This window comes from Duganella sp. Root198D2 (assembly GCF_001428585.1).
GTDB lineage: Bacteria > Pseudomonadota > Gammaproteobacteria > Burkholderiales > Burkholderiaceae_D > Rugamonas.
Map to the genome: position 1 here is coordinate 1 of NZ_LMIC01000014.1, position 57,671 is coordinate 57,671.

General features: G+C 62.3%; 44 protein-coding genes, 1 tRNA gene and 1 pseudogene (1 of these 46 running past the window's edge). 33 read left to right on the forward strand and 13 right to left on the reverse strand.

Features of this window, described 5'->3' with window-relative positions:
* The 11 genes and pseudogenes from ASE26_RS29995 to ASE26_RS15135 all read left to right on the forward strand — a co-directional run.
* Positions 1-99: pseudogene (locus ASE26_RS29995) on the forward strand (elongation factor Tu); the annotation flags it as partial.
* Positions 100-178: 79 nt separating this feature from the next.
* Positions 179-254, forward strand: a tRNA-Trp gene (locus tag ASE26_RS15090).
* 36 nt (positions 255-290) lie between these two features.
* On the forward strand, positions 291-674 hold the full coding sequence (gene secE / locus ASE26_RS15095) for a preprotein translocase subunit SecE (protein ID WP_055928278.1): 384 nt from the start codon (positions 291-293) through the stop codon (positions 672-674).
* Positions 674-1,273, forward strand: a complete 600-nt coding sequence (nusG, locus tag ASE26_RS15100) for a transcription termination/antitermination protein NusG (RefSeq protein WP_055928282.1) — start codon at positions 674-676, stop codon at positions 1,271-1,273. The genes secE and nusG overlap by 1 nt, the downstream gene beginning before the upstream one ends.
* Positions 1,274-1,364: 91 nt before the next feature.
* The gene (gene rplK / locus ASE26_RS15105; RefSeq protein WP_028103004.1) at positions 1,365-1,796 is read left to right on the forward strand and encodes a 50S ribosomal protein L11; all 432 of its coding nucleotides are present in this window, start codon (positions 1,365-1,367) and stop codon (positions 1,794-1,796) included.
* Positions 1,797-1,798: 2 nt separating this feature from the next.
* Positions 1,799-2,488, forward strand: a complete 690-nt coding sequence (rplA, locus tag ASE26_RS15110; protein ID WP_055928285.1) for a 50S ribosomal protein L1 — start codon at positions 1,799-1,801, stop codon at positions 2,486-2,488.
* 299 nt (positions 2,489-2,787) lie between these two features.
* Positions 2,788-3,285 (forward strand): 50S ribosomal protein L10, encoded by a 498-nt coding sequence (rplJ, locus tag ASE26_RS15115; protein WP_055928288.1) that lies wholly within the window; start codon positions 2,788-2,790, stop codon positions 3,283-3,285.
* Positions 3,286-3,349: 64 nt separating this feature from the next.
* Positions 3,350-3,721, forward strand: a complete 372-nt coding sequence (gene rplL, locus ASE26_RS15120; RefSeq protein ID WP_055928291.1) for a 50S ribosomal protein L7/L12 — start codon at positions 3,350-3,352, stop codon at positions 3,719-3,721.
* A gap of 191 nt (positions 3,722-3,912) precedes the next feature.
* Entirely contained in the window at positions 3,913-8,022 is a 4,110-nt protein-coding gene (gene rpoB / locus ASE26_RS15125) for a DNA-directed RNA polymerase subunit beta (protein ID WP_055928294.1), read from the forward strand.
* Between the two features lie 140 nt (positions 8,023-8,162).
* Positions 8,163-12,386, forward strand: coding sequence for a DNA-directed RNA polymerase subunit beta' (rpoC, locus tag ASE26_RS15130; protein WP_055928297.1), 4,224 nt, complete (start codon positions 8,163-8,165; stop codon positions 12,384-12,386).
* Positions 12,387-12,592: 206 nt separating this feature from the next.
* Positions 12,593-13,189 carry a hypothetical protein gene (locus ASE26_RS15135; protein ID WP_055928301.1) on the forward strand — a complete coding sequence of 199 codons (597 nt, stop codon included), beginning with the start codon at positions 12,593-12,595 and terminating at the stop codon, positions 13,187-13,189.
* A 10-nt stretch (positions 13,190-13,199) separates the two neighbouring features.
* Here ASE26_RS15135 and ASE26_RS15140 read toward each other — a convergent pair whose 3' ends face one another.
* Positions 13,200-13,655, reverse strand: coding sequence for a cupin domain-containing protein (locus ASE26_RS15140; protein ID WP_082591379.1), 456 nt, complete (start codon positions 13,653-13,655; stop codon positions 13,200-13,202).
* Positions 13,656-13,901: 246 nt separating this feature from the next.
* Between ASE26_RS15140 and ASE26_RS15145 the strand changes: the two genes are divergently transcribed.
* Positions 13,902-14,759, forward strand: coding sequence for a helix-turn-helix domain-containing protein (locus ASE26_RS15145; protein WP_229208159.1), 858 nt, complete (start codon positions 13,902-13,904; stop codon positions 14,757-14,759).
* A gap of 94 nt (positions 14,760-14,853) precedes the next feature.
* Positions 14,854-16,464, forward strand: coding sequence for a M64 family metallopeptidase (locus tag ASE26_RS15150; protein ID WP_055928309.1), 1,611 nt, complete (start codon positions 14,854-14,856; stop codon positions 16,462-16,464).
* Here ASE26_RS15150 and ASE26_RS15155 read toward each other — a convergent pair.
* Positions 16,454-16,810, reverse strand: coding sequence for an MmcQ/YjbR family DNA-binding protein (locus tag ASE26_RS15155; protein WP_055928313.1), 357 nt, complete (start codon positions 16,808-16,810; stop codon positions 16,454-16,456). The genes ASE26_RS15150 and ASE26_RS15155 overlap by 11 nt on opposite strands.
* Before the next feature lie 106 nt (positions 16,811-16,916).
* Between ASE26_RS15155 and ASE26_RS15160 the strand changes: the two genes are divergently transcribed.
* Positions 16,917-17,552 carry a transcriptional regulator gene (locus tag ASE26_RS15160; protein ID WP_055928316.1) on the forward strand — a complete coding sequence of 212 codons (636 nt, stop codon included), beginning with the start codon at positions 16,917-16,919 and terminating at the stop codon, positions 17,550-17,552.
* Entirely contained in the window at positions 17,527-17,832 is a 306-nt protein-coding gene (locus tag ASE26_RS15165; protein ID WP_057246505.1) for a DUF962 domain-containing protein, read from the forward strand. Before ASE26_RS15160 ends, ASE26_RS15165 begins: the two co-directional genes overlap by 26 nt.
* On the opposite strand, the gene ASE26_RS15170 is transcribed toward ASE26_RS15165, so the two are convergent.
* On the reverse strand, positions 17,776-19,197 hold the full coding sequence (locus ASE26_RS15170) for a sensor histidine kinase (RefSeq protein WP_055928322.1): 1,422 nt from the start codon (positions 19,195-19,197) through the stop codon (positions 17,776-17,778). The two genes, ASE26_RS15165 and ASE26_RS15170, sit on opposite strands and share 57 nt — an antisense overlap.
* Before the next feature lie 147 nt (positions 19,198-19,344).
* On the opposite strand from ASE26_RS15170, the gene ASE26_RS15175 reads away from it, so the two are divergent.
* On the forward strand, positions 19,345-19,788 hold the full coding sequence (locus ASE26_RS15175) for a thioesterase family protein (RefSeq protein WP_055928324.1): 444 nt from the start codon (positions 19,345-19,347) through the stop codon (positions 19,786-19,788).
* Here ASE26_RS15175 and ASE26_RS15180 read toward each other — a convergent pair whose 3' ends face one another.
* On the reverse strand, positions 19,789-20,517 hold the full coding sequence (locus ASE26_RS15180; protein ID WP_055928326.1) for a hypothetical protein: 729 nt from the start codon (positions 20,515-20,517) through the stop codon (positions 19,789-19,791).
* A 125-nt stretch (positions 20,518-20,642) separates the two neighbouring features.
* Between ASE26_RS15180 and ASE26_RS15185 the strand changes: the two genes are divergently transcribed.
* The 3 genes from ASE26_RS15185 to ASE26_RS15195 are packed head-to-tail and all read left to right on the forward strand — an operon-like array spanning position 20,643 to position 23,184.
* Positions 20,643-21,920 carry a sensor histidine kinase gene (locus ASE26_RS15185; protein WP_055928329.1) on the forward strand — a complete coding sequence of 426 codons (1,278 nt, stop codon included), beginning with the start codon at positions 20,643-20,645 and terminating at the stop codon, positions 21,918-21,920.
* Positions 21,917-22,540 carry a response regulator transcription factor gene (locus ASE26_RS15190; protein ID WP_055928332.1) on the forward strand — a complete coding sequence of 208 codons (624 nt, stop codon included), beginning with the start codon at positions 21,917-21,919 and terminating at the stop codon, positions 22,538-22,540. The genes ASE26_RS15185 and ASE26_RS15190 overlap by 4 nt, the downstream gene beginning before the upstream one ends.
* The gene (locus tag ASE26_RS15195; RefSeq protein WP_055928335.1) at positions 22,540-23,184 is read left to right on the forward strand and encodes a hypothetical protein; all 645 of its coding nucleotides are present in this window, start codon (positions 22,540-22,542) and stop codon (positions 23,182-23,184) included. Before ASE26_RS15190 ends, ASE26_RS15195 begins: the two co-directional genes overlap by 1 nt.
* On the opposite strand, the gene ASE26_RS15200 is transcribed toward ASE26_RS15195, so the two are convergent.
* Positions 23,181-23,732 carry an outer membrane beta-barrel protein gene (locus ASE26_RS15200; RefSeq protein WP_057246506.1) on the reverse strand — a complete coding sequence of 184 codons (552 nt, stop codon included), beginning with the start codon at positions 23,730-23,732 and terminating at the stop codon, positions 23,181-23,183. The genes ASE26_RS15195 and ASE26_RS15200 overlap by 4 nt on opposite strands.
* A 92-nt stretch (positions 23,733-23,824) precedes the next feature.
* Complete coding sequence (locus tag ASE26_RS15205) at positions 23,825-25,642, reverse strand: DUF885 family protein (protein ID WP_055928341.1); 1,818 nt, start codon at positions 25,640-25,642, stop codon at positions 23,825-23,827.
* A 97-nt stretch (positions 25,643-25,739) separates the two neighbouring features.
* Here ASE26_RS15205 and ASE26_RS15210 point away from each other — a divergent pair, with 97 nt between their 5' ends.
* From ASE26_RS15210 to ASE26_RS15220, 3 genes are read left to right on the forward strand one after another with little or no spacing between them, the layout of a single operon-like run.
* On the forward strand, positions 25,740-26,210 hold the full coding sequence (locus ASE26_RS15210) for a cupin domain-containing protein (RefSeq protein ID WP_055928343.1): 471 nt from the start codon (positions 25,740-25,742) through the stop codon (positions 26,208-26,210).
* A complete protein-coding gene (locus ASE26_RS15215; RefSeq protein WP_055928346.1) occupies positions 26,207-26,605 on the forward strand; it encodes a DUF4348 domain-containing protein in 399 nt (132 codons plus the stop codon). The genes ASE26_RS15210 and ASE26_RS15215 overlap by 4 nt, the downstream gene beginning before the upstream one ends.
* Before the next feature lie 22 nt (positions 26,606-26,627).
* Entirely contained in the window at positions 26,628-27,032 is a 405-nt protein-coding gene (locus ASE26_RS15220) for a hypothetical protein (RefSeq protein WP_156397940.1), read from the forward strand.
* A 3-nt stretch (positions 27,033-27,035) separates the two neighbouring features.
* On the opposite strand, the gene ASE26_RS15225 is transcribed toward ASE26_RS15220, so the two are convergent.
* The gene (locus ASE26_RS15225; RefSeq protein ID WP_082507223.1) at positions 27,036-29,258 is read right to left on the reverse strand and encodes a DUF1631 family protein; all 2,223 of its coding nucleotides are present in this window, start codon (positions 29,256-29,258) and stop codon (positions 27,036-27,038) included.
* Between the two features lie 92 nt (positions 29,259-29,350).
* Between ASE26_RS15225 and ASE26_RS15230 the strand changes: the two genes are divergently transcribed.
* Positions 29,351-29,980 carry a TIGR02281 family clan AA aspartic protease gene (locus tag ASE26_RS15230; protein WP_055928354.1) on the forward strand — a complete coding sequence of 210 codons (630 nt, stop codon included), beginning with the start codon at positions 29,351-29,353 and terminating at the stop codon, positions 29,978-29,980.
* On the opposite strand, the gene ASE26_RS15235 is transcribed toward ASE26_RS15230, so the two are convergent.
* Positions 29,922-31,112: an HPP family protein gene (locus ASE26_RS15235; RefSeq protein ID WP_057246507.1), complete on the reverse strand. Its 1,191-nt coding sequence runs from the start codon at positions 31,110-31,112 to the stop codon at positions 29,922-29,924. The genes ASE26_RS15230 and ASE26_RS15235 overlap by 59 nt on opposite strands.
* Before the next feature lie 31 nt (positions 31,113-31,143).
* Complete coding sequence (locus ASE26_RS15240) at positions 31,144-31,629, reverse strand: Lrp/AsnC family transcriptional regulator (RefSeq protein ID WP_055928360.1); 486 nt, start codon at positions 31,627-31,629, stop codon at positions 31,144-31,146.
* A 100-nt stretch (positions 31,630-31,729) separates the two neighbouring features.
* Here ASE26_RS15240 and ASE26_RS15245 point away from each other — a divergent pair, with 100 nt between their 5' ends.
* Positions 31,730-33,655: an aminotransferase class V-fold PLP-dependent enzyme gene (locus ASE26_RS15245; RefSeq protein ID WP_057246508.1), complete on the forward strand. Its 1,926-nt coding sequence runs from the start codon at positions 31,730-31,732 to the stop codon at positions 33,653-33,655.
* A gap of 56 nt (positions 33,656-33,711) precedes the next feature.
* Here the strand turns inward: ASE26_RS15245 and ASE26_RS15250 are convergent, their stop codons facing one another.
* The gene (locus tag ASE26_RS15250) at positions 33,712-34,155 is read right to left on the reverse strand and encodes a DUF3592 domain-containing protein (RefSeq protein ID WP_055928365.1); all 444 of its coding nucleotides are present in this window, start codon (positions 34,153-34,155) and stop codon (positions 33,712-33,714) included.
* Between the two features lie 125 nt (positions 34,156-34,280).
* On the opposite strand from ASE26_RS15250, the gene ASE26_RS32060 reads away from it, so the two are divergent.
* Positions 34,281-34,535, forward strand: coding sequence for an STY0301 family protein (locus ASE26_RS32060; RefSeq protein ID WP_373922077.1), 255 nt, complete (start codon positions 34,281-34,283; stop codon positions 34,533-34,535).
* Between the two features lie 212 nt (positions 34,536-34,747).
* Here the strand turns inward: ASE26_RS32060 and ASE26_RS15255 are convergent, their stop codons facing one another.
* A complete protein-coding gene (locus ASE26_RS15255) occupies positions 34,748-36,901 on the reverse strand; it encodes a TonB-dependent siderophore receptor (protein ID WP_055928367.1) in 2,154 nt (717 codons plus the stop codon).
* 345 nt (positions 36,902-37,246) lie between these two features.
* Here ASE26_RS15255 and ASE26_RS15260 point away from each other — a divergent pair, with 345 nt between their 5' ends.
* The 3 genes from ASE26_RS15260 (at position 37,247) to ASE26_RS15270 (ending at position 49,376) form a co-directional block, all read left to right on the forward strand.
* A complete protein-coding gene (locus ASE26_RS15260) occupies positions 37,247-45,802 on the forward strand; it encodes a GH36-type glycosyl hydrolase domain-containing protein (protein WP_373922419.1) in 8,556 nt (2,851 codons plus the stop codon).
* Positions 45,803-45,924: 122 nt separating this feature from the next.
* Entirely contained in the window at positions 45,925-47,766 is a 1,842-nt protein-coding gene (locus ASE26_RS15265) for a M1 family metallopeptidase (RefSeq protein WP_307146729.1), read from the forward strand.
* Between the two features lie 2 nt (positions 47,767-47,768).
* Positions 47,769-49,376 carry a serine hydrolase gene (locus ASE26_RS15270; protein ID WP_057246520.1) on the forward strand — a complete coding sequence of 536 codons (1,608 nt, stop codon included), beginning with the start codon at positions 47,769-47,771 and terminating at the stop codon, positions 49,374-49,376.
* Positions 49,377-49,533: 157 nt separating this feature from the next.
* On the opposite strand, the gene ASE26_RS15275 is transcribed toward ASE26_RS15270, so the two are convergent.
* Both ASE26_RS15275 and ASE26_RS15280 read right to left on the reverse strand, forming a co-directional pair.
* On the reverse strand, positions 49,534-50,391 hold the full coding sequence (locus ASE26_RS15275; RefSeq protein WP_055928377.1) for an ABC transporter substrate-binding protein: 858 nt from the start codon (positions 50,389-50,391) through the stop codon (positions 49,534-49,536).
* Between the two features lie 3 nt (positions 50,392-50,394).
* Positions 50,395-51,210: a class I SAM-dependent methyltransferase gene (locus ASE26_RS15280; protein ID WP_055928380.1), complete on the reverse strand. Its 816-nt coding sequence runs from the start codon at positions 51,208-51,210 to the stop codon at positions 50,395-50,397.
* Between the two features lie 240 nt (positions 51,211-51,450).
* Between ASE26_RS15280 and ASE26_RS15285 the strand changes: the two genes are divergently transcribed.
* The 5 genes in view from ASE26_RS15285 to ASE26_RS15305 are tightly spaced (at most 56 nt apart) and all read left to right on the forward strand, a layout consistent with a single transcriptional unit that may run on beyond the window.
* Positions 51,451-53,085 (forward strand): TldD/PmbA family protein, encoded by a 1,635-nt coding sequence (locus ASE26_RS15285; RefSeq protein ID WP_055928383.1) that lies wholly within the window; start codon positions 51,451-51,453, stop codon positions 53,083-53,085.
* A 15-nt stretch (positions 53,086-53,100) separates the two neighbouring features.
* Entirely contained in the window at positions 53,101-54,438 is a 1,338-nt protein-coding gene (locus ASE26_RS15290; protein WP_055928386.1) for a TldD/PmbA family protein, read from the forward strand.
* A 56-nt stretch (positions 54,439-54,494) separates the two neighbouring features.
* Positions 54,495-56,132 (forward strand): TldD/PmbA family protein, encoded by a 1,638-nt coding sequence (locus ASE26_RS15295; RefSeq protein WP_055928388.1) that lies wholly within the window; start codon positions 54,495-54,497, stop codon positions 56,130-56,132.
* An 11-nt stretch (positions 56,133-56,143) separates the two neighbouring features.
* Positions 56,144-57,478, forward strand: coding sequence for a TldD/PmbA family protein (locus ASE26_RS15300; RefSeq protein ID WP_055928391.1), 1,335 nt, complete (start codon positions 56,144-56,146; stop codon positions 57,476-57,478).
* Between the two features lie 3 nt (positions 57,479-57,481).
* Positions 57,482-57,671, forward strand: partial view of a DUF4159 domain-containing protein gene (locus ASE26_RS15305; RefSeq protein ID WP_055928395.1) — the 5' portion only. 431 nt of this gene lie beyond the right edge of the window; the window shows 190 of its 621 coding nt (coding positions 1-190); its start codon is at positions 57,482-57,484; the stop codon falls past the right edge of the window.

Consider the following 57,671-nt stretch of genomic DNA (forward strand, 5'->3'; position numbering starts at 1 on the left):
CTGATCTCCCCGATCGCGATGGAAGAAGGCCTGCGTTTCGCCATCCGTGAAGGCGGTCGTACCGTCGGCGCCGGCGTGGTAGCCAAGATCCTGGCTTAAGGCGAAAAGAATCCAGCCAAGGCTAGCGCCCATCGCTGATGGGTGCTAGAATTACGGATTCCACTGTAAAGTTTTACGTAGGGGCGTAGCTCAATTGGCAGAGCGTCGGTCTCCAAAACCGAAGGTTGGGGGTTCGATGCCCTCCGCCCCTGCCACCGAATCTGGTGCAGGGCACCGAAAGTAAAAGTTAAATGTCTAATCAATCCGTGCAAACCGTTAGCACGACGAACGATAAGTTCAAAGTCGTGTTGGCAGTTGTGGCGTTGATTGCAGGCGTGGTCGGATTCTTTGTCCTGACCGGTAAACCAACCCTGGTGCGGGCAGCCGCGCTTGTGGTTGGTTTGCTCATTTCCGTCGGCATCGCGTACACCTCTGCTGCAGGCCGTGATTTCCTGAATTTTGCGAAAGAATCCGTTCGCGAGACCAAGAAAGTAGTATGGCCAACCCACAAGGAAGCCCGTCAGATCACCCTGATCGTGTTCGCCTTTGTGCTGGTGATGGCGATTTTCCTCTGGGGCACGGATAAGATCCTCGAATTTGTGTTGTACGACCTCATCCTGGGTTGGAAGAAATAATGAGCGAAATTGTACAAGACGAGCCGGGCAAGGAAGAGCCTGCGCAGGCAGTGTCGACCCCAGTCAGCAACAAGCGCTGGTACGTCGTGCATGCCTACTCCGGTATGGAGAAAAGCGTTCAGCGCGCCTTGATGGAGCGCGTCGAGCGCGCCGGTATGCAAGATCAGTTCGGCCAGATCCTGGTGCCGACCGAAGAAGTCGTTGAGGTTCGTAACGGTCAGAAGTCCGTTACCGAGCGCCGCTTCTTCCCTGGCTACGTCCTGGTTGAAATGGAAATGACCGACGAAACCTGGCACCTGGTGAAGAACACCAGCAAGGTGACCGGCTTCATCGGCGGCAAATCGAACAAGCCGACCCCGATTCCTGCGCGCGAGATCGACAAGATCATGCAGCAAATGCAGGAAGGCGTGGAAAAGCCGCGTCCGAAAGTGCTGTACGAAGTGGGCGAGCAAGTCCGCATCAAGGATGGCCCGTTCACCGACTTCAACGGCAACGTCGAAGAAGTCAACTACGAGAAATCCAAGGTGCGTGTCTCTGTCACCATCTTCGGCCGCGCGACCCCAGTCGAACTCGAGTTCGGTCAAGTCGAAAAAGTTTAACGCCTGCCAGCGCGTCTAAGCTGGCAAAACCAAGAGGAGCCCCGCCGCGTGCGGGGCGCTACTACTCAATCCAACGATAGGAAGTGCCCAAATGGCAAAGAAAATCATTGGCTTTATCAAGCTGCAAGTTCCAGCTGGTAAGGCAAACCCATCCCCTCCAATCGGTCCAGCACTGGGCCAGCGCGGTCTGAACATCATGGAATTCTGCAAAGCGTTCAACGCGCAGACCCAAGGTATGGAACCAGGCATGCCAATCCCAGTCGTGATCACTGCGTTCGCGGACAAGTCCTTCACCTTCGTGATGAAGACTCCTCCAGCGACCTTCCTGATCAAGAAGCACTCCGGCGTGCAAAAAGGTTCCGCGAAGCCACATACCGACAAGGTAGGCAAGCTGACCCGCGCCCAAGCTGAAGAAATCGCTAAACTGAAGACCCCGGACCTGACCGCTGCCGACCTGGATGCTGCTGTTCGCACCATCGCTGGTTCCGCACGTTCCATGGGCATCACCGTAGAGGGCATCTAATCATGGCAAAACTGTCCAAGCGCGCTCAAGCCATCAAGGCTAAAGTTGACCGTACCAAAGTGTACGCCTTCGACAACGCTGTTGCTCTGATCAAGGAACTGGCTACCGCCAAGTTCAACGAATCGATCGACGTGTCCGTTCAGCTGGGCGTGGACCCTAAGAAGTCCGACCAGGTTGTTCGCGGTTCCGTGGTTCTGCCAGCAGGCACCGGTAAGACTGTTCGCGTTGCCGTGTTCGCAACCGGCGACAAGGCCGAGCAAGCTAAAGCTGCCGGCGCTGACGTTGTTGGTATGGAAGACCTGGCTGAGCGCGTCAAAGCCGGCGACATGCCTTTCGACATCGTGATCGCTTCCCCGGACACCATGCGTATCGTTGGTACCCTGGGCCAGATCCTGGGCCCACGTGGCCTGATGCCTAACCCGAAAGTTGGCACCGTTACCCCTGACGTCGCTACCGCCGTGAAAAACGCGAAAGCCGGCCAGGTTCAGTACCGTACCGACAAGGCAGGTATCATCCACGCCACCATCGGCCGCAAATCGTTCAGCGATGCAGACCTGAAGAGCAACCTGGTTGCCCTGATCGATGCCCTGAACAAGGCTAAGCCAGCTTCGTCGAAAGGCGTTTACCTGCGCAAAGTCGCCCTGTCGTCCACCATGGGCGCTGGCGTACGCGTGGATCACGCTGGTCTGTAATAACTTGTCGGTGCCAGTGGCTGAGACGCGCAGCGTGTTGACCCCTGGCAGCGACTGAATAGTATTAAGCCCTGGTCGGAAGACCAGGCGGATCTTTGGGCTGGCCGGGGCAACCCGGCCGCGCCTTCAAAGACCGTTGGGCTCGGAGCATCAGGTAGGCTCTGGGTTAATAGTGCAAGCTCCCAACGCAGATGGTGATCCCGAACAAGTTTATGTAGTCCCTTTAGACTCCTAAACCTCGGACGCCGTTGTTCGAACCGATGCGAGGCGCAAGCCGAGCATTATTTAAGGAGAAGACCGTGGGTCTCAATCTGAATGACAAAAAGGCCGTCGTTGCCGAAGTTTCCGCAAAAGTAGCAACTGCGCAAACTATCGCTGTGGCCGAGTACCGTGGCATCCAGGTTGGTCACTTGACTAAACTCCGTGCTAATGCGCGTGCGCAAGGCGTGTACATCCGTGTTCTGAAGAACACCCTGGCACGTCGTGCAGTAGAAGGCACGCAGTTCGCCGCTCTGGCCGATTCCATGACCGGTCCGCTGATCTACTCGATCTCGGATGATGCCGTTGCTGCAGCGAAAGTCCTCGCCGACTTCGCCAAAACCAACGACAAACTGGTCCTGAAGGCTGGTAACTTTGCAGGTAAGCAGCTCGACGTAGCTGGCATTACCGCACTGGCGAGCATTCCTTCCCGTGAAGTCCTCATCTCGCAGCTGTTGGGCGTTATGCTGGCTCCGGTGTCGGGCTTTGCACGTGGCCTGGCTGCTCTGGCAGCCAAGAAAGAAACCGAAGCCGCTTAATCGCTGGCTTGGTTTCTTAGTCAATACCAATTCTGTAGTATTACAAACAAATTAGGAGTTTCAAATGGCAATTTCCAAAGACGACATCCTGAACGCAGTGTCCGAAATGTCCGTAATGGACCTGAACGAACTGGTCAAGGCATTCGAAGAAAAATTCGGCGTGTCCGCTGCTGCAATGGCTGCTCCTGCAGCTGGTGGCGCTGTGGCTGCTGCTGCTGAAGAGCAGACCGAATTCAACCTGGTTCTGTCCGAAGTCGGCGCTAACAAAGTTGGCGTGATTAAGGCTGTTCGCGAAATCACCGGTCTGGGCCTGAAAGAAGCCAAGGATCTGGTTGACGGCGCACCGAAGACCGTGAAAGAAGCCCTGTCGAAAGCTGACGCTGAAGCTGGCAAGAAGAAGCTGGAAGAAGCTGGCGCCAAGGCCGACCTGAAGTAATTGAACCAAGGCGGGATTCCTGCCTTAGTTTAGGAAGCCAATGCGGCGGATCTCACCCGGAAGGGTAGGTCCGCCCTTGGCTCCTTTGTCGTCTCTGAAGTAGAAGTTGTTGTTTTATAGTGAATTGAGTCTTGCGAAGCGCGCCCGCAACGCTGAATTCTCTACCTTTTCCTGTCTCACACGGAGTGTCCATGCACTACTCATTTACTGAGAAGAAACGCATTCGCAAGTCCTTTGCGAAACGCGCCAACGTCCACAACGTTCCGTTCTTGCTGGCTACCCAGCTTGAGTCTTACGAGAACTTCTTGCAAGAGCACACTCCTGTTGCAACACGCAAGAACGAAGGCCTGCAGTCGGCTTTCACGTCGATCTTCCCAATCGTTTCCCACAACGGCTTCGCCCGTCTGGAATTCCTGTCCTACGTCCTGGGTGACCCGGCGTTCGACGTCAAGGAATGCCAACTGCGCGGCCTGACTTTCGCATCCCCGCTGCGCGCCAAAGTGCGCCTGGTGATCCTGGACAAGGAATCGCCAACCAAGCCGGTCGTGAAGGAAATGAAGGAACAGGAAGTCTACATGGGCGAACTGCCCCTGATGACGACCACCGGCTCGTTCGTGATCAACGGTACCGAGCGTGTCATCGTATCCCAGCTGCACCGTTCGCCAGGCGTGTTCTTCGAGCACGACCGCGGCAAGACCCACTCGTCCGGCAAGCTGCTGTTCTCGGCACGTATCATCCCTTACCGCGGTTCCTGGCTGGACTTCGAGTTCGACCCGAAAGACATCCTGTACTTCCGCGTCGACCGCCGCCGCAAGATGCCGGTATCGATCCTGCTGAAGGCGATCGGCATGACCCCGGAACAGATCCTGGCAAACTTCTTCGTCTTCGACAACTTCAACCTGCGTTCGGAAGGCGCAGAGATGGAGTTCGTGTCCGAACGCCTGCGCGGCGAAGTCGCGCGCTTCGACATCGTCGATCCGAAGACGGGCAAGACCATCGTCACCAAGGACAAGCGTATCAACGCCAAGCACGTGCGTGAAATCGAGCAGGCAGGCATCCAGCACATCTCCGTGCCGGAAGACTACCTGCTGGGCCGCGTCCTGGCCAAGAACATCGTTGACCAGGACACCGGCGAAGTGGTGGCACTGGCGAACGACGAGCTGACCGAGGAAACCCTGGGCAAGCTGCGCGACGCCAGCATCAACACCATCCAGACCCTGTACACCAACGACCTGGACCAGGGCGGCTACATCTCGCAGACCCTGCGTATCGACGACACCGCCGACCAGACCGCTGCACGCGTGGCGATCTACCGCATGATGCGTCCTGGCGAACCGCCAACCGAAGAGTCGGTGGAAGCCCTGTTCAACGGCCTGTTCTACAGCCCTGACCGTTACGACCTGTCGGCCGTCGGCCGCATGAAGTTTAACCGCCGCATCAGCCGCGATGAACTGACCGGCGCCATGACCCTGTCGAACGAAGACGTGCTGGCCGTGATCAAGATCCTGGTTGAGCTGCGCAATGGCCGCGGCGAAGTCGACGATATCGATCACCTGGGTAACCGCCGCGTACGCTGCGTGGGCGAACTGGCCGAGAACCAGTTCCGCGCCGGCCTGGTGCGCGTTGAGCGCGCCGTCAAGGAGCGCCTGGGCCAGGCCGAAGCCGACAACCTGATGCCGCATGACCTGATCAACTCCAAGCCGATCTCGGCTGCTATCCGCGAGTTCTTCGGTTCGTCCCAGCTGTCGCAGTTCATGGACCAGACCAACCCGCTGTCGGAAATCACCCACAAGCGCCGTGTATCGGCCCTGGGCCCTGGCGGCCTGACCCGCGAACGCGCCGGCTTCGAAGTGCGCGACGTGCACCCGACCCACTACGGCCGCGTGTGCCCGATCGAAACGCCTGAAGGCCCGAACATCGGTCTGATCAACTCGCTGGCACTGTACGCCCGCCTGAACGAATACGGCTTCCTGGAAACCCCATACCGCAAGGTTGAAGGCTCCAAGGTGACCGACAAGATCGATTACCTGTCCGCGATTGAAGAAGGCCGCTACATCATTGCCCAGGCTAACGCCAAGATCAATGAAGAAGGCAAGCTGGTCGACGAACTGGTGTCCTCGCGTGAAGCCGGCGAAACCATCCTGGTTTCCCCGGAGCGCGTGCAGTACATGGACGTTGCTCCAGGCCAGATCGTGTCCGTCGCAGCATCGCTGATTCCATTCCTGGAACACGATGACGCGAACCGTGCACTGATGGGCGCCAACATGCAGCGCCAGGCTGTGCCTTGCCTGCGTCCTGAAAAGGCGCTGGTCGGTACCGGTATCGAACGTACCGTGGCAGTCGACTCCGGCACCACCGTGCAGGCCCTGCGCGGCGGCGTGGTGGACTACATCGACGCGGGCCGCGTCGTGATCCGCGTCAACGATGAAGAAGCACAGGCTGGTGAAGTCGGCGTCGACATCTACAACCTGATCAAGTACACCCGTTCCAACCAGAACACCAACATCAACCAGCGTCCTATCGTCAAAGTGGGCGACCGCGTGGCCAAGGGCGACGTGATCGCCGACGGCGCATCGACCGACCTGGGCGAACTGGCACTGGGCCAGAACATGACCGTGGCCTTCATGCCATGGAACGGCCTGAACTTCGAAGACTCGATCCTGATCTCGGAAAACGTCGTGAAAGACGACCGTTACACCTCGATCCACATCGAAGAACTGTCCGTCGTTGCCCGTGACACCAAGCTGGGCGCGGAAGAAATCACCCGCGATATTTCGAACCTGGCTGAGAACCAACTGGCTCGCCTGGACGAATCCGGCATCGTGTACATCGGCGCTGAAGTGCAAGCCGGCGACGTGCTGGTCGGTAAGGTGACTCCGAAAGGCGAAACCCAGCTGACTCCTGAAGAGAAGCTGCTGCGCGCGATCTTCGGCGAAAAAGCATCCGACGTGAAAGACACCTCGCTGCGCGTGCCGTCCGGCATGGTCGGTACCGTCATCGACGTGCAAGTGTTCACCCGCGAAGGCATCCCGCGCGACAAGCGCGCCCAGCAGATCATCGATGATGAACTGAAGCGCTACCGCCTGGACCTGAACGACCAGATGCGTATCGTGGAAGGCGACGCCTTCCAGCGACTGGAAAAGATGATGATCGGCCAGGTTGTCAACGGCGGCCCTAAGAAGCTGGCCAAAGGCGCCAAGATCACCAAGGACTACCTGGACGACCTGGACAAGTTCCACTGGTTCGACATCCGTCCTGCCGACGAAGACATGGCCAAGGCCTTGGAAGCCATCAAGGAATCCATCGCCGAGAAGCGTCACCAGTTCGACCTGGCCTTCGAAGAGAAGCGCAAGAAGCTGACCCAGGGCGACGAACTGCAGCCTGGCGTGCAGAAGATGGTCAAGGTCTACCTGGCCGTCAAGCGTCGCCTGCAGTCCGGCGACAAGATGGCAGGCCGCCACGGTAACAAGGGTGTGGTGTCGCGTATCGTTCCGGTGGAAGACATGCCTTACATGGCAGACGGTACCCCGGCCGACGTGGTGCTGAACCCGCTGGGCGTTCCGTCCCGTATGAACGTGGGCCAGATCCTGGAAACCCACCTGGGTTGGGCAGCGAAGGGCCTGGGCATCCGTATCGGCGAAATGCTGCAAGCGCAGATCAAAGTCGAAGAGATGCGCAAGTACCTGACCACCGTGTACAACGAGTCCGGCGCCAAGGAAGACATCGCTTCCCTGTCCGACGACGAGATCATGAAGCTGGCATTCAACCTGAAGAAGGGTGTGCCGTTCGCGACTCCGGTGTTCGACGGCGCGCACGAATCGGAAATCCGCCGCATGCTGGACCTGGCGTATCCGGACGATATCGCCAAGCACCTGGGCATGACCCCGTCCAAGAACCAGGTCACCATGTACGACGGCCGCACCGGCGAAGCGTTCGAACGCAAAGTCACCGTGGGCGTGATGCACATGCTGAAGCTGCACCACCTGGTCGACGACAAGATGCACGCCCGTTCCACCGGTCCTTACTCCCTGGTGACGCAGCAGCCTCTGGGCGGTAAAGCCCAGTTCGGCGGCCAGCGCTTCGGTGAGATGGAGGTGTGGGCACTGGAAGCGTACGGCGCATCCTACGTGCTGCAAGAAATGCTGACCGTGAAGTCCGACGACGTGAACGGCCGTACCAAAGTGTACGAAAACCTCGTCAAGGGCGACCACGTGATCGATGCCGGCATGCCGGAATCGTTCAACGTGCTGGTGAAAGAGATCCGTTCCCTGGGTATCGATATCGACCTGGAACGCAACTAAAACCGGTAAAGCAGTGTCTGACCCGCGGGGTCAGACACTGGGCCCTCGGAAGCCGCGTATCAGGTGTCAGACCCTGCGGGTCTGACACCGGTTTACCGGTTTTAAGTAAGTAAAGAATTCGTCACCATCTGGAGTGATACATGAAAGCCCTGCTCGATTTATTCAAGCAAGTACAGCAAAACGAGTCGTTCGACGCGATCAAGATCGGTCTGGCCTCTCCTGAGAAAATCCGTTCGTGGTCCTACGGCGAAGTCAAAAAGCCTGAGACCATCAACTACCGTACCTTCAAGCCAGAGCGCGATGGCCTGTTCTGCGCCAAGATCTTTGGCCCGATCAAGGACTACGAATGCCTGTGCGGCAAGTACAAGCGCCTGAAGCACCGCGGTGTCATCTGCGAAAAGTGCGGCGTTGAAGTGACCCTGGCCAAAGTGCGCCGTGAGCGCATGGGCCACATCGAACTGGCATCCCCGGTTGCGCACATCTGGTTCCTGAAATCGCTGCCGTCGCGTCTGGGTATGGTCCTGGACATGACCCTGCGCGATATCGAACGCGTCCTGTACTTCGAAGCATACGTTGTGACCGATCCAGGCATGACCCCGCTGAAGAAGTGCCAGATCATGTCGGAAGACGATTACGCCGCCAAGTACGAAGAGTACGGCGACGACTTCACCGCCTTCATGGGCGCTGAAGGTATCCGCGAACTGCTGCGCTCGATCGACATCCACCGCGATGCCGAAGCCCTGCGCGTGGAACTGAAGGAATCGAAGTCCGAAGCGAAGATCAAGAAGTACGCCAAGCGCCTGAAAGTGCTGGAAGCATTCCAGCGTTCCGGCATCAAGCCGGACTGGATGATCATGGAAGTGCTGCCGGTGCTGCCGCCGGAACTGCGTCCACTGGTCCCGCTGGATGGCGGCCGCTTCGCGACCTCCGACCTGAACGACCTGTACCGCCGCGTCATCAACCGTAACAACCGTCTGAAGCGCCTGATGGAGCTGCGTGCTCCAGAGATCATCACGCGTAACGAAAAGCGCATGCTGCAAGAAGCGGTTGACTCGCTGCTGGACAACGGCCGTCGCGGCAAAGCGATGACCGGCGCCAACAAGCGTCCGCTGAAGTCGCTGGCTGAAATGATCAAAGGCAAGGGCGGCCGCTTCCGTCAGAACTTGCTGGGTAAGCGCGTCGACTACTCCGGCCGTTCCGTGATCGTGGTGGGTCCACAGCTGAAACTGCACCAGTGCGGCCTGCCAAAGCTGATGGCCCTGGAACTGTTCAAGCCGTTCATCTTCAACAAGCTGGAACTGATGGGTCTCGCGACCACCATCAAGGCCGCCAAGAAGCTGGTCGAAGTGCAAGAGCCAGTGGTGTGGGACATCCTGGAAGAAGTGATCCGCGAACACCCGATCATGCTGAACCGTGCACCAACCCTGCACCGTCTCGGTATCCAGGCCTTCGAGCCGGTGCTGATCGAAGGTAAAGCGATCCAGCTGCACCCGCTGGTCTGCGCGGCGTTCAACGCCGACTTCGACGGTGACCAGATGGCAGTCCACGTGCCGCTGTCGATCGAAGCACAGATGGAAGCCCGCACCCTGATGCTGGCTTCGAACAACATTCTGTTCCCATCGAACGGCGAACCATCGATCGTTCCTTCGCAGGATATCGTGCTGGGTCTGTACTACGCGACCCGCGAAGCCGTCAACGCCAAGGGCGAAGGCATGATGTTCCCGGACGTGTCCGAAGTCATCCGTGCTTACGACAACAAGGAAGTCGAGCTGGCCACCCGCATCACCGTGCGTATCGTTGAGAATCCAAAGGATCCGGCGACCGGCGAGTTCGTGCGTACCCTGACCCGTTACGAAACCACCGTTGGCCGTGCCATCCTGTCCGAGATCCTGCCGAAGGGCCTGCCATTCAGCGTACTGAACCGTTCGCTGAAGAAGAAAGAGATCTCCAAGCTGATCAACACGTCCTTCCGCAAGTGCGGCCTGCGCGCCACCGTGGTGTTCGCCGACCAGCTGATGCAGTCGGGCTTCCGCCTGGCAACCCGTGCCGGTATCTCCATCTGCGTGGACGATATGCTGGTGCCGGAAGTCAAGAAGACCATGATCGCGACCGCCGAAGCGGAAGTGAAGCAGATCGAGCAGCAGTACGCTTCCGGTCTGGTCACCGCCGGCGAACGTTACAACAAGGTCGTCGACATCTGGGGCAAGACCTCCGATGAAGTCGGCAAGGCGATGATGGACCACCTGAAAGTGGAAGACGTGATCCGTCGCGACGGCACCAAGTCGACCCAGGAATCGTTCAACGCGATTTACATGATGGCCGACTCCGGTGCGCGTGGTTCCGCAGCACAGATTCGCCAGCTGGCCGGTATGCGTGGCCTGATGGCAAAACCTGACGGTTCCATTATTGAAACGCCGATTACCGCGAACTTCCGCGAAGGCCTGAACGTTCTGCAGTACTTCATCTCGACCCACGGCGCTCGTAAAGGTCTGGCCGACACCGCGCTGAAGACCGCGAACTCCGGTTACCTGACCCGTCGTCTGGTCGACGTGACGCAGGACCTGGTGGTGATCGAAGACGATTGCGGCACTTCCAACGGCACCCTGATGAAGGCGATGGTCGAAGGTGGTGAAGTGATCGAAGCCCTGCGCGACCGTATCCTCGGCCGCGTGGCAGGCACCGACATCGTCAACCCGGAAACCCAGGCTACCGTGTACGAAGCCGGCACCCTGCTGGACGAAGACATGGTGGAAGACATCGAGCGCATGGGCGTGGACGAAGTCAAGGTCCGCACCCCGCTGACTTGCGACACCCGCTTCGGCCTGTGCGCCAAGTGCTACGGCCGCGACCTGGGCCGCGGTATGCTGGTCAACTCCGGCGAAGCAGTCGGCGTGGTGGCAGCACAGTCGATCGGTGAACCTGGTACCCAGCTGACCATGCGTACCTTCCACATCGGTGGTGCGGCATCGCGTGCAGCAGTGGCATCTTCGGTGGAAGCCAAGTCGAACGGTATCGTGCGCTTCACCGCCACCATGCGTTACGTCACCAACGGCAAGGGCGCACAGATCGTCATTTCCCGTTCCGGCGAAGTGCTGATTACCGACGACCACGGCCGTGAGCGCGAGCGCCACAAGGTGCCGTACGGCGCGACCCTGATCGTCAAGGACGGCATGGTCATCAAGGCCGGCGCTCCTCTGGCAACCTGGGATCCGCTGACCCGTCCGATCATTACCGAGTACGCCGGTGTGGTCCGCTTCGAGAACGTCGAAGAAGGCGTGACCGTGGCGCGCCAGGTCGACGACGTGACCGGCCTGGCTACCCTGGTGGTGATCGACGCCAAGCGTCGCGGCTCGCCAGGCAAGGCCCTGCGTCCACAGGTAAAACTGCTGAACGAAGAAGGCCAGGAAGTGAAGATCGCCGGCACCGAACACGCAGTAGCGATCGGCTTCCAGGTGGGCGCACTGATCATGGTGAAAGACGGCCAGCAAGTGTCCGTGGGTGAGGTTCTGGCGCGTATCCCGACCGAATCGCAGAAGACCCGAGACATTACCGGCGGTCTGCCGCGCGTGGCGGAACTGTTCGAAGCACGTTCGCCGAAAGATGCGGGCATGCTGGCGGAAGTCACCGGTACCGTGGCCTTCGGTAAAGAGACCAAGGGCAAACAGCGCCTGGAAATCACCGACATGGACGGCAACAAGCACGAGTTCCTGATTACCAAGGACAAGCAAGTGCTGGTGCACGACGGCCAGGTGGTGAACAAGGGCGAGATGATCGTGGACGGCCCGGCCGATCCGCAAGACATCCTGCGCCTGCTGGGTATCGAAGCGCTGGCTCGCTACATCGTTGACGAAGTGCAGGACGTGTACCGTCTGCAGGGCGTGAAGATTAACGACAAGCACATCGAGGTGATCGTTCGCCAGATGCTGCGCCGCGTCCAGATCGTCAACGCCGGCGACACCGACTACATCGTCGGCGAGCAGGTGGAGCGTTCCGAGCTGCTGGAAGAAAACGACAAGGTCAACGCCTTGAACAAGATTCCGGCAACCTACGAAAACGTGCTGCTGGGTATTACCAAGGCATCGCTGTCGACCGACTCCTTCATCTCGGCCGCATCGTTCCAGGAAACCACCCGTGTCCTGACCGAAGCTGCGATCATGGGCAAGCGCGACGGCCTGCGCGGCTTGAAGGAAAACGTCATCGTCGGCCGCCTGATCCCTGGCGGTACCGGCCTGGCCTTCCACCGCGCCCGCAAAGAGAAGGAAGTGTGGGAAGCCGAAGAGCGCAAAGCGCTGCTGGAAGCAGAACGCGCCGCCATCGTGGCCGAACTGCCAGCGGACGAACCGCACCACAGCGACGAAGCATAAGCTTTATCTCGCTAGCGGAAACGCCACCTTCGGGTGGCGTTTTTTTTGCCGCAAATGTCCACTTTGGTTCCTGACCCCGAAGTGGACATTACAGTGACAAAAATGCCACCGTTGCAGGCGTTTTTATGTGCGTTGAGGCCTGAAAGGTTGCCAGTCGCCAATTGCATACTACAATCAGTATTTCTGAAAAATGTTTTGAGAGCGATATGGCCGAATCCCTGCAAATCACCTGCGACGCAACGACGGTAGGTGACGACGGAATAATGTACTTGCATGAATCGATGTTCAGCGGCCTGTTCGACTTGCCAAACAATCATGCAGAAATCGTCGCGCGCCTGCATCCAGCCAAGCGAAAGCTGTTCGATGCGCTGGTGGCGGGCGAGCGCGTGGAAGCCGAAGCCAGGGACCAGAGCGGGGCCGTGGTTAAAGTCCCGCTGGACCATGACGTGACGGTGCATGTGAACCAGCGTTACGGCGGCGTGCGCCGCTTCAGCTACGCGTCGATCATCGCGAAGCATGCCCGTGCCTACGGCGAAGTCCAGGCGCGGGGTTTTGATTCGAACTGCGAACCGGTGATCCGCCAGATGCCTGACCGCAGTTTCAGGATCATCTTCAATACCATGCCGCCGCGTGGGAATGCACTCGGCGCATCCTTCAATATGGACCATTTCGGCGCTTGCATGACCAAGCTGACCGCATCCAAAATGACCTGGGATGACCGCGACGTGTTCCACCTACCGTCGGCGACGGAGGCGGAAATTCGCGCCATCCTGCAGTTCCTGCTCAGCTATGGCAAGGACTGAGGCCGCTTAATTACTTCTTGTCGCTGGCCGCAGCCTTTGAATCATCGATCAGGTCGAACTTGCCGTCCGACGTCATGAAGAAGGTGCATTCGGCTCCTTGCTCGCAGCCACTGACGTGCTTCTTGCCGGCCGCTTGCATCAGGTAGGAGCCGGGGCCCAGCTTGGTTTCAGGGGCGCCATCGGTTTTGTGCACGAACGTGCCTGACATGATCACGATTTTCAGCGCATGGGTGTGGTGGTGCAGGGCGTTGATCTGGCCGGCATCGAACTTCACCAGTACGCCGTAGGGGCCGCCCTTCGCCATATCGCCCCACAGCTTGGCGAACTTGGTGCCGGGGACCGGGCCGGGTTCCCATTTCACCGCTTCGGCGGGCCAGACCACGTCTTCCTTGGCCTTGTCTTTCGCTGCCGCGTTTGCGCTCAGCAAGGTGGCAACCGCTAGTACCGTAAATGCCATTGTTTTCATGGTGGCGCTCCTTCTTGTTGTGGGTGGCGGGAAACTGGCGTCCACCTATCGTTATAGCCCATCCATCCTGGATTCCAAGTTGGGCTTCTGCGACAAAGCTGTGCCGAAACGCCGGCAATCTGAGCTGACTACGGCCGAGCCCGTGTCCCACTTGGGGTGTGACCCCATGGTGTGACACGGGCTCGGCTGTAGGTGGGGTATATTGCTTTGATGGAGAGCGTTGAAGAGCTTGAGCGGTGGTTCCGGATGGCGGGCGTGGATTCGCTGCATGCCTGCATCGGGCCGCTTCCCGGATCGCGGGCTGCGTTGGGGCGGTGGACCAGCGATGGGCCGGAACACGCCATCCGTTCCGTCAGTCCGCATCCGGGCACTTACCGCCTGGCGCTGATGATGGAGCCGCTTGATGCGCGTATCTGGCAGGGCAATACGCCGGTCTGGGGCGGTACCATCGGGGCCAATCGCTTCCGCCTTTGCCCGCCGGGGGAGCAGGGCCGGTGGAGCCAGCTTAGCGGTTGCGACATCGTCAACGTCTTCCTGCCGGTGCCGCTGGTGGACCGCCTGGCGGCGCAGCGCGGGGAGCAGATCGATGCGACGCTGGCGGCCAGCCAGTTTACCTCCGACGGCATGGTGTTCGACCTGGTGCGCAAGATGCTCGATGCCCAGGCGCTGGCCGGTCCACTGGCGGCTGAAATGTGCGACCACCTTGCCATGGCCCTGGCTTGCTACCTGATCGAGCATTATTCACGGCCGGCGCAGTCGGCTGAGAGCTCGCTCGGCGGCGCGCGTTTGCGCCGTGTGCTGCTCCATATCACTGAACACCTTGATACGCCGCTGGCGAATGCGGAGCTGGCTGCGCTGTGCGGCATGAGTGCGGCGCATTTTTCACGCGAGTTCCATCGTGCCGTCGGGCTGCCGCCGCATCGCTACGTGCTGACCCGCCGCCTGGAGCAAGCCTGCGTGGCGCTGGCGGGCAGGGAGGCGCGCATCGTCGATATCGCCGAGGAATTCGGCTTCCATAGTGCCAGTCATTTCACGCGTGCCTTCACGGCGCATTACGGCCTGGCGCCCGCTGCGTGGCGCGCCGGCCGCTGTAACAATTGTTAATAGCAGGATTGTGCAATTTGCGCGCGTTTGTGCACGCACCGTGCGGCCGGTCGGCCACAGAATCTCCAGTCCTACACCAAAAAATGGAGACAACATGGCTTTACTACGCAATTCCCTGGCGCTGCTTGCGCTGGCGGCGGCCGGCGCTGTGCAGGCTGACAATATCTCGCTTCGCATCGGCTTTAGCGAAGGACGTGCGGGCGCGGAATTCAAGCCGCTGCATGCGGAGGTGGGCAAGTTCGCCGTGACGCCCAATGTGCGCCAGGGCGCCGAGGATGACCAGTGGGTGGTGGTGGCCAAGGATGCGCAAGGCCGCGTGCTGCATGAGGTGAGCGTCAACAATGGCTTGCGCCGCCACGTGGAGACTTTTAACCCGCGTTCGGGCGCTATCGACCTGTCGACCACGGTGCAGAAGCGTGAGGGCAGCTTCGAGGTGTCGCTGCCGTTCGATAAGGCGACTGCCAGCGTGGAAGTGCTGCCGAAGCAGGGCGCAGCTAGCGGCGCCAAGGCCGCCGTGGCCGCGGCAGGGCCGCTGGCGCGCTTCGACCGCAGCGCGCTGGAACAGGCTGCGGCCAGCGGCAAGACCGCCCGTTCCGCCATGCTGGCCGCAACGCCGGCTGCAACGGCGACGACGATCCTGAATAACGGCAGCGCGGCGACCCATATGGACTATGTCTTTATCGGCGACGGCTATACGGCCGCTGAAATGGACAAGTGGCGCGCCGATGCGCAGAAGGTGATCAACGGCTTCCTGGCTGATCCGCTGTTCAATGCCAACCGCGCTTCGATGAATATCCATCGCGTCGACGTGGCGAGCAACCAGTCCGGCGTGGACGAAATCGACAAGGGCATCTACCGCGACACGGCGATGGATGCGGAGTTCGGCTGCTATAACATCGAGCGCCTGCTGTGCGTGAACGATACCAAGGCGACCAATATCGCCGGCTCGGTGCTGGCGCCCGATGCGCGCGATGTGATCGTGGTGATCGCCAATTCGACGCGCTATGGCGGCTCGGGCGGTGCGGTGGCGACGCTGTCGATGCACGCTTCGTCGATCGAGGTGGCGCTGCATGAAATCGGCCACACGGCATTCGCGCTGGCTGACGAATACGAGTACGGCACCTGCAGCACGAGCAGCGAGCCGACCGAGGTCAATGTGTCGCTGAACGGCACGCGCTCGGTCAAGTGGGGCAACCTGATTGCCGGCAGCACGGCGGTGCCGACCGGCCTGGGCGTCTACCCGAATGGCACTGTCGGTACTTTCGTCGGCGCCCAGTACTGCGGTTCAGGCAAGTACCGCCCGACCGAGAACTCGCGCATGCGCACGCTCGGCTATCCATGGCATGCGGTGAATGAAGGTGCGGTGAAGAAGGTGTTTACCAAGTACACCGGCGCTGGATCGGTGACGCAGACCGGTTCGCTGGCCAATGGCGGCAGCGCAATCGCGCCGAGCGCTTCTCCTGGCTGGGTGCAGGCCGGTGCCGGTACCTTCTCGCTGCAACTGAGCGGCCCTTCCGGTGCCGACTTCGACCTGTTCTTGTACAAGTGGTCGGGCAGCGCCTGGGCCAAGGTTGCGGCCAGCGAGGGCAGCACTTCCAGCGAGTCGATCAGCTACAACGGCACGGCGGGCTATTACTATGCGCAGGTGAAGTCATACTCGGGCAGCGGCAACTACTCGCTGAGCTACGCCTTCCCTAAGCCTTGAGTTCACGCTGGCGCGCCTTCGGCAGGGCGGAAAACGCCTTGTCGTAGGACCATTGCACCAGTTCGGCCAGGTAGTCCTGCGGGAAGCTGCGTACGTCGACTATCGTGACCCAGTGAAACCGGCCCATGTAGCGGGCCGGTTTCACTCCCGGCATGCCGGTGAGTTCGAGGAAGCGGTCGGGCGTGGTGCGCAGGCTGAAGCGCCACCGTTCCGGTTCGCTGGTCTTGAAGTAGGCGAAGGTCTTGCCGCCGATTTTGTAGCTCAGTACATTGACCGGCGGCGCATGCAGCAGGCTTTCCGCGCCGGGCAGGCTGGCGCAGTGGGCTTTCAACTTCTCTGTATTCATGGCGGTCAGGCAGGGCGGATTGACGGGGGCTCGGGCTGCAAGGATGCATGCTTTTTTGCCAAATTGCCAGCATATTCATGGCTCCGGCCATGCTAATATTTGGCCTATGATTGCCTCGGCCCTGTTTACTCCCGCCCAGCAAAAGCTGCTGGGTTTGCTGTTTGTGCGCGTGAATGAGGGTTTCCACCTCAACGAAATCATGCGCCTGACCGGGCTGGGCAGCGCTTCCGCGCAACGCGAGCTGAAGCGCCTGCATGAATCCGGGCTGATCGTCTCCGAGCGCATCGGCAATGTGCGCCAGTTCCGTCCGAATAAGGAAAACCTGGTCTATTCCGAGCTGGCCAGCCTGGTCAAGAAGACCTTCGGCCTGGTCAGCGTGCTGAATTCCGCGCTGGCGCCGATGCGCAAGCAGCTCAGCGTGGCATTCGTCTATGGCACTACGGTCAAGGAAGCGGAAGATTCCACTGCGCCGGTCGAGCTGCTGCTGATCGGCGAGAACACGACCTACGGCGAGCTGCTGAACCGCCTGCCGGTGGCCGAGCGCCTGCTGCGCCGCAAGATCAATCCCAACCTGTATTCAGTTGACGACTTCCAGCGCCGCTTGCGCGAGCAGCAGCCTTTCATCCTCAAGATGCTGGGGGACCGCAAGGTGTTCGTACTGGGCGACGATACCGACCTCGATAACATCATCAAAGAAGTCCACCCGGAGGAGGAGCATGGAGACGCGTTACCGGACGTTTAAGGAGTTCTACCCCTACTACTTGCAGGAGCATGCCAACCGCACGTGCCGCCGCCTGCATTTCGCCGGCTCCTGCATCGTGCTGCTGCTGCTGGCAATGGCCATGGTCACGGGCGAATTGGCACTGCTGTGGCTGCTGCCCGTGGTCGGCTACGGCTTCGCCTGGGCCGGCCATTTCTTCTTCGAACACAACCGGCCGGCCACCTTCAAGTATCCGCTGTTCAGCCTAATGGGCGACTGGGTAATGTTCCGCGATATGCTTGCGGGCCGCGTTGCGTGGTGAGGCAGCCGAGCACGGCAGGCTGATGGCCACGCGGGTATAGCGCCCCGCCTCCGACTCGCAGCCGATTTCGCCGCCGAAGGCCGACACCACGCGTTTGCAGAAGGCCAGGCCCATGCCGGTGCCGCCGCCATTGCGGTGGGTGGTGTAGAACGGCTCGAACACGTGCGGCAGCACATCGGGCGCAATGCCGTGGCCGTTGTCGGTCACCACCAGCCAGTTGTGCATGCCGCGCGAATAGCATTCGACCTCCACCGCGCCGCTGCCATTCACCTTTACTGCCTGCAGCGCGTTCTTCAGCAGGTTGTACAGCACGAACATCAGCAGCACGTCCGAGCCATGGAAACTGTATTCATTGCGGATGGAGACGCGCACCTGCGAGCGTTCGGCGCCCGAGAAGGGGTAGCAGGCCATCGCTTCATCCACGCACACGCTGACCGAGTGCACGGTGAAGCTCTCGCTGCGCATGATGCCATCGCGGGCCGAGGCCAGCAGCATGTCGACGATGAAGTTCGAGCGCGACACTTCGGCATCGATGCTGCGGGCGATCTCGCCCAGGTGTTCCAGCTGGCGCGTGCCCAGCGCACCCTGGTGCTCCGGCCGGTAGCCTGCAATCAGTTCGGGCAGGCTGCGCGCCAGGATGCGGGTCTGGCTGCGGATGCTGGCCAGCGGGGTGCGCATCTCATGCGCAATGGTGGCGGCGGCGGCCATCGGGTCGGCCAGCAGGTTATGGCGCACCATGGCCTGGGCGATCAATCCCAGCGAGGCCATGATGAATACCACGCCCGGTGGATAAATCTCGACCCCGTAGTTGCACAGGTAATCGCTGGCTGCGCCGAAGTAGATCAGGATGCTGACCAGTACGTAGCGCAAGCGCGTGCGTTCGGTCGATACCGCGCGCTGCTGGCGGCGATACAGCAGCCACAGGGCGCGCCCGATCACGATCACGGTCTGCGCCAGGTGCAGCGGATGCAGCCAGCCCGCCTTGGGATAGGAACCGTAGAAGTAGTGCTGCAGGCCGGACAGCATCCAGTCGGTGGTCGGCAGCAGCAGGCCCAGGCCGCAGGCGAACAGGTAGCTCGCATAGAGGCCGGGGTGCTCGTCCTTGCTGCCGGTCAGTTCGATGATGAAGTGGTACAGCGTGGTGGGCAGGAACAGGATGGGCAGGTAGCCCAGGCGTGCCAGCGCCATGGCCGTGGCGTCGTTATGGGTCAGGAACAGCAGCGCCCAGCTCGCCTGCCAGAAAAAGGTCGTGGCACAGACGGCGAAGAAGGTCAGCCCGACCCGGTTCGGGCCGCGCGAGCGCAAAACGTACAGCCCATAGCAAATAAATAGGGCTGAGACCAATGCCGGTATTAGCGCATACATTGAGTTTCCTCAGCTTAAAAACGGATTGTTAACAGCTTATTGTCAAGAAATTGGACAAGTATTGAGGAATATCAATAGTTCGGCGCGCCAATCGGAAAAAGTAAGGGCTGGCATTAAGCCGTTTTACTTTTATGGAGAAATAGTCCTATGTACATGCACGTCCCAGCCCCCGACGCCCCTGCCGCAGCTGAAATGACATTCCACCACAAGATTTCGATTTTCCTCAAGGATTCCAACGCCTACGGCAATACCTATTTCGCACGGTATTTTGAATGGCAGGGTATTTGCCGGGAGAAGTGGTTTTACGAATGTATTTCGCGCGATATGCTGCAGGAGGAGGGAGTATTTATTACGAAACACGCCCAGAATGATTATCTGCAGGAGACTTTCCCGTTCCAGGAAGTGTCGTGCGAGGTGAATACCTACGATGTACGGAAATGCTCGTTCTGGCTCGAGTTCCGCTTTTATGCCGACGGCCACCCGGTTTCGGTGGGGCGGCAGCAGATCGTCTTTGCCAACCATGCGAAGCAGATCTCGCCGCTGCCCGAGCTGGTGCTCAAACGCATCAAGCGCTACGCGCTAAAAAAATAGCTACTCGTAGACGGTGCCGATGCCCAGCAAGCCCGGCAACGGCACTGCTTCTGCCTGCGCGGGCCAGTCGGCCAAGCGCACGGTAACCACCTGGTAGCTGCCCATGCTGCGGTTTTCAAACGGAAGGCCGGGCTGGGCGGCAATGCGCCGGCTGGCGTCCGCCTGGCGCAATTGCACCGCCGCATTGGCATCGCCGGGGGCGTAAATGAACTTGACGCCCTTGCATTCCTTGCCCAGCAGGCGCAGGCGGTAGCCGGAGGCACGCTGGGCGGAAATCAGCTGCTCGCAGGCTTCGCGCAGCATGGACAGCGGATAGACGCCGTCGTCGCGGGTGCGGATCGAATAGCGGCCGCTGAACTGGTAGTAGCCTTTGCGCCGGTTCAGGCGCAGCACCGCGTCTTCGTCGAACGCCTGCTTCAGCAGCGGCAGGGTAGCGCGGCCCAGCATGTCGACGGCGATATCGAGATTGGTGGTTTCCCCCTCCAGCTTGATGTGCAAGCCTTCCATCGGCGCTTCCGGCGCCAGCGGACGGATTTGCAGGTGCGCCTGGATCAAAGGGCGCTTGGCGACATACGGTGCGAAAAAGCTGGCCGCCTTGTAGGCCTGGCGATAGCTGTGCCACTCGGCATCGGCCGCCGCCACCACCTGCACCACGGGCATGTCGTCGCCGGCGCGCGCGGGGGCCGCGGCCAGCAGGGCGGCGGCAATCAGCAAGGGTCGACCATTCATGGGACGCAATTTTAATGCAAGCCGGGCCGGGCACCCCTGCCGAAAGTCATGCCCGCGGCGAAACACATTGCCGGCGGCGTCGCCGCGGCGGGTAGAATTGCGGCGCTATCAATTATTTGTCAGCTATGCCCGCCATTCTCCCGTACCGGCTGCGTCCCGGCAGTGCCGCCGGCATCATCCTGCTTGCCAGCCTGGCCGGCGCTGCCATCGAAATCCTGGTGCCGTGGTATCTGGGCCCGGACAGTGCCGACCTGTTCAGCGCTGCCGGCGTGCTGGCGCGCCGCCTGGCCGGCCGGTACGCTGCGGCCCCGTCGCTGGTCCGGGCAGGCTCGGACCATGCCTTGCTGGCCTGGCACATCTTCCTCGCCCTGGCCGCGCTGCTAAGCGCTGCGTTCATCGCCGCCACCGCGCTGCAGCTGCAGCCGCGCCGGCGGCGGACGCCTGCTGCCAGCCGCTGCTTGCTGGCGCTGCAACTGGCCAGCGCCTGTGCGCTGCACTCGGTGGTGTTATCGATGGTGCAGGGCGCCATGCTGGCCAGCCACCTGCCGCCGCGCCGCGCGCTGGCGGCACTGGCAGCCATGCTGGGGCTGAATACCGTATCGGTTGGCGTGCTGGCGGCGCTGGCGCTGCAAGAGGGTATTTCCGCCAGCGACGGCAAGGCCACCGCGATGGTTCTGTACGTATTGCTGGAGCAACTGGTGGTCTTGCTCACATTCGCGCTGGGCTGGCTGGCGTCAAGCGAACGGCGCAGCCGCCAGGCGCTGGCTGCCAAGCATGCCGAGCTGTTGGCCACGCAGGTGCTGCTGGCCGACACCATCCGCGAATCGGAACGCATGCGCATCGCGCGCGACCTGCACGATTCGACCGGGCATCACCTGACGGCGCTGAAACTGCACCTGGACCTGGCGCGGCGCAAGGCGGGCGAGCGGGCCGACGCTTCGCTGCTGACCGCGCATGAGCTTGCGCGCGAACTGCTGGCGCAAGTGCGGGCCGTGGTGGCCGCCGAACGGCAGGCGGTGGGCGTCGATCTGCGTCTGGCGTTGCAGCGCCTGTGCGCCGGCATCCCGCAGCCGGCCGTTACGCTGCGTGTGGCCGAGGCCATGCAGGCGCCGGCGCCGGCGGTGGCGCACGCCATCTTCTGCTGCGTGCAGGAAGCCCTCAGCAATGCCGTGCGCCACGCGCACGCAGCCAACCTGGTGATCGAGATCGTCCAGCGTGACGGACAGCTGCATGCGGCGATTGAAGACGATGGCGCCGGCCGCGGCACGGCGCAGGAAGGCAACGGCTTGCGCGGCATGCGCGAGCGCCTGGCCTTGCTGGGCGGTGTCCTGCATGCTGCCGACTTGCCGCAGCGCGGTTTCGGCCTGCGCATTACCTTGCCCAATACAGGAGTGCAGCCATGATCCGCGTCGTGCTGGTGGATGACCAGATGCTGGTGCGCAGCGGCATTCGAGGACTGCTCGACATGACACCCGACATCCGCGTGGTGGCGGAGGCGGCGGATGGCGCGCAAGCGGCCGCACTGCTGGCGCGCACCGAAGCCGACGTGCTGCTGCTGGACGTGCGCATGCCGCATTGTTCCGGCCTTGAGCTGCTGCGTGGCGGCCAGGCGCTGCCGCCAGCCATCCTGCTCACCACCTTCGATGACGAAGAGGTGCTGTTCGAAGGCATGCGCGCGGGCGCGCGCGGTTTCCTGCTGAAAGACATATCGCTGGAGCGCCTGGCGGACGGTATCCGCAGCGTAGCGCAGGGTGGCACGCTGTTCCGGCCCGCGCTGACCGAGCGCACGCGCGCAGCCTTCGAGAGCGCACGCGGCGTGCACGATGCCGGCGGCACGCTCAGCGAGCGCGAAATCGAGGTGCTGGCGCTGGTGGCAGCAGGCATGAGCAATGCGGAAATCGCGGCCGCACTTGTCCTGAGCGAGGGCACGGTGAAGAACCATGTGTCGAGCATCCTGGCCAAGCTGGGCGTGCGCGACCGTGTGCGTGCGGTGCTGCATGGCCTGGAAATGGGATTGATCTGATGCGCGCCGCCGTCCTTCTCTTGCTGGCGGTGTCCTGCCAGGCGGCCGCCCAGTCGCCCGTTACCCTGATGCCGGAGGGCAGCAGCGAAGGCAGCGCCGGCCTGGTGTACGGCGAGGCGTGGGCCCGGCGCGGCAGCAATGCGCGCAAGGCGTTCGTCATTCCCTGGTTCTCCATGCAGTGGAGTAACGGCGCCTTTGTGGAAGGATTGTCGGCCGGATGGAAGCTGTCGGAAGAGGTGCATTTCCAGTACGGGCCCGTGATCGGCCTGAGTACCCCGGCGCAGGGCGCTGGCGGATCACAGCTGACACCTGGCGGTTTTGTGCTGTGGCGGGTGCTGCATAACGTTGAAGTGGCGGCGCAGGCTGGCGTCGGCGCCCGGGATGGCAGGGTGAAGGCCGACCTGGCGCTCAACTGGGCCTATTCGATCGATGCCGACCACAGCCTGGTGCTGCAGGCAGCCGCCGGAAATGACGAGGGATGGAACCATCGCCTCGGTGCGCGCTGGTCTTGGCGGCTGGGGCGCCGCCATACCCTGATGAGCTCAGTCACGGGCATCCGCCTGGCGGGCAGCAGCGCCCATGCGCCCGGCATCGAGCGGCGCAGTAGCGTCGCCGTGAGCGCTGCGCTGCTGTACCGCTTTTAGAAGCTGTATTTCAGTCCGGCGGAATAAGCGCCGCGCCCGAAGTGCCGGTTCTTGTTGCCGATTTCAACGCGGCCGAAATGCTCGGCCTCCACGGTCAACGTCAGTGTATCGCTCAGTTTGTAACCCAGGCCCACGCCCAGCAGCGGCGCAAAGCCGCGCTTGCTGTCGGCGGTACCGGCCAGGCCGTCGATGCGGTAACGCTGCGCCGCTATGCCGGCACGGCCGAACAATTCAAAGGAATCGCCAAGGTGCCAGGTGCCGCGCGCGGCGAGGTACAGGATGTCGGTTGAAATGCCTGCCTTGACGCCGGTCGCGGCAAAGCGGTCCTTGCCGAAGCGCGCATAGCCTGCCTCCAGCGCGAAGCTGTCGCTGAGGTTAATGCCGCCGTACAGCTTGAAGCGCAGCGGGTCGTTGCTGCCCTTGATGCGGCCGGCCTGGGTATCGAGGTGGCTGTCGCCCGGGGCGATGACGGCAACACCGGCGAAGTAGTCTTGTGCACTCGCACTGCCAGCGCAGCACAAGGCAATGATGGAGATGAGGCGTTTCATTGAATCCCTTTCAGTGATGGCACGGTTGGTGTGCCGTGCCGTCACTGTAGGGAAGGCAGGGCGCACGCGCACCTGCCGAAAGTCATGCCGCCTTACCTGGCGCCGGCGATCCAGGCGTCGACTTTGGATTCCAGCAGCGCGAGCGGCACGGTGCCGTCGCCCAGTACAATGGCGTGGAACTTGGCCAGCGTGAACCTGCTGCCCAGGGCTTTCTCGGCCTTGGCGCGCAGCTCCTGGATCTTCAGGGCGCCGGTCTTGTAGGCCAGGGCCTGCGCCGGCCACACCATGTAGCGTTCGGTCTGGTTGCGCGCCACGCTTTCATCGCCCAGGGTTTCGGTCATGTACCTGATCGACTGCTCGCGGCTCCAGCCCTTGGCGTGCATGCCGGTGTCGACCACCAGGCGCACCGCGCGCAGCATTTCGTCGTTCAGGTGGCCGAAGTACTGCGCCGGATCTTCGTACAGGCCCATTTCCTTGCCCAGGGTTTCGGCATACAGCGCCCAGCCTTCAGTGAAGGCGGTATTGCCGCCGAACTTGCGGAACTTCGGCATGTCCAGTTCCTGCATCAGGGCGATGTGGAAGTGGTGGCCCGGTTTGCCTTCGTGCAGGAACAGGGTGTTCATGCCGGTACTGCCGTATTTGGCCGGGTCGGTCACCACCGACCAGAACACGCCCGGACGCGAGCCATCCAGCGCCGGCGCGGTGTAGTGGTCGGAGGCGGTGTCGCGGCTCAGCTCAGGTTCCAGGCGCAGGTCGAGCTTGGCCTTCGGGATCAGGGTGAACATGGAGGGCAGCTTGGTGTCCAGCAGGTCGTTGAGCTTGTGGTACACGGCCTGCACTTCGTCTTCCGTCTTGAACGGGAAGAATTTCGGCTGCTGCGAGATCCAGGTCGGCAGGCCGGCGGCCGCGCCGGTGTAGCCCAGCTTCGGGCCCAGCTTGGCGTATTCGGCCTGAATGCGTGCCACTTCGCGCAGGCCGGTCTGGTGGATTTCTTCCGCCGACTTGCTGGTGGTGGTGGAATCGGCGATACGCACCTTGTACCACGCTGCGCCATTCGGCAAGGCGCTCCAGCCGGTGCTGGTGCGGCAGGCCGGGATGTATTCCTTCTCGACGAAGGCGGACAGCTTGCCCAGGGCAGGATTGAGCTTGTCGGCCACAGTGGCGCGGTAGGCGGCGGCCAGGCGCTGCTTGTCGGCATCGCTGAAGCCGGCAGGGAACCTGGTCACCGGCGTGAAGTAGATGTTCTTTTCAGGCGTTTCGCTGACCAGCTTCTGGAACTGCGGCAGCGCGGCAAGCATGATGGCTTTCGGCTGGGTGATGCCCTTGGCCATGCCTTCCTTCATATTGGCGATGGCCTGGTCGATCCAGCCTGGCAGCTGGTTCAGGCGGCTCAGGTATGCCTCGTATTCCTTGACCGTGGTCAGTGGCTGCGAAGCGTCGCCGCCGGAGAAGTTGGCCAGGGTGACCGGCATGCTGCTCATATGCTCGATCGGCAGCAGGTGCTCCGGGAACGGCTCGTAGGCCAGGTAGGTCTTCAGCTCGAAGGCCATCACGTCGTAGCTGATACGGTCGCCGCGATCGAGCTGGGCGCGCGGGATCGCCTGCAGGCGCTTGGTGAAGTTGCGGTACAGGTCGAACTGCCTGGCGCGCGAGGCTGGCCAGATGGCGGTGCCGATCTGGTCGTCGAAGCGGTTGTCGCCGTTCTGCGTCGCGCCTACCGGATCGAACTTGGCGATGGCATCGTAATACTCGTCGGCCAGCGCCCAGAACTGCTTCTTGGCCGCCTCATTGCTCCTGGCCGGAGCTTTCTCTACCGCCGCCGGCTTGGCTGCGGCAGCATTGGCGTGGACAGGGGCATAAGCCAGCAAAACGGCCGCCGCCAGCGCGCCGAGGGTAATACGATGTTTCATTTGTCTTGATCCGGGTAAATGAAGGAGCGACAAGCATAGCCCAGCGAGGCCGCTGCTACAATGTTGCAAGATCGCTCAACAAGAGGGAGGAAGCAGCATGTCGTATCCGCACATCGTTCGGAAGGCCGCCGCGCAGGAAGCGGAAGGCAGCTTTTCGCATCCCTGGAATCCGAACTCGGAAATCAGCGGTTCGCAGCTGTCGCGCATGGCGGGCTTGAAGCGCACGGGCGTCAGCATCGGCCGCCTCAAACCGGGCAAGGAGTCGTTCGCCTACCATCTGCACCATAACGAAGAAGAGTGGGTGTATATCCTTTCGGGGCGCGGCGTCGCACATATCGACGGCGAGGATTACCAACTGGAGCCGGGCGACTTCGTCGGCTTTCCCACGCCATCCAGGGCGCACCAGATGATCAACCGCGGCAGCGAGGACCTGGTCTACCTGATGGGCGGCGAAAACCTGGCAAGCGAAGTGGCGGACTTCCCGCTGCTCGATCGCCGCATGGTGCGCACCGGCGACAAGATCAAGGTCTACAAACTCTCGGAAGGCAAAGACTTCGGGCCGCTATGACAAAATACCTGGCGATGATGATCGCAGCGGCGGCGATGGCCGGATGCGCAACGCAAACCGTGCCGCGCGGCTGCAGTGCGGAAAAATTCGAGGACTTCCTGCCGCGCTACATGAGCGACCGCCAGTTCGCGGGCGAGCGCACAGTGTTTCCCCTCGAATCGCTGGACAGAGCGGACGAAAGGAAATCGCTGGTAACGCGCGAACAGTTTGCGGCGTCAACCCTGCTGGGAGACATGATCAAGGCCGATCACCTGTCGATCAGGCAGCAGGCCAATGCGGGCGGCATGGAGCTGAACCTGTTGCGGCCGGATTCCGATTCGTTGACCTATTTCTACCGCTTCCGCCAGCAGGAAGGCTGCTGGTACCTGTGGCAATTCGAAGATTCATCACTGTGAACATATGCTGAGCAAGCGCGGAATGTTTTATATGTTGTTGGCGGGCGCCCTGGTCGGCGGCATGTGGTATTCGACGCGGCTGCTGCCGTCGCTGACCAAGGGCGTGCAAACCATGCGCAAGGGCTGCGGTCCGAAAGCGCCCGAATCGTTCGACGCCTTCCTGCCGCGCTACCAGTCCGACCGCATGTTTGCCAATGCGCGTACTACCGATCCGCTGGAGAAGGTACTCAATGGCGCCGAAGGCCCGGCCACGACCATGGTGCCGCGCACCGAGTACCGCAGCCAGGAGCTGCTGGGCGATATCGTGAAGAAGCACGGCATGGCCGTGCGCCGCGAGGCAGGAAAGGCGGAGGTGGACGCCGGCCCGCTTACCTACCGCTTCCGCCTGCAGGGCGGCTGCTGGGAGTTGTGGCAGGCCGAGTCCTGATCCTTACGCAGCGTCCAGCGACTCCGCACCGGTCATCAGCGATTCCACTGCGCGCTCGAACAGCGGCGAATACTCCACCGGCCGCAGGCTGCCATCGCGCATCGCCGCCAGCAGCGCGGCACGCGAGTACACCACTGGCGTGGAATGGTCTGCAGCCGTGAACAGGAAGCCGGCATTGCGCGCTGCGACTGCCCCCAGGCGCAGCGGCACGTAGCTGCCTTCGGACAGCAGTTCAAAGCCGTTGCCGGCCTGCGCCCATTGCAGCCATCCCTCTTCGTAGCTGGACACCGGAGCCAATGCCGGGTCGGGCTGCACCGTGGCCAACACGCCGTGCAGTGCAAACTCGGCGCTGAACTGGGCCTGTGCCGGCAAGGCATCGGCATGGGTGGCGGCCACCAGTGCCGGCTGGCCGGGATCGATGGCAGCGAAACGCTCGCGCAGTCCCGCTACATTCATGCGTGGCGCGGTGGGCATCGGCATATTATTGGACAGCACGTCCATGTGCAGCGATACCAGCTGGTCCAGCGCCGTCTGCGCCTCTTTTTCGTTCATGCCGATCGTTGCCAGGCCGGCCCGCAGCTCGCGCCCCAACGCCGGCAGCATTTTCATCAGCACTGCACGCTCTTCCGGCAGGATCTTTTCCTGGGCGCTCCACACCAGTTCCGGCAGCAGCTTGCCGTAGTCCGGCTCGCGGCCGTAGGTATGCACCATCACTTGCGCCCAGGTGCCGGTGATGAATTCCATCATGCGGCGGTCGACATTGACCGATTCGAGCTGGCCACGCAGGGCGTCGGCCAGGGCTGCCACGAACGGCGCCACTTTCACCGCGCGTTCGAAAGCCGGCATCGCGCGGTGCACGACCGGATCGCTTTCGCGCAGCAGGGATGCCACGAACCCGTCAAGCTCCAGGCTCGCTTCGGCGAACGCGGACGGGTCGTGCTCATACTGCTGCAGTACCTGGTTGACCAGCCGCTCCACTTCGCCCAGCAACGGCGGCATCAGCGGCGAATCGGCGCCGATGCCGACGGCCGCGCTGCCAATGCGGTCCAGCAGGTGGCGCGCAGGCAGGTGGGATCCTTGCAGCACCGCCAAGTCCTTCAGGGCGGCGCGCAGGAAGGGCGCATGCAGGCGGCACAGTTGCTCGCGTATTGGTTTGGGCAGCTGTTCATCGTTCAGGATGAACTCGAACAGCAGGCCGATCAGTTCCACCACGATGCGTTCCGAACCGTGCGGCAGGTTGGCCATCCGGTCGAGCAGGGCCAGCGGCGGCTGCAGCCCGCTGCCGGCATGTTCGCGCTGGAGTTGGCGCAAGGCGTTATCGAGCTGCACGCGCAAAGTGTTTTGCGGCTGCGGGGCGCTGCGCCGGAGGCCGGACGGATTGAACATGCTGAAGACCAGCTCCTGCAGTTCCGGCTTGGACGCCATGTTTTGCTGGCCCTGCAGGATGCTCGGCGGCGAATCCTGCTGGATTTCCTTTTGCACCGCGCCCAGTCGCGCCACGCGCTGGCGCATGCCAGCGTCGGCGTCGGCCTGCCCGGTTGCCGCGCGCTGCCAGGCCAGGCGATCCTGTTCCAGGCGGTTCAGCGCCGACGGGCGCGCTACCAGGCGCGAGCGAATGCCGCGCGATTCGAACACTTCGCGCAGTCGGGTGTAGAAGTCGCCCAGCTCCGCCGTCATGGCTTGCGACAGGGTGTCGAACAGCAGTTTGCTTTGCGCTTCGTCCGGCACCATGGCGTGCAGCGCGTCGTACAGGGAGCGCGCCAGCAGGTAAGGGCGGAACGGGTTTTCACGCTCGCGCACTTCGCTGTCGCCGTGCATCTGGGCGATGATCAGGTTGAGGTGGCCGAGACTGAGCTCGTCGGCGTCGCGCAGTTTCAGCAGCAGGCGCTCGACTTCGATCTGGCGCGTTACTACTTCGTCATCGATCAGGGTCAGGGTATCGGCGCTGAAGTTATGCAGGCCGGTGCGCAAGTCGGTGTGCATGGTCTTCATGGCGCGCGACAGCAGGCCTGCGTAAGAGCGTTCCATGCGCGCGCGCATGGCTGCCCCCTGCTCGCGCAGGAAGACGCGGCTTGGCCCGGCGAGGCGCTGTTCCGCCGGCGGCGCTGTACGCAGGGCTTCGCCCAATACAACGTCAGCCTGGTCGGTCATCCGTTTGCACAATGTCGCAAAGCCGGTTTGCGCTTCTTCTAGGGCGAGTGCAAGCACCCTTTTCAACGTTTGCATATGCCAGATTCTATCGAAATGTTGCGCCCAACAGTCAACAATTTAACGGTCGAAAGTGTGTCAAAATGCAATTTTGACCGGAGTTTCCCGTAATGCGTATCGCCTTAGTTGCTGCCCTGATGTTAACCGCCTTGTCGTCCCGGGCCGATGTGGGCCTGGTGGGCACCCTGAAAGACAAGGCCCTGTTAGCGGTCAACGGCGGCGCACCACGGACTTTCCCGGTTGGCGCCACGCTACCTGATGGTAGCAGACTGGTTGGCGTAACGTCGGGCGAGGCAACTATTGAAGAAGGCGGCAAGCGTTATACCATCCGCCTGGGCGAGTACGCGGCATCCAAGGCAAATGGTGGCGGCAATTCGATGGTGCTGTCGCCCGATACGAACGGCCACTACTCGGTGGCTGGCGAGATCAATGGCGTGCCGGTGAAAATGATGCTCGATACCGGCGCTACGCTGGTGTCGATTCCTGCCGTCCTGGCCGACAAGATGGGCATCGACTACCGCAACAAGGGCCGCCGCGCCACCACCCAGACTGCGGCCGGCACGGCGCCGGTGTGGATTGTGAAGCTGGACAAGGTAAAGGTTGGCGATTTTGAATTCGCCAACGTGGATGGCTCCATCAACGAAGCCGGCCTGAACGTGATCCTGCTCGGGAATTCGGTCCTCAAGCGGCTTGATATGAAGACGGAGTCGGGGACCCTGACGCTGACAAAGCGTTTTTAGCATACAGCGCAGCCACCACGTCCGATTGGGTCACGATGCCGGCAAAACGTTCTTCGTGATCGAGCACCGGAATGTGGTGGAAGCCTGAGTCGGCCATCAGCGGCACCAGTTCAGTGATCGGCGTATCGATGCTGGCCGTGCGCGGGTGCCTCACCATGATCTGGCCGACCACTTCCGGCTTTTCCGAATGCGTGGTGCCGGACGGGCGCAGGAAGTCCAGCAGCTGGCGGCGCATGCCGTGGTAATCATCCAGTCCGCCATGCTTCATGAAATCGCTGGTGGTGACGATGCCGATCACGCGCCGCACGCGGTTCAATACCGGCACCGCCGCAATGCGGTGCTGGCGCATTTCGCGCCAGGCATCGGCCAGCGGCGTTGCGAATTCCGCTGTCACCACGTCCTTCGACATGATGTCGCCGCAGGTGATGATGCCGAAGCGGCGCTGGTAGGCGCGCATCTCGGTTTTCAGGAACAGCTCTTCCAGGTCGTCGCGGCTGATGTCCAGTTCCTGGTTGTACTGGCGCAGCACCGCGTCCAGGTCTTCCGGCTGGAAACCGAAGCGCACCGTCGGCACTTCATCCTTGGTCGCATGCGGGTTGGGGTGCGCCAGTTGCTGGCTGTGCGGATAGCGGCGCCCGGTCAGGTTGTTATAGGCGATGGCCGCGAGCACGATCAGCACGCAGTCCAGCAACACCGGACCCAAAGGCAGGCGGTAGCCCATGGCATGCACGGCCGGGCCGCCGATCACCATCATCAGTGCCGTGGCGCCGCCGGGCGGATGCAGGCAGCGCAGCGCGAACATGGCGGCGATCGCCAGCGGCGTTGCCAGGGCGGCGGCCGTCGGTCCCGGGCCGAAGAACTGCACGCAAACCACGCCCATCAAGCCGGACACCACATTGCCGCCGATGACCGCCCAAGGCTGGGCCATCGGGCTGGCTGGCAGGCAGAACAACAGCACGGAAGAAGCGCCTATTGGCGCTACCATCCACATGGCGTTCTCGCCCAGCAGGAAGTGGGCGACGAAGCTGGTTATCAAAAGGCCAAGCAAGGCACCGAAGCTGGCGCGCAAACGCTGGCGCTGGCTGGTATTGCTGCGGGCGGGAAGCAGTGAGAGAAGCACGGATTTCAGCATCCGGCCATTATCCCACGGTTGGCAGCTACTCTCAGCTACCGGCCCCGTGCGACACCAGGTCAAGCGGCAGGCTGGTGGTGTACTTGATCTGCTCCATCGAGAAGGCTGACGAAACGCCGGTCAACTGCGCGGCCTTGATCAGCTTCTTGTAAAAACGGTCATACCCTTCGATATCGGTGGTCACCACCTTCAGCAGGTAGTCGATATCGCCGCTCATGCGGTGGAATTCCTGCACTTCCGGCAGCGCCACCACGGCGGCAGCGAACCTGGCGAGCCACTTTTCATCGTGCTGGCTGGTGCGCACGCTGACGAATACCGTCACCGGCAAGCCCGCCTTGCGGCGGTTGACGATCGCCACGCGGCGGTCGAAATATCCATCCTCTTCCAGCCGCTTCAAACGCTTCCAGCAGGGCGTGGTCGAAAGGCCAACCTTTTCCGCCAGCTCAGCCACGGACAGCGTGCCGTCAACCTGCAGCGCGCCCAGGATCGCGTAATCGTAGCGGTCGAGATCATTCATTTTTGTTTATATCGATATTTGGAATGCTTATTCTACATTAAGGCCTGTTTGAGGTAATTTTGGAATGCCTGATTCACCGCCAGTTCGTAAACTATTGAGTATGAGCAAAGAAATCTACCTCGACGGGAATGCCACCACTTGCGTGCTGCCGGCCGCCATCGACGCAGCGGTGCAAGCCATGCGCGATTGTTTCGGCAATCCCAGCAGCACCCACGCCACCGGCCTGAAGGCCAAGGCCATGATGGACGCCGTGCGCCAGCGCGCCAAGCGCTTGCTGGGCGTGGGCAGCGGCCGCATCATGTTTAATAGCGGCGCCACGGAAGGTATCCAGACCGCCGTGCTGTCGGCACTGTGCGCGCTGCGCGAACGCCGCGAAAACGGTGAAGCTATCGGCAGCCTGCTGGTCTACGGCGCCACCGAACACAAGGCCGTTCCGGAAGCGCTGGCGCACTGGAACCGCTTGCTGGGCCTCGGCCTGGAACTGAAGAAACTGCCGGTCGATGGCGATGGCCGCCATGACCTGGCCGCGCTGCGCGCATTGGCGCCGCAAGCGGCCTTTGTCTGCACCATGGCGGCCAATAATGAAACCGGCGTGGTGTCCGACCTGGTGGGCATCGGCGCGACGCTGGTAGGCAGCAAGGCGCTGTGGATGGTCGATTGCGTACAGGGCCTGGGCAAGCTGCCGCTGGACCTCGGCAACTCCCGCATCGATTACGCACCGTTCTCCGGCCACAAGCTGTACGCGCCAAAAGGCATCGGCATGCTGTACCTGCGCGAAGGCGCCCCATACACCCCGCTGGTGATGGGCGGCGGCCAGGAAGCGGGCCTGCGCTCCGGCACTGAAAACATGGCTGGGATTGCAGCGCTGGGCGCCGTGCTGGCTGCGCTGGAAGAAGGCGGCACCTTCCGCTCGCCGGCGGAGCTGTACGGTTTCCGCGAAAAGCTGGCCGCCAGCCTGCGCGCTGCATTCCCCGGCATCGTGTTCAATGCGCCGTTCGAGAAGGCGTTGCCAACCACCCTTAATTTCTCGGTGCCCGGCCGATCGAGTAAAGAGTTGCTGGACGTGTTTGATGCGGCGAATGTGCGCGTCAGCGCGGGCAGCGCCTGTTCCGCCGCCAAGGCAGCGCCAAGCTATGTGCTTGATGCCATGGGCTTGCCGGTATGGCGCAGCAGCAGCGCAGTACGTATGTCTTTCGGGCCGCTGGCCAGCGAAGAAATCATCAACGAAGCCTGCGCGCGCATCGAGCGATGCGGCCAAGCCTTGCGCGCCGCCGGCAACCTGCCGGAAGGGGTGCTGCAACTGAGCCTGGCTGGCAACCACACCTGGCTCCTGCTGGACGCAGCATCGCGCCAATGCATCGTGGTCGACCATCAAGCCGAACTGGCCGAACGCATCGACAGCCTGTTGCGCAGCCACGGCTACCAGGTCGCGGCCCGCGTGAGCACGCGCGACACCGCAACCGCGCATGACAGCATGGCGTTTGGCGCGCACACGCTGCGCCGCATGACGCTGGACGCGAACCAGCAGGCCTTCCTGCTGTGCAGCGGCGATAAAGTCGATTACGCCTTTACCGGCATGGCACCGTTGGCTGCGCTGGCCGGCAGGATTCCGGACGACGCGCTGCTATGCGCCGGTCGCGAAGAACTGAACGCCTGCTGCACCAGCTTGCGCGCGGAGGAGCAGGGCAGCATGGCAAACGCAGACCTGAACCTGGACAGCATCGCGCTGGCGCGCCTGCTGGAAGCGTATCCGCAAGCGGTGCTGGTGGATGTGCGGGAAGTCTATGAACAAGCCGCCTGCATCCCAGGCGGCCGCGCCGCGCAAAGCGTCCCACTGAGCCGGCTGGCTGCATTCGTGCCGCACTGGCTGGATGCCGCAGAACAGCCGCCGCTGGTTTTCTTCTGTCGCAGCGGTAACCGTAGCGCCAAAGCCGCGCAATGCCTGCGCCGCCTCGGCTATCGCAATGCTTATAGCCTGGGCGGAGGGATTGCCCTGGCATCGCCAGCGCTGGCGCTGGCCGCATGATTTTGTGAGGTTGTATCCTGCTTGCGGCGGCCGTTGGCCGCCGTTTTTTTTAGCGCCTACTTGGCAAAAAAATGGCGCAGGACCAGCACCGCAATCCCGGCCAGCAGCAAGATCCGTGCGAAGCCCTTTTCCCCATCCGAAGTGTCGTTGTCACCGGCTTTAACCAAAGTCGAAGGCGATTCCGGCAAATAACGAATATCGATTGACCAAGGAATTTCCCGCGCGCGCAGTTGCCGGGCCAGGCTTTCGGGGATGGATACCGTGTCACGGACTTGCTGTCCATTCTCCATCGTGAACTGGATGTGGGCTACGTGCTCCTTCTCGGAGCCGCCATTCTTCCGCTTTTTCCATTCGAGTTCGGTGATCTCAGCCGCTGCGGCTACGCCGTGGTCGCGCAGCTTCGAAAATTCCACGCCATGTTTGTGGCCTGTGAACATGAATAATACGGCGAATGTGATCAGGATCCAGGGGAATACGGCACTGCGAAAAACACTAAACATAAGGAGGTTTGGTACATGTATTTGTTAAATAATTAAACAATGTTACCATAAGATAATTTCCCGACCGCTGGCCGGGCCCATCCTGTGCGGTGCTTTATTCGTTGGGGTTTTAATGCCTGGCTGAGTTGAGGCCTTTGACGAAGGATGGAATTCAATACTGGGCGTTTGGTGAGCCGATCGAACAAAGGGAAATGTGGATGAGATGCGACTACGCGCGTTCTTCTCTATCACTGAGTAAACGAATTCGTTCAGACACTACCTTGTGCTTTCAGCGCAGCGAGCTGGCTCAAACGAGATCGGGTAGGGGAAAAGTCGTTGTAACGTGCGTTGACTCAACCCACCAGGCGAATAAGACGCTACGGCCCTATCGTTCGCGGTAATGCGCGATGCGTAGCGCGGCCATAAGTCTGTGCCATAAGTCTGTGCCAGGTCTGTCATTCGGACACGCGAACCGGTCTTTTGATAAAACTCAAGACGGAAAACCGGCTGGTTTTGCGTCTTGAGTTTTATCAAGCGTGAGCGCTATTTGTCCGAATGACAGACCTGGCACCGACTTTGTTGGCACCGACTTTGCAATCGGTCGCCGTCCTCTTTATAGCTTCATCTCCAGCATCGCGCGGAACAAGACGCTGGTTGGGGTGATGGTGGTGTCGCTCCGCCGTCCGGTGGCCTCGACGAAGGACGACTGCGACAGGTTGTCCTGGTGCAGCATGTTCGATGCCGACAGGCGCAGTTGCGTCTTGGGAGTGAACTTCCACAAGCCATATACGTCCAGTGCCCGCTTCGGCACCGAGTAGGCGTACTGCCTGTCGGAGATGCGCACCTCGCCGCCACCCTGGTAGCTGTAGGAGCCGCCCAGTGTCAGCGGAAGCTTGTCCAGCTTCCAGTCCGCACCCACGGTGCCGCTGATTGGAACCTGCTGGTCCAGGCGGTTGTTGGGGCCCGGTACGGTGTCCAGCTTCGACCAGCTGCGCGTCAGGTTGGCGCGCATTTCCACGCCTGGCGCGTCCTTCATGATCGCGCGCAATGGCAGCTTGGCTTCCAGTTCGATGCCGTAGGTGTCGGCGGTGCCGGCGTTGACAGGACGCGAGACCCACACGCCATCGATCAGGTCCACGCGGCGGCGTGTGATGTCTTCGATGCGGCGGGCATAGGTGCTGGCCGACAGCAGGCCGCCGCCTTCGCCCAGATAGTGCTCGAACGCGAGGTCCAGGCCCCAGGCCAGTTCCGGCTTCAGGTTCGGGTTGCCCATGGAGTCTGGCGAAGTCGAGCTGTTGTTGTTGGAGGTGAAGCGGCGCGGGATCAGGTCGCCCACGCCGGGCGCCTTGTAGGTGCGGGTCAGGCCGAAACGCACCTGGTCCTTCTTCTTTTCGCCCAGCTTGTACAGGGTCTGGAACAGCGGGCTCAATACGCTGGAGTTGTTGTCGATGCTGCCGTAGTCAGTGCCGGTGCTCTTGATGTTGACGCCTTCCCAGCGCAGGCCGAAATAGACGGACCAGCGGTCGGTCACATTCCATTCATCCTGCGCGTAGGCGGCGAGGCGCGTGACGTCGGCGGAATAAACTTCGTCGAGGTTCTGTGGGGCGATGCCGGGCGGTGCACGCAGGTATTGTTCGCGCTGGATGCGGTCTTCATCGCGCTTGCTGTAGCCGATGTCCCAGCCGGTCGCCAGCGCATGGCCGGGGACCAGCGGGCTGGAATATTTGCCGGTGCTGCTGAAGCCTTTGTCGGTCGATTCCGATGTGACGGTGCGGGTGCGTTCGAGCAGTGCGCCGCTTTGCAGGTTCGGTGCCTGCACGTTGCGGTGGTTGTAATTGAGGCCTGCTTTCATATCCAGCTTGGCGCCGTCGGCCAGCGGACGCGCCCAGCTCAGGTCCGTGCGGAACAATTCCATGTCGGCCTTGATGGCCTGGTCCAGGGCGCTGAACATTGGCTCGTCGCCGTACGCGGTGGTGGTGCGCTCGGAGTTTTGGGCGCGGAAGCGGTTGACCGCAATGAAGCTCTGCGAGGTGATCACGTCGCCCGGCTTGATCGCGTAGTTCACTCGCGGCGCGAGGTTGAGGTTGCGGAATGAGCCTTTGCTGGTGGCTTCGGCACGGCGCAGCAGGGGCGCGCTGCCGGTGGCTTCGGTGATGGTGTGGCTTGGGCGATCAAAATCGCCGTGCAGGAAGCCGCCGCCGATGGAGTACGACCAAGGGCCTTTGCGGTCCGACATCTGCAGGTTGACGCTGGCGCCGGGTTGGCCGTTGTCCGCTTGCAGTCCGGCCTTGATTTCGGTCTGCGCCGTGGAGATGGCTTTCTTCAGCACGATGTTGATGCCGCCGGCAATCGCCTGGGTGCTGAATTCCGCCGTGGCGGCGCGCATGACTTCAATACGTTCGATCATGTCCGGTGTCAGCGAGTCGAGCGAGAAGCCTGGCGGCGCCGGTTCGCCATTCAGCATGATGGAGGTGTAGCCGCTGCCCAGGCCGCGCATGCGGATGTTGCCGCCGCGGCCCTGCACGCCGTCCAGCGTAATGCCCGGCAGGCGCTTGAGCACTTCGCCGATGCTGGTGTCGCCATTTTTCAGGATCTCTTCCTGCGTCACGACGATCTTGGTGGCGGTGTCGTTGCGGCGGATATCCATCGCCGCGCTGCCTTTGATCTCAACCTTGGGCGTGGCTTTGTCGGATGCGGCTTGCTCTTGTGCGTAAGCGCCGTTCAGCGCCTGGACGATGAGCAGGAGGGGGAGGGCGATTTTCTTCATGCAAATGGCGGTGGCTTTTGGGAAACATGACAGGATACACTGCCAACCGTTAACCCGGCAGTTATTCAATTTTCAGGCCGCCGGCTTAGCAAAAAAAAACGTGCTCTTGCCGAGGTGAAATTCTCGCTGATCTTTAACGGACCCATATGTACGCTAGCGAACAGTCGTAAGTCGTGCGCCCGCCTAACATGCCTTGGACCATACTGCCCGTCTGCGCGGCAGTTCTAAGAATAAGTGTGAGGCCCACCCTTGAAAGAGCATCCTTTTTTATGGCCGGCCGCAAGTGCCGGGTTCAAGGAATCAGAATCGGGGTCCCTTGAAAAAGGGACCGGTGAGGAAGACGATTTGCCCCTGCGCGGTGAGCTGTTCAGCGCGCAGCAAATGGAACAGCATGGCCGTGCACTGGCTGCAAGCCATGAACTCAGCAAGCGCGGTGGCGGGGACCGCCTGCTTGCGCGGCTCAGTGAAAACGAAGCGCTGATCGGTTCAACCTGCGAAGGCCTGACCGAAGCGGTCAAGGAAGGCCGGCAGATCACGCCCGCTTCCGAATGGCTGCTGGATAACTTCTACCTGATCGAAGACCAGATCCGCACCGCGCGGCGCCACCTGCCGAAAGACTACAGCAAGGAATTGCCGCGCCTGGCCAAAGGCGCGCCGCAGGGCACGCCGCGCGTCTACCAGATCGCGCTGGAGATCATTGCCCATGGCGACGGCCGCGTTGATCCGGAGAGCCTGAGCCGTTTCGTGGAAGCCTACCAGGAAGTGGCGACGCTGAAACTGGGCGAGCTGTGGGCGATCCCGATCATGCTGCGCCTGGCGTTGATCGAGAACCTGCGCCGGGTGGCTGCGCGCGTGGCGGAAAACCGCTTCCAGCGCGACCTGGCCAATAGCTGGGCCGACCAGATGGTGGAGATCGCCGACAAGAATCCGAGCGGCTTGATCCTGCTGGTGGCCGACATGGCGCGCTCCGAGCCGCCGATCACCAGCGGCTTCGTGGCCGAACTGGCGCGCCGCTTGCAAGGGCAAAGCCCGGTGCTGACCCTGGCGCTGAACTGGATCACCTACCGCCTGGCGGAAACCGGCCAGACCATCGAGCAGCAGATCCAGGCCGAAATCCATATGCAGGCTGCGGAGCAGGTGTCGATTGCCAACAGCATCGGCAGCCTGCGCTTCCTCAGCACCATGGACTGGCAGGAGTTTGTCGAGACCATGAGCGTGGTCGAGCAGACCTTGCGCCAGGATCCTGCCGGTACTTATCCGGACATGGACTTTTCCACGCGCGACCAGTACCGCCACAGCGTGGAACGCATGGCGCGCTATTCGCAGGCAACGGAGGCGGAGGTGGCGCAGCAGGCGCTCGAGCTGGCGCGCACGCGGGCCGGCGACCTTGACACACGCCTGCATCACGTAGGCTATTACCTGGTGGGCGAAGGCATGCTGCTGATGGAGCGCCAGGTCGGCGTGCGCCTGCCGCCCCTGCGCTCGCTGAAGCGCACCATGCGCACCTCGCCGCTGTTGTCCTATCTCGGCGCGATCGGCGCACTGTCCGTGATCGCCACTGCGCTGATGCTGGAACGCGCCTGGCGCGATGGCGTGCAGCCGTGGGCGCTGGTGGTACTGGGCATCCTTGGCCTGATGGGCAGCAGCCAGCTGGCACTGGCCCTGGTCAACTGGGTCGCCACGCTGTTTGTCGAGCCGCGGCCATTGCCGCGCATGGACTTCCAGAACGGCGTGCCGCCGGATGCGCGCACCGTGGTGGTGGTGCCAACCTTGCTGTTCAGCCGTGAAAACGTCGATGAACTTTGCGAGCAGCTTGAAGTGCGCTTCCTTGCCAACCGCGACCCCAACCTGCGTTTTTGCCTGCTGACCGACTTCGCCGATGCGCAGGAAGAGACGCTGCCGACCGATGCAGCTTTGACCGAGCGTGCGGCCGCCAATATCGCGCGCCTGAACCTGAAATATACGGAGCAGGGCGGGCCGGCGCCTTTCCTGCTGCTGCATCGCGCGCGCCGCTGGAACGCGGCGCAGCGGGCCTGGATGGGCGAGGAGCGCAAGCGCGGCAAGCTGTCCGACCTGAACCGCTTCATGCGCGGCGGGGCGCAGGATGCCTTCTCGCTGATCGTTGGCGATATCGACGACCTGCCTGCCTTTAAGTATGTGATCACGCTGGATAGCGACACCCAGTTGCCGCGCGATGCGGCACGCCAGTTTGTCGCTACCATGCGCCATCCGCTCAACCTGCCGCGTATCGACCAGCGCCTGCGGCGCGTGGTGGCCGGCTATGGCATCCTGCAGCCGCGGGTGGCAGTCAGCTTGCCGAGCGAAGACGCGTCGCGCTATGAAAAGCTGTGCGGCGGCGAGCCTGGCATCGATCCCTATACCCGTACCGTCAGCGACGTATACCAGGACGTGTTTGCCGAAGGCTCTTTCATCGGCAAGGGTATCTACGATGTCGACGTGTTCGAGGAAGTACTGGGCCGGCGCTTGCCGCATAACCGCATCCTGAGCCACGACTTGCTGGAAGGCTGCTACCTGCGCGCCGGCCTGCTGAGCGATGCGCAGCTCTATGAACATTACCCGGCGCGCTATCGCGATGACGTGAGCCGGCGCCAGCGCTGGATGCGTGGCGACTGGCAATTGCTGCCATGGCTGATGCGGCGCGTGCCGCTGGCCGGCGGCAAGCACGAAAGCAATCCGCTGTCCGCCCTGTCGCGCTGGAAGCTGTTCGACAACCTGCGCCGCAGCCTGGTGGCGCCGGTCCTGACATTGTCGCTGCTGATGGCTTTTGCCGCCCTGCCGCATCCATGGTTCTGGGCCTTGGCCGTGCTGGCGATTATCTTCCTGCCGCCGCTGGTGAGCGCCGTCTACGATTTGCTGCACAAGCCGGACGACACGCTGTGGAGCCAGCATGCGCCGGCATCGCTGCGCCGCAGCGGCTTGCAGTTCGCGCACGCACTGCTGACGCTGGTGTTCCTGCCGTATGAAGCCTACATCAGCCTGGATGCCATCGTGCGCACCGGCTGGCGCCTGCTGGTATCGCGGCGCCGTTTGCTGGAATGGCGTGCGTCCGGGCTGTCGCGCTCGGGCACCAGCCTGGCCAGCAACTGGCGCACCATGTGGATTGCGCCGCTGCTGGCCCTGGGTGCCGGGGCTGGCCTGGCGGTACTGCGCCCGCAGGCGTTTCAGGCGGCGCTGATTTTCGTCGCTGCCTGGTTCGCATCGCCGCTGGTGGCCTGGTGGATCAGCCTTCCCATTGCACGCGTGCAGCGGGCCTTGAAGGAAGACCAGAACCAGTTCCTGCACAAGCTGTCGCGCAAGACCTGGCTGTGGTTTGAGACCTTTGTCGGCCCGGAAGACAACTGGCTGCCGCCCGATAATATGCAGGAGCATCCGACCCAGGTGGTGGCGCACCGTACCTCGCCCACCAATATGGGGATGGCGCTGCTGGCCAACCTGACCGCTTACGATTTCGGCTACATTAGCGGCGCCCAGCTGGCGGCACGCACGGCCAGCACCCTGGACAGCATGGCGCAGCTGGAGCGGCACCAGGGCCACTTCTACAACTGGTACGACACCCAGTCGATGAAGCCGCTGCACCCGATCTATATTTCCACCGTCGACAGCGGCAACCTGGCAGGCCACCTGCTCACGCTGCAGGCTGGCCTGGTCGGCATTGCCGAACTGCCCATCGTGCACCCGAACCTGGCGCAAGGCCTGGCCACTACCTGTTCCCTGCTGCGCGAAGCCGCTGCTTCGGCCGGCAGTGTGGCGGCCGATGCGCTGGCCGCGCTGGAGGCAGCCGTTGCTGCGCCGCCGGCGGCCTATCCGCCAAGCCTGCGGCAGGCGCGCAGCTGGCTGGTGCGCGCTTGCGAAGGCGCCGAACAATTCCTGCGCCAGGCGTCGGTGCCGCTCGACCCGCAGGTAGCCGCATGGGCTGGCGCCCTGCATTCGCAATGCCGCAGCATGCTGGAAGAGCTGGATGGCTTCGCGCCCTGGATCACGGCGCAAACCGAGGCGCAATACGACACCACGCTCGATCGCGTGCCGACCCTGCGTGAACTGGCCAGCTGGCCTTTGCCCGGCGCCGCGCTGAGCGACCTGGCGCCGGACGAGCGCGAACGCCAGCAGCAGCTGGCAACGCTGGTGGAGCAGGGGGCGGCACGCGCGCGCGAACGGCTCGACATGCTGAACCGCCTGTCGCACCAGGCCAATGAATTCGCCCAGTGCGAGTATGGCTTCCTGTACAACCAGACCACGAAATTGCTGGCTATCGGCTACAACCTGAGCGAGCGGCGACTGGATGCGAGCTGCTACGACTTGCTGGCCTCCGAAGTGCGGCTGGCCAGTTTCGTCGCCATCGCGCAAGGGCAGCTGCCGCAGGAGCACTGGTTCGCCATGGGGCGCCAGCTGTGCATGGTGCATGGCCAGCCGGTACTGCTGTCGTGGAGCGGCTCGATGTTCGAGTACCTGATGCCGCTGCTGGTGATGCCGACCTACCCAAGTACGCTGCTGGAGCAGACATACCAATCGGTGGTGGCGGCGCAAGTGGAATACGCAAAGCAGCGCAACGTGCCGTGGGGGATTTCGGAGTCGGGCTACAACACCACCGACGCGGCGCTGAACTACCAGTACCGCGCATTCGGCGTGCCGGGCATCGGCCTGAAGCGCGGCCTGGCGGAAGATCTGGTGGTAGCGCCCTACGCCACCATGCTTGGCCTGATGGTCGATCCTGATAGCTCCTGCCAGAACCTGCAGAAGATGGCGGCCATGGGCTTCATGGGCCGCTACGGCTTTTACGAGGCGATCGATTACACGGCGGCGCGCCTGCCGCGCGGCCAGCAATACGCCATCATCAAGTCCTTCATGGTGCACCACCAGGGTATGGGCCTCCTGGCGCTGAGCTATGTGCTGAACGATCGCCCGATGCAGCGCCGGTTCGAATCCGACCCGCTGCTGCAATCGACCTTGCTGGTGCTGCAGGAGCGCAGCCCGCGCATCGGCGCCTTCCATTCGGCCAGCGCGGAGCAGGCCTCGGTGCGCAGCACGGTGCCGGACCAGGCTGCGCCGATGCGGATCACAAGCCAGCATACGCCGGCGGTGCCGGAAACCCAGCTCCTGTCGAATGGCCGCTACCATGTGATGGTGAGCAGCGCCGGCGGCAGCTACAGCCGCTGGAACAATCTTGCGGTGACGCGCTGGCGCGAGGACAGCACGCGCGACAACTGGGGCCAGTTCTGCTACGTGCAGGATGTGGAGGACGGTGCGGTTTGGTCCACCACATACCAGCCGACCCAGGCCGAGCCGAAACGGCTGGAAGTGATCTTCTCCGAAGGCCGGGCCGAGTTCCGCCGCAGCGACAACGAGATCGAACTGTACACGGAAATCGTGGTATCGCCGGAAGATGATATCGAGATGCGGCGCACGCGAATTTCCAACCATTCCGACCGGCGCCGCACCATCGAGGTCACCAGCTTCGGCGAAGTGGTGATGGCGCCGGCGCCGGCCGATAACGCGCACCAGGCGTTCAGCAAGCTGTTCGTGCAGACCGAGATCGTGGAAGACGAAAGCGCCATCCTGTGCACGCGCCGTCCGCGCGGCAAGGACGAAAAGACGCCATACCTGCTGCACGTGATGACGGTGCACGATGCGCAGGTGCAGCAGGTGTCGTATGAAACCGACCGCGCGCGCTTCATAGGCCGCGGCAACACGGCGCAGCTGCCGTTGGCGGTGCAGCAGCCGGGGCCGCTGTCCGGCAGCGAGGGTTCGGTGCTCGATCCGGTGGTGGCGATCCGCTACCGCATTGCGCTGGAGCCGGGCCAGGTGTCGGTGGTCGACGTGGTGACCGGCATGACCGATACGCGCGACGCGGCGCAATACCTGATCGACAAGTACCAGGACCGCCACATGGCGGACCGCGTGTTCGAACTGGCATGGACCCATAGCCAGGTGGTGCTGCGGCAGCTGAATGCCAGCGAGGCCGAGGCCCAGTTGTATGCGCGGCTGGCCAACCATGTGATTTATCCAAATGCGGCGCTGCGGGCGGACTCCGGCATCCTGATCCGCAACCAGCGCGGCCAGTCCGGCCTGTGGGCCTATGCGATTTCCGGCGACTTGCCGATCGTGCTGATGGAAATCCGCGATGCCGCCAATATCGAACTGGCGCGGCAGCTGGTGCAGGCGCACGCCTACTGGCGCCTGAAAGGGCTGGTGGTGGACCTGGTGATCTGGTACGAAGACCGTTCCGGCTACCGCCAGGCGCTGCATGACCAGATCATGGGGCTGATTGCGTCGGGCCTGGATGCGCAGGCGATCGACCGGCCGGGCGGCATCTTCGTGCGGCCGACGGAAGGCATCGCACCGGAAGACCGCGTGCTGCTGCAGACCGTGGCACGCGTAGTGCTGAGCGATGAACGCGGCACGCTGGCCGATCAATTGAAGCGCGGCGTGGCGCCCACGCTGCGCATGCCGCCGTTGATGGCGGAAGGGCGCTCCGAGCCGGCGGAGCGTGACGCTGCAGCGGGCGTGACCTTGCCGGACGACCTGATCCTGGTGAACGGCCTGGGCGGCTTTACGCCGGACGGCAAGGAGTATGTCATCGCCACCGGTGCCGGGCAGCGCACGCCGCTGCCATGGTCGAATGTGATCGCCAACGCGCAATTCGGCAGTGTGGTGTCGGAAAGCGGCCAGGCCTATACCTGGCAGGAGAATGCACACGAATTCCGCCTGACGCCATGGCATAACGATCCGGTATCGGATTCGAGCGGCGAGGCGTTCTACCTGCGCGATGAGCAGAGCGGCCGTTTCTGGTCGCCGTCTGCCTTGCCTGCGCCGGGCGCCGGCAGCTACCTGACGCGCCATGGCTTCGGCTATTCCTCGTTCGAATACGCAGAAGCCGGCATCAGCAGCCGCATGACCACCTTCGTGGCGCTGGACGCGCCGGTGCGCTACACGGTGATCCGCGTACGCAATGATTCCGACGCGGTGCGCAAGCTGTCGGTGACGGGCTATGTCGAGTGGGTGCTGGGCGATATGCGCTCCAAGTCGGGCATGCATATCGTGACCGAGATCGATCCGGTGAGCGGCGCGCTGTTTGCGCGCAATGCCTACAACACCGAATTCTCCGGCCGCGTAGCCTTCTTCAATGCCGACGCTTCGGTGCGCACCGTGACGTGCGATCGTACCGAATTCATCGGCCGCAATGGCAGCCTGGCGCGGCCGGCGGCGCTGCGGCGGGTGCGTTTGTCGGGCAAGGCCGGCGCCGGGCTCGATGCCTGCGCAGCGATTCAGGCGCCGTTCGAATTGCAGCCGGGGCAGGAACGCGAGATTGTGTTCGTGCTGGGCATGGGCGGCCGCCGCAACGCCGACGCCACCAATGTGGTGCAGCGCCATGGCGGGCGCGGCGCGGCGCTGCAGGCGCTGGGCGAAGTGCATGAACATTGGGACAAGGTGCTGGGCGCGGTGCAGGTCCAGACGCCCGAGCCGGAACTGGACGTGCTGGCCAACGGCTGGCTGATGTACCAGACCATCGCCTGCCGCATGTGGGCGCGCAGCGGCTACTACCAGAGCGGCGGCGCGTTCGGCTTCCGCGACCAGCTGCAGGATGCGATGGCGATGGTGCACACGCGCCCCGATATCCTGCGCGAGCACCTGGTCCTGTGCGCGGCGCACCAGTTCGTGGAAGGCGATGTGCAGCACTGGTGGCATCCGCCATCCGACCGCGGCGTACGCACGCACTGCTCGGACGACTACCTGTGGCTGCCGCTTGCAGCCTGGCGCTATGTCTCTAGTACCGGCGACCTGTCGGTGCTGGACGAGCAGGCGCATTACCTGGAAGGCCGTCCGGTGCAGCCGGAAGAAGACTCCTATTACGACATGCCGGGCCGCTCGGCCCATGCCGGCGACCTGTACGAACACTGCGTGCGCGCCATCCGGAATGGCCTGCGCTTCGGCGAGCATGGTTTGCCGCTGATCGGTTCCTGCGACTGGAACGATGGCATGGACAAGGTCGGCGAACATGGCAAGGGCGAGAGCGTGTGGCTGGCCTGGTTCCTGATCGAAGTGCTGCAGCGCTTTGCCGAAGTGGCGGAGAAGCGCGATGATGCCTCCTTCGCCAACGAATGCCGCGAGCAGGCCAGACAGCTTGCCGCCAACATCGAAGCCAATGCCTGGGACGGCCAGTGGTACCGCCGCGCCTATTTCGACGACGGCACGCCGCTCGGCTCCGCGCAGAACGAGGAATGCCAGATCGATTCGATTTCGCAAAGCTGGGGCGTGCTGACCGGCGCCGCCGACAAGGCGCGCGTGGAAGGCGCAATGGAGCAGGTGGAAGCACGGCTGGTGCGGCGTGATTTCGGCCTGATCCAGCTGCTTGACCCGCCGTTCGACAAGGCCGACCTGAACCCCGGCTACATCCGCGGCTACGTGCCGGGCGTGCGCGAGAACGGCGGGCAGTACACGCACGCTGCCATCTGGACCGTGATGGCCTTTGCGCGGCTGGGCGACGTGGAACGCGCCTGGGACCTGATGCGGATGATCAACCCGGTACGGCACGGCTCCAGCGCGGAAACCTGCGCACGCTACAAGGTGGAGCCGTATGTGGTGACCGCCGACGTGTATGCCGTCGAACCGCATGTGGGCCGCGGCGGCTGGAGCTGGTACACCGGTTCTTCCGGCTGGATGTACCGCCTGCTGCTGGAATCCCTGCTCGGCCTGACGCGCCAGGCCGACAAGCTGCTATTGGCCCCGCGCCTGCCGGCCGCGTGGCCGGGCTTCACGCTGCACTACCGCTACGGCAGCAGCACCTACATCCTGCGCGTCACCCGCGGCGAAGCGAGCGCCGCGCCAACAGAGATTGCGCTGGTCGACGATGGCACAACCTACGAGATAGATATAAAGGTGTAATTTGAAAGTCGGGGTCAGGTCTGGCAATCGGACATTTTGCTGCGCAAAATGTCCGATTGCCAGACCTGGCCCCGACTTTAGGTGTGCTATCCTCTGCGCGCTTGTAACAACAGAGAGATGCCATGTTCCGACTGTCTATGCCTGCTGCCGCTGTGGTGGCTGCGTTTGCGTTGCCTGCGTGGGCGCAAGATCCGCTGAGCTTTGCGCGCTATGACCAAGTGCGCACCACCGACTTGCACCTGGACCTGAAAGCCGATTTCGCACGCAAGACGCTCGACGGCTATGCGGAACTGTCGCTCAACTGGATCGACAAGTCGGCGCGCACCCTGGTACTCGATACCCGCCAGCTGAAAATCGCACGCGTGCAGGTGCAGCAGCCTGGCGGCAACTGGGCACCGGCTTCGTTCATGCTCGACAAGCAGGACTCGAAGAAGGGCCGCGCCCTGCGCATCGCGCTGCAAACGCAGCCTGAGAAAGTGCGCATCTATTACCGCACCGCGCCGACGGCCAATGCCCTGCAGTGGATGAATCCCGAGCAGACGCTGTCGGGCAAGCGCCCCTTCATGTTCAGCCAGTCGGAGACGATCGAGGCGCGCTCCTGGGCGCCGGTGCAGGATACGCCGGCAGTGCGTTTCACCTACAGCGCCCACATCGACGCGCCGGCCGGCATGCGCGTGGTGATGAGCGCGGAGGGCGACCAGCACGCGACCGGCAAGGGCGGCTGGAACTTCAAGATGCCGCAGCCGATTCCATCCTACCTGCTGGCCATCGCCATCGGCGAAATCGAGTTGCGCAACCTCGGCCCGCGCACCGCAGTGTACGCGGAGCCAGGCCGTATCGACGCCGCAGCCTACGAGCTGGCCGACACCGAGAAGATGGTCAACGCGGCCGAAGCGCTGTACGGCCCTTATCGCTGGGGGCGTTACGACATGCTGGTGCTGCCGCCGTCGTTCCCGATCGGCGGCATGGAAAACCCGCGCATGACTTTCCTGACCCCGACCATGATCGCTGGCGACCGCAGTCTGAACGACCTGATCGCGCACGAACTGGCGCACAGCTGGTCCGGCAACCTGGTCACCAACGCCTCGTGGAAACACTGGTGGCTGAACGAAGGCTTTACCACTTACGTCACCACCCGCATCGTGGAGAGCCTGTACGGCAAGGACGTGGCCGACATGAACCTGCAGGTGGAGCAGGCCGAAGCCGTCGCCTCGCTGAAGGACATCGCGCCGGCCAAGCAAGCCTTGCTGACCAAGGATGCCGACACCAATCCGGACACCTACACCGACGAGGGGCTGGCTTATCCGAAAGGCGCCTGGCTGCTGCATACGCTGGAGCAGCGCGCCGGCCGCGAAGTGTTCGATCCCTTCCTGCGCGGCTGGTTCGACCAGCATGCCTTCCAGTCGGCGACGACGGGCGAATTCGTCGATTACCTGCGCAAGAACCTGCTGGCGAAAAATCCGGCCATCATGGGCGACGCGGAGCTCGATGAATGGCTGCACGGCAGCGGCATCCCGGCCAGCGCGCAGTATGTGAATTCGGCGCGCCTGGCCGCGCTGGACGCCAAGCGCGACGCCTGGCTGAAGGGCGAGCTGGCGACCAGCATGCTGGAGACGCAGCAGTGGATCGCGCTGGAGTGGATGCACTTCCTGAACGGCATCGACAGCAAGGCCAATGCGGCGCAAATGAAGGAGCTGGATGAGGCCTTCAAGCTGCGCGATACGAAGAACAATGAAATCGGCTTCCGCTTCCTGCTGGCGTCGGTGCATGCCGGCTATGGCGTGCGTGAGCCGCTGAATGCCTTCCTGATGAGCGTGGGCCGGCAGAAGTTCGTGGTCCCGCTGTACAAGGCGCTGCTGAACAACCCGAACGAAGCGTCCTGGGCCAAGGGCGTCTATGCCAAGGCACGCCCGCGCTACCACCCTGAGACCCAGGGCTCCGTCGATAAACTGCTGAAGAAATGACCATGCTGCTGAAGAAACCTCTCGCCGCCCTGTTCATGCTGGCCTTCGCGGCCAGCGCCGCCATCGGTGCGCCGGCTGTCGCCGCAGCGGAAGGCGCGGTCGCTGCAGCAGCTGCCAGTGCGCCGGCCTTCGACCTGGACCGCGACGTCAACCTGGCGCTTAAAACTTTCGACGTTCCCGGCATCGCCATCGCCATCGTCAAGGACGGCAAGGTGGTGGCGGCCAAAGGTTTCGGCGTGCGCAGGCTGGGCGACCCGGCGCCGGTAACCGGCAAGACCCTGTTCGAGATTGCCTCCAACTCGAAGGCCTTTACCGCTGCCGAACTGGCGCAACTGGTGGACGAAGGAAAGCTGGCCTGGGACGATCCCGTCACCAGGCACCTGCCTGGTTTCCAGATGGCTGACGCCTACGTGACCCACACCATGACCGTGCGCGACCTGCTGGTGCACCGCAGCGGCCTGGGGCTGGGCGCGGGCGACTTGCTGTGGTGGCCGACCACCACCTTCAGCACCGATGAAATCATCGAGCGCCTGCGCAACGTGAAGCTGGCCACCAGTTTCCGCAACAACTACGCCTACGACAACCTGCTGTACATCGTGGCCGGCAAGATCATCGCGCAGAAGTCCGGCAAGAGCTGGGAAGACGCCACCCGCGAACGCATCCTGGCGCCGCTGGGCATGAGTGGTTCCACCACCAACGTGGACGAAATGCTGAAGACGGCCGACTATTCGGCGCCGCACAGCAAGGTCAATGGCAAGGCCGCCGTGGTCAAGCCGATGCCGGTGCAGAACGCCGTGGGCGCGGTCGGCATCCAGACCAATGCCGAAGATATTGCCAAGTGGATGCAGGTCCTGCTCAACGAAGGCAAGATGGAAAACGGCAAGCAGCTGTTCAGCGCCAAGCAGGCGCGCGAAATGTGGACGCCGCAGACGCCGATGAAGATCAGCGAGCCGAAACCGCCGCTGGCCGCCACCAGGCCTAACTTCGCCGCGTACGGCCTGGGCTTCCAGCTGCGCGACTACCGCGGCCGCAAGCTCGCCATGCACGGCGGCGCGCTGCAGGGCTTCTATTCGCGCATCGTGATGGTGCCGGAGGAAAAACTGGGCGTGGCGATCTTCACCAATGCGGAAAACGGTCCGTCCATGAGCGCGCTGCAGTGGCGCATCCTGGACAACTACATGGGCGCGGCGCCGACCGACTGGATCAAGGTCTATGCCGAGATGGAAGCCGAAATGCACAAGGACGAACTGGCGCGCCAAGGCAAGCTGACTGCAGCGCGCGCGGCGGCATCCAAGCCTTCGCTGCCGCTGGCTTCCTACAACGGCGACTACCAGGACGACTGGTATGGCACGGTGAGCATCAGGCAGGCGGGCGGCAGGCAGCTGATGACCTTCAGCCGCACGCCGGACCTGAGCGGCACGCTGGAACACTTCCAGCACGACACCTTCATCGTGCGCTGGAAGGAGCGCAATTTCAATGCGGACGCCTACGTGACGTTCGCGCTGAATCCGGACGGCTCGATCGAGCGCATGAAGATGGCGCCGGTGTCCACCGAGACCGATTTCAGCTACGACTTCGCCGATTTGTCCTTTACTCCGCTGAAAAAATGACACAATTGCGACAATATTGAAACGAAGTGTGAGATTCATTCATGTGCGCATGACGCATAATATCGCTAGTTTGCGCACATGGGAGAATGAATGACTAGCTTGATCGTTTCAATTGCCGCCGTTTTGGGAGGTCTGGTCGTCGCCGGCTATGGCTTTGTCACTTTGATGAGCCGCCTGCAGTCCCGCTAGGAAGTTCCAGCTCGAATACCTTGCGCTTGCGCGCCGCGATCTCCGCCAGCGCGCGCTGGAAAGCCGGGTAGCCGTTCAACAGCTTGTCGAAACTGCCATCGGCTTGCGCCAGTTTCAACCCCCTCTCCACCCGCTGCGCCATTGCCTTGTTGTCCTTGCCGACAAAGAAATAGAACGGCACGCGGTAATGCAGGAAGATGGTCGGCTCCACCATCAATCCATCCTTGCCATACACCTGTTCTTCAGCCCAGGCTTCGTGCACGCCGCGCGGCATGTAGTCGAAGCGCCTGGCTTTCAGCATCGGGAACAGGGAACTGTAATTGACCGTCGTTTCCACCGGCAAGCGGTTATGGCGCAATACGTCCACCGAAGGCCAGTTCAGGCCCGCGCCGGCGGTGAGCTTGCGCAGGTCGGCCAGGCTGCGTACGTCGTGGAAGCGCGCCTCATCTTCCTTGCGGATCATGAAGACGCGGTAATCATTCAAATCGCGCACCAGGGAGATGCGAATCGGCAGCAAGTCGCGTTCGCGCTGGGCGTTGGTGCCGTCCCACATGATGTTGATGACGCCATTGCGTTTGAGCTCCAGGGCGCGCCGCGGGCTGGTCAGTTCGTAGGGATAGAACTCGATCGAGAACGGGCCGTCGGTCTTTTCCAGCGCGAGGCGCAGCAGCAGGTGGAAGTAGGTGACCTGCACTTCGGAGCCCGGGGTGACCGACGGCAGGACGAAGCGCATCAGCGGCGCGTTGGCCGCGCCGCCGGCGTTGGCCAGGGTGGAAGCTGCCGCCAGCAGCAGGCCGGCGGCAGCGCATTGCAGCTTTTTCAGCACTGATTACTGAGGCTTGACGAACTTCAGCGTCATGCGGTCGCTCTCGCCGATAGCCGCGTATTTGGCACGGTCCTTGTCCTTGTTGGTGAAGGTTGGCGGCAGCGCCCAGACGCCGTTTTCGTGGTTGGCATCATCCTTTGCATTGGCGTTGACGTCGGACTTGGCCACCAGTTTGAAGCCGGCCTGCTCGGCCATCTTGATCACGTAGGCTTCGTGCATATAGCCGGAGCTGGCTTTGGCGTCCTGGCTCATCGCAGCCGGCAGGCGGTGCTCTTCCACGCCGAACACGCCGCCTGGCTTCAGGCTGTCGTAAATGCTGGCCATCAGCTTCTTCATGTTTTCGTCGCCGGTGCCGATCCAATTGTGGATATTGCGGAAAGTGAGCACCATGTCGGCGCTGCCTTTCGGCGCGTAGGTGTAAACGCCATTGCCTGGCTCAAAGGCGCCCAGCACCACTTTGTCGCGACCCGGTTGCCTGGCCAGGAATTCCTGGAAGCGTTCGGCCGACTTGCGCACGCGTTCATCGGCCGATTGCGGGCTGGAGCCGGCGGTAATCAGCTTGCCCTGGTCACGCAGGTAAGGCGCCAGGATTTCGGTGTACCAGCCGCCGCCTGGCGACAGTTCGACCACCGTCATGTTCGGCTTGATGCCGAAGAAGGTCAGGGTCTCGTATGGATGGCGGAACTGGTCGCGTTTGACGTTGTCGGCGTTGCGGGTCGGGTTGGCGATTGCGGCTTTCAAGGCAGGATCTGCCCATGCAACGCCGGAAAAACTGGTGAAGCCTACGGCCAGCAGGCCGGCCAGGACGTACTGTTTCATTCAGGAGTCTCCTTTTTTCGTTGGGCAGGCGACGCAGCGAGTCCGGTCGCCCGGGACTTGATGATCGTGCAAGCTGAGCGCCGGGTCAAGTGTCCGCGCGGACGGTGTGCGGACACTCGACCGGACACTTTTCGCCGATATGTTTCAGCTTTGTACAAGCTTTACACAATGGCACAAAAATTGCGTACGATTTGATTCCTGCAAGCTGTCTTAGGTCATAACGATAACCCTGGAGAGACTATGGAACGACGTGCATTCCTCAACATGAGCGGCGGTGCAATGGCTGCCATGATGATGCCTTTTGGCCGCGCCATTGCGGCCGACGAGCTGATCAAGCCCGTGGAAGTGAAGTTCAAGAAGATGCTGGCAGATACCGCGCTGACCGCGGCCACCCAGGCCGGCGCCAGCTACTGCGACGTGCGCATCGGCCGCTACCTGAACCAGTTCATCACCACCCGTGACCTGAACATCGAAAACGTCACCAATACCGAATCCGCAGGCGTGGGCGTGCGCGTGATCGCGAGCGGCGCCTACGGCTTTGCCGCCACCAGCGATATGTCGCCGGACGGCGTGGCCGGTGCCGCGCGCCAGGCGGTCGCCATCGCCAAGGCCAATGCCAAGCTGCAGGCTGCGGGCGTGCAGCTGGCGCCGACGCCGGGCGTGGGCGAGGTGTCGTGGGCCACCCCGATCAGGAAAGACTGGCGCACGGTGCCGATCAAGGAGAAGGCCGACCTGCTGATCACCGCCAACAAGGGCGCGCTGGAGGCCGGTGCCTCTTTCATCCAGTCCTTGCTGTTCCAGGTCAACCAGCAGAAGTACTTCGCTTCCACCGACGGTTCCTACATCGACCAGGACCTGCATCGGCTGTGGGTGCCTTTCTTTGCTACCGCCGTCGACAAGGCGAGCGGCAAGTTCCGCAGCCGCTCCGACCTGGGCACTCCGGTCGGCATGGGCTACGAATACCTGGATGGCCGCAAGGAAGACAAGATCAAGGCTGCGGGCGGCGTCGCCACCCTGTACAACCGCTCCTACGACCTGGTCGAAGATGCGAAAGCCGCCGGCCGCCAGGCCAAGGAGAAGCTGACTGCCAAGTCGGTCGAGCCGGGCAAGTACGACCTGGTGCTGTCGCCGGAGCATATGTGGCTGACCATCCACGAATCCGTCGGCCACCCGACCGAACTGGATCGCGTACTGGGTTACGAGGCCAACTTCGCCGGCACCTCCTTCGCCACGCTGGACAAGCAGCAGTCGAAGAAATTCAAGTACGGTTCCGACCTGGTCAACATCGAAGCCGACAAGACCATCCAGGGCTCGCTCGGTGCCGTCGGTTTCGATGACGAAGGCGTCAAGTGCAAGAAGTGGGACATCATCAAGGACGGCATCCTGGTCAACTACCAGGCCACGCGCGACCAGGCGGCAGTGATTGGCGAAAAAGAATCGCACGGCTGCTCTTATGCGGACTCCTGGAGCAATGTGCAGTTCCAGCGCATGCCGAACGTTTCGCTCAAATCGGGCAAGAAGAAGCTGACCCCGGACGAACTGGTGAAAGACGTGAAGAAGGGCATCTACATCGTGGGCGCCGGTTCCTTCTCGATCGACCAGCAGCGCTACAACTTCCAGTTCGGCGGCCAGATGTTCTACGAGATCAAGGATGGCAAGATCGGCCAGATGCTGGAGGACGTGGCGTACCAGTCGAATACCCAGGAGTTCTGGAACGCGTGCACTGCCGTATGCGATGAGCGCGACTGGCGCATGGGCGGTTCCTTCTTCGACGGCAAAGGCCAGCCGATGCAGGTGAGCGCGGTGTCGCACGGTTCGTCGACTTCCCGCTTCAACGGCATCAATGTGATCAACACTGCCCGCAAGATCGGCTGAGCGTAAAGGACAACCATGAAGATCCTGAATCAGGAAGAGACCAAGCGCATCGCCGACAAGGTCATGTCGCTGAGCAAAGCCGATGAGTGCATCGTCACCATCAACGGCAGCCGCACCGGCAATATCCGCTATGCGCGCAATGCCGTATCGACCGCAGGCCTGGTGGAGAACACCCAGCTGTCCGTGGCAGTCGCTTTCGGCAAGAAGCAGGGCACGGCCGTGATCAACGAGTTCGACGACAAATCGCTGGCGAAGGCCGTTCAGCGCGCCGAAGAACTGGCCAGGCTGGCTCCGGAAAATCCGGAGTTCATGCCTACGCCGGACAAGCAGGCGTTCAAGGGCTCCGATACCTTCAGCAAGTCGACCGACGCGATCAATCCTGAGTACCGCGCGCAGGTGGCGGCGTACAGCATCGAGGCCTGCAAGAAGAAAGGCCTGGTTGCTGCCGGCTTCTTCACCGACCAGTCTTCGTTCGAAACAGTCGCCAACTCGCGCGGCGTGTTCGGCCACCAGTCGCAAACCGGCGTCGACTTCACCTGCACCGTGCGCACCGAAGACGGCCGCGGTTCGGGCTGGGTGCGCCGCGATGCGCAGGACGTGGCTCGCTTCGATCCGCGCGCGGCGGCCGAAGTCGCAATGGAAAAGGCGATCCGTTCGGCGGAAGCCAAGGCGCTGGAGCCGGGCCGCTACACGGTGATCCTGGAGCCTGCCGCAACGTCGGACCTGCTGGCCTTCATGTTCAATGGCTTCGATGCGCGTTCGGCCGACGAGGGCCGCAGCTTCCTGGCGAAGAAGGGCGGCGGCAACCGCATGGGCGACAAGCTGTTCGACGAGCAGGTGAACGTGTGGGCCGATCCGTGGGACAAGGACATCCCTGTGCTGCCTTGGGATAACCAGACCTTGCTGGCGCGCGAACGCATGGACATCATCAGGAACGGCAAGATCGCGTCGTTGAACTATTCGCCGTTCTGGGGCAAGAAGCAGGGCCAGCGTGCGGTGGGCCAGCCGGGCAATATCATCATGGCCGGCGGATCCAAGTCGACCGAGGAACTGATTGCCTCGACCAAGAAGGGTATCCTGGTGACCCGCACCTGGTATATCCGCATGGTCGATCCGCAGACTGTGCTGCTGACCGGGTTGACCCGCGACGGCACTTTCTACATCGAGAACGGCAAGATCAAACACCCGGTGAAGAACTTCCGCTTCAACGAAAGTCCGGTGACGATGTTGAACAATATTGAAGAACTGGGCCGCCCTGAGGTGCTGGCCGGCGACGAGTCGCAATTCCAGCTGCTGATTCCGGCCATGAAGGTGCGCGACTTCAACTTCACCTCTTTGTCTGACGCTGTTTAAGCAACCCCAACGCGCCGCCGCCTCCACGCGGCGGCGCTTATGATTCTGGAGTAAATGTGGAACGTAGATCCTTCCTGAAAGTCGCCGCTGCTGCCGGCGGCACCGTGCTGGTACCCGTCTTCGGCAACGCTATCGCCGCCGAAGATTTGATGAACCCGATGGCCCGCAAGTTCAAGAAAGAACTGGCCGACGCCGCACTGAACGCTGCCACCAAGGCCGGCGCCAGCTACTGCGACGTGCGCATTGGCCGCTACCTGAACCAGTTCATCACCACCCGCGACACCCGCGTAGAAAACATCGTCAACACCGAATCGACCGGTGTCGGCGTGCGCGTGATCGCCAACGGCGCCTACGGCTTTGCCGCCACCAACGCGATGACGATGGATGCGGTGGCTGATGCCGCGCGCCAGGCAGTCGCCATCGCGCGCGCCAACGCGCGCCTGCAATCCTCGCCGGTGCAACTGGCGCCGGTCAAAGGCGTCGGCGAAGTGGCATGGCAGACGCCTTTCAAAAAGGACTGGCGCGAAGTGCCGATCAAGGAAAAGGCCGACATGCTGTTGGCCGCAAACAAGGCAGGCCTGGACGCCGGCGCGTCCTTCATGACCGCCAACCTGTTCCAGGTCAACCAGCAGAAATACTTTGCTTCGACCGACGGTTCCTATATCGACCAGGACGTGCACCGCCTGTGGGCGCCGTTCACTGCCACGGCAGTGGACAAGGCGACCGGCAAGTTCCGCACGCGCGACGGGCTGTCTTCACCGGCCGGCATGGGCTTTGAATTCTTCGACGCCAAGCCGGAGCACAAGGTGCGTTCGGCTGGCGGCGTTACCCAGTTGTACAACGGCGGCTACGACATCATCGAAGACGCCAGGGCGGCCGGCAAGCAGGCGCGCGAGAAGCTGTCCGCCAAATCGGTCGAGCCGGGCAAGTACGACCTGGTGCTCAGTCCTGAACACCTGTTCCTGACCATCCACGAGAATGTCGGCCATGCGACCGAGCTGGATCGCGTGCTGGGCTACGAGGCCAACTACGCCGGCACTTCTTTCGCGACCTTGGATAAATGGAAGGGCAGGAATTTCAAGTACGGTTCCGACATCGTCAATATCGTCGCCGACAAGACCACCGCGGGATCGCTGGGCAATGTCGGCTACGACGATGAGGGAGTCGCTTCGAAGAAGTGGGACCTGATCCGCAACGGCATCCTGGTGAACTACCAGGCCACGCGCGACCAGGCGCACATCATCGGCGAGAAGGAGTCGCATGGCTGTTCGTATGCGGATTCCTGGAGCAGCGTGCAATTCCAGCGCATGCCCAACGTATCGCTGGAAGCGGGCAGGAAGCCGCTGTCGGTGGACGACATGGTCAAGGACGTGAAGAAGGGCATCTATATCCTGGGCCGCGGCTCCTACTCGATCGACCAGCAGCGCTACAACTTCCAGTTTGGCGGCCAGTTGTTCTACGAGATCAAGGACGGCAAGGTCGGCCAGATGCTGAACGACGTGGCCTACCAGTCGAACACCCAGGAATTCTGGAACTCCTGCTCGGCCATCTGCGACCAACGCGACTGGCGCATGGGCGGTTCGTTCTTCGACGGCAAAGGCCAGCCGAGCCAGGTCAGCGCCGTCTCGCACGGTTCCTCGACCACGCGCTTCAATGGCATCAATGTGATCAACACTGCCCGCAAGATTGACTAAGGACGCGATAGATGAAACTCCTGAGCAAAGACGAAGCAAAAAGCATCTGCGACAAAGTGATGGCCATGTCCAGGGCCGACGAGTGCCGCGTCAACCTGAGCGGCAGCCGCAAGGGCAATGTGCGCTATGCGAACAACAGCGTCTCCACTGCGGGACAGATTGAAGACACGACCCTGGTCGTCAGCGTCGCCTTCGGCAAGAAGCAAGGCTCCGCCACCTGCAACCAGTTCGACGCCAGGTCGCTGGAAGCTGCCGTGCGGCGCGCCGAGGAGATCGCGCGCCTGGCGCCGGAGAATCCCGAATTCATGCCGGCCGTAGGCAAACAGGACTTCAAGGCGACCGATACCTTCAACCGCAATGCGGAAGCGTTCAATCCCGACTACCGTGCCGACGTGGCGTTCGCCAGCATCGCGGCGGCGAAGAAGGCCGGCCTGCAGGCAGCCGGCTTCTTTAACGACAGCATCGGGTTCGATTGCGTCGCCAATTCGAACGGCGTATTCGGTTTCCAGGAACTGGGCGGCCTGAATTTCACCGTGACGACGCGCACGGACGACGGCCGCGGTTCGGGCTGGGTCAACCGCGCTGCCTATGATCCCAAGGCATTCGATCCGCGCGCGACCTCTGAAATTGCGATCGAGAAAGCGTTGCGCTCGGTGGATGCCAAGGCGCTGGAACCGGGCCGCTACACCGTGGTGATGGAGCCGGCGGCAACCAACGACCTGCTGAACTTCATGTTCAGCGCCTTCGATGCGCGTTCCGCCGACGAGGGCCGCAGCTTCCTGTCCAAGAAGGGCGGCGCCAATCGCCTGGGCGACAAGCTGTTCGACGAGCAGGTGAATGTCTGGACCGATCCGTGGGATGCCAATGCGCCGGTGCTGCCATGGGACCAGGGCTCGATGCAGGCGCGCGCGCGGCGTGACCTGATCAAGGGCGGCGTCATCACTTCGCTCGATTACAGCCGTTTCTGGGCGCAGAAGCAGCGCAAGGAATCGACTGCGCCAGCCGGCAATATCATCATGGCGGGCGGCTCCAGGTCGACCGAGGAACTGGTTGCTTCGACCAGGAAGGGCATCCTGGTGACCCGCACCTGGTATATCCGCATGGTGGACCCGCAATCGGTGGCACTGACCGGCCTGACCCGCGACGGCACGTTCTACATCGAGAACGGCAAGATCAAGCACCCGATCAAGAACTTCCGCTTCAACGACAGCCCGGTATCGATGCTGAACAACATCGATGAACTGGGCCGTCCGGTGCTGATCGGCGATACCGATACGCGCAAGCTGATGATTCCTGCAATGAAGGTGCGCGATTTCAACTTCACGTCGCTGTCCGACGCGGTGTAAGGAATGCCCGCCTACGATTTCTATTTCAGCCGCCTGACTTACGAGTCGGGCGATTGGGATGTCGATATCCGCATGCCGAGCAATGTGCTCAACTCACTGGTCGAATACACGACCCTGAAAGTTGATCCCGTTGAGCGCATTGTGGCCCTGTCCGACCCGAAGATGCTGGAAGCGCCGTTCTGCTACCTGGCCG

Coding starts and splice junctions, on each gene's coding strand:
- secE (WP_055928278.1), top strand. CDS start 291: ATGTCTAATCAATCCGTGCAAACCGTTAGCACGACGAACGATAAGTTC.
- nusG (WP_055928282.1), top strand. CDS start 674: ATGAGCGAAATTGTACAAGACGAGCCGGGCAAGGAAGAGCCTGCGCAG.
- rplK (WP_028103004.1), top strand. CDS start 1,365: ATGGCAAAGAAAATCATTGGCTTTATCAAGCTGCAAGTTCCAGCTGGT.
- rplA (WP_055928285.1), top strand. CDS start 1,799: ATGGCAAAACTGTCCAAGCGCGCTCAAGCCATCAAGGCTAAAGTTGAC.
- rplL (WP_055928291.1), top strand. CDS start 3,350: ATGGCAATTTCCAAAGACGACATCCTGAACGCAGTGTCCGAAATGTCC.
- rpoB (WP_055928294.1), top strand. CDS start 3,913: ATGCACTACTCATTTACTGAGAAGAAACGCATTCGCAAGTCCTTTGCG.
- rpoC (WP_055928297.1), top strand. CDS start 8,163: ATGAAAGCCCTGCTCGATTTATTCAAGCAAGTACAGCAAAACGAGTCG.
- ASE26_RS15135 (WP_055928301.1), top strand. CDS start 12,593: ATGGCCGAATCCCTGCAAATCACCTGCGACGCAACGACGGTAGGTGAC.
- ASE26_RS15140 (WP_082591379.1), bottom strand. CDS start 13,655: ATGAAAACAATGGCATTTACGGTACTAGCGGTTGCCACCTTGCTGAGC.
- ASE26_RS15145 (WP_229208159.1), top strand. CDS start 13,902: ATGGCGGGCGTGGATTCGCTGCATGCCTGCATCGGGCCGCTTCCCGGA.
- ASE26_RS15150 (WP_055928309.1), top strand. CDS start 14,854: ATGGCTTTACTACGCAATTCCCTGGCGCTGCTTGCGCTGGCGGCGGCC.
- ASE26_RS15155 (WP_055928313.1), bottom strand. CDS start 16,810: ATGAATACAGAGAAGTTGAAAGCCCACTGCGCCAGCCTGCCCGGCGCG.
- ASE26_RS15160 (WP_055928316.1), top strand. CDS start 16,917: ATGATTGCCTCGGCCCTGTTTACTCCCGCCCAGCAAAAGCTGCTGGGT.
- ASE26_RS15165 (WP_057246505.1), top strand. CDS start 17,527: ATGGAGACGCGTTACCGGACGTTTAAGGAGTTCTACCCCTACTACTTG.
- ASE26_RS15170 (WP_055928322.1), bottom strand. CDS start 19,197: ATGTATGCGCTAATACCGGCATTGGTCTCAGCCCTATTTATTTGCTAT.
- ASE26_RS15175 (WP_055928324.1), top strand. CDS start 19,345: ATGTACATGCACGTCCCAGCCCCCGACGCCCCTGCCGCAGCTGAAATG.
- ASE26_RS15180 (WP_055928326.1), bottom strand. CDS start 20,517: ATGAATGGTCGACCCTTGCTGATTGCCGCCGCCCTGCTGGCCGCGGCC.
- ASE26_RS15185 (WP_055928329.1), top strand. CDS start 20,643: ATGCCCGCCATTCTCCCGTACCGGCTGCGTCCCGGCAGTGCCGCCGGC.
- ASE26_RS15190 (WP_055928332.1), top strand. CDS start 21,917: ATGATCCGCGTCGTGCTGGTGGATGACCAGATGCTGGTGCGCAGCGGC.
- ASE26_RS15195 (WP_055928335.1), top strand. CDS start 22,540: ATGCGCGCCGCCGTCCTTCTCTTGCTGGCGGTGTCCTGCCAGGCGGCC.
- ASE26_RS15200 (WP_057246506.1), bottom strand. CDS start 23,732: ATGAAACGCCTCATCTCCATCATTGCCTTGTGCTGCGCTGGCAGTGCG.
- ASE26_RS15205 (WP_055928341.1), bottom strand. CDS start 25,642: ATGAAACATCGTATTACCCTCGGCGCGCTGGCGGCGGCCGTTTTGCTG.
- ASE26_RS15210 (WP_055928343.1), top strand. CDS start 25,740: ATGTCGTATCCGCACATCGTTCGGAAGGCCGCCGCGCAGGAAGCGGAA.
- ASE26_RS15215 (WP_055928346.1), top strand. CDS start 26,207: ATGACAAAATACCTGGCGATGATGATCGCAGCGGCGGCGATGGCCGGA.
- ASE26_RS15220 (WP_156397940.1), top strand. CDS start 26,628: ATGTTTTATATGTTGTTGGCGGGCGCCCTGGTCGGCGGCATGTGGTAT.
- ASE26_RS15225 (WP_082507223.1), bottom strand. CDS start 29,258: ATGCAAACGTTGAAAAGGGTGCTTGCACTCGCCCTAGAAGAAGCGCAA.
- ASE26_RS15230 (WP_055928354.1), top strand. CDS start 29,351: ATGCGTATCGCCTTAGTTGCTGCCCTGATGTTAACCGCCTTGTCGTCC.
- ASE26_RS15235 (WP_057246507.1), bottom strand. CDS start 31,112: ATGCTGAAATCCGTGCTTCTCTCACTGCTTCCCGCCCGCAGCAATACC.
- ASE26_RS15240 (WP_055928360.1), bottom strand. CDS start 31,629: ATGAATGATCTCGACCGCTACGATTACGCGATCCTGGGCGCGCTGCAG.
- ASE26_RS15245 (WP_057246508.1), top strand. CDS start 31,730: ATGAGCAAAGAAATCTACCTCGACGGGAATGCCACCACTTGCGTGCTG.
- ASE26_RS15250 (WP_055928365.1), bottom strand. CDS start 34,155: ATGTTTAGTGTTTTTCGCAGTGCCGTATTCCCCTGGATCCTGATCACA.
- ASE26_RS15255 (WP_055928367.1), bottom strand. CDS start 36,901: ATGAAGAAAATCGCCCTCCCCCTCCTGCTCATCGTCCAGGCGCTGAAC.
- ASE26_RS15265 (WP_307146729.1), top strand. CDS start 45,925: ATGTTCCGACTGTCTATGCCTGCTGCCGCTGTGGTGGCTGCGTTTGCG.
- ASE26_RS15270 (WP_057246520.1), top strand. CDS start 47,769: ATGCTGCTGAAGAAACCTCTCGCCGCCCTGTTCATGCTGGCCTTCGCG.
- ASE26_RS15280 (WP_055928380.1), bottom strand. CDS start 51,210: ATGAAACAGTACGTCCTGGCCGGCCTGCTGGCCGTAGGCTTCACCAGT.
- ASE26_RS15285 (WP_055928383.1), top strand. CDS start 51,451: ATGGAACGACGTGCATTCCTCAACATGAGCGGCGGTGCAATGGCTGCC.
- ASE26_RS15290 (WP_055928386.1), top strand. CDS start 53,101: ATGAAGATCCTGAATCAGGAAGAGACCAAGCGCATCGCCGACAAGGTC.
- ASE26_RS15300 (WP_055928391.1), top strand. CDS start 56,144: ATGAAACTCCTGAGCAAAGACGAAGCAAAAAGCATCTGCGACAAAGTG.